The sequence below is a fragment of the Siccirubricoccus soli genome (assembly GCF_024178315.1).
In the GTDB taxonomy this organism is placed as follows: domain Bacteria; phylum Pseudomonadota; class Alphaproteobacteria; order Acetobacterales; family Acetobacteraceae; genus Siccirubricoccus; species Siccirubricoccus soli.
Genome location: NZ_JAMZIK010000103.1, coordinates 1 through 54704, shown reverse-complemented (window position 1 = coordinate 54704; position 54704 = coordinate 1). Strand labels below are relative to the sequence as shown.

The 54704-nt window shown below is 72.6% G+C and carries 56 protein-coding genes (1 of these 56 running past the window's edge); 23 read left to right on the top strand and 33 right to left on the bottom strand.

Features of this window, described 5'->3' with window-relative positions:
* The 3 genes from NJ376_RS16720 to NJ376_RS16710 all read left to right on the top strand — a co-directional run.
* Positions 1 to 186: the final stretch of a hypothetical protein gene (locus tag NJ376_RS16720; protein ID WP_252954422.1), read on the top strand. The gene continues 282 nt to the left of window position 1, outside the view; the window shows 186 of its 468 coding nt (coding positions 283-468); the start codon falls outside the window, past its left edge; it ends in the stop codon at positions 184 to 186.
* Between the two features lie 82 nt (positions 187 to 268).
* Complete coding sequence (locus NJ376_RS16715; RefSeq protein WP_252954421.1) at positions 269 to 2245, top strand: PhoX family protein; 1977 nt, start codon at positions 269 to 271, stop codon at positions 2243 to 2245.
* On the top strand, positions 2242 to 2997 hold the full coding sequence (locus tag NJ376_RS16710; RefSeq protein ID WP_252954420.1) for a metallophosphoesterase family protein: 756 nt from the start codon (positions 2242 to 2244) through the stop codon (positions 2995 to 2997). Before NJ376_RS16715 ends, NJ376_RS16710 begins: the two co-directional genes overlap by 4 nt.
* Positions 2998 to 2999: 2 nt before the next feature.
* On the opposite strand, the gene NJ376_RS16705 is transcribed toward NJ376_RS16710, so the two are convergent.
* Positions 3000 to 4652: a Na/Pi cotransporter family protein gene (locus NJ376_RS16705; protein ID WP_252954419.1), complete on the bottom strand. Its 1653-nt coding sequence runs from the start codon at positions 4650 to 4652 to the stop codon at positions 3000 to 3002.
* 110 nt (positions 4653 to 4762) lie between these two features.
* Here NJ376_RS16705 and NJ376_RS16700 point away from each other — a divergent pair, with 110 nt between their 5' ends.
* The 4 genes from NJ376_RS16700 to NJ376_RS16685 all read left to right on the top strand — a co-directional run bounded on the left by NJ376_RS16700 (position 4763) and on the right by NJ376_RS16685 (position 8677).
* On the top strand, positions 4763 to 5119 hold the full coding sequence (locus NJ376_RS16700) for a hypothetical protein (RefSeq protein WP_252954418.1): 357 nt from the start codon (positions 4763 to 4765) through the stop codon (positions 5117 to 5119).
* A 112-nt stretch (positions 5120 to 5231) separates the two neighbouring features.
* A complete protein-coding gene (locus tag NJ376_RS16695; protein WP_252954417.1) occupies positions 5232 to 6329 on the top strand; it encodes an LLM class flavin-dependent oxidoreductase in 1098 nt (365 codons plus the stop codon).
* 195 nt (positions 6330 to 6524) lie between these two features.
* Positions 6525 to 8429, top strand: coding sequence for an HAD-IIIC family phosphatase (locus NJ376_RS16690; protein WP_252954416.1), 1905 nt, complete (start codon positions 6525 to 6527; stop codon positions 8427 to 8429).
* 2 nt (positions 8430 to 8431) lie between these two features.
* Positions 8432 to 8677, top strand: coding sequence for an acyl carrier protein (locus tag NJ376_RS16685; protein ID WP_252954415.1), 246 nt, complete (start codon positions 8432 to 8434; stop codon positions 8675 to 8677).
* Between the two features lie 258 nt (positions 8678 to 8935).
* On the opposite strand, the gene NJ376_RS16680 is transcribed toward NJ376_RS16685, so the two are convergent.
* The 13 genes from NJ376_RS16680 to NJ376_RS16620 form a co-directional block, all read right to left on the bottom strand.
* Positions 8936 to 10015: a sulfate/molybdate ABC transporter ATP-binding protein gene (locus NJ376_RS16680; RefSeq protein WP_252954414.1), complete on the bottom strand. Its 1080-nt coding sequence runs from the start codon at positions 10013 to 10015 to the stop codon at positions 8936 to 8938.
* Positions 10012 to 10842 (bottom strand): sulfate ABC transporter permease subunit CysW, encoded by an 831-nt coding sequence (gene cysW / locus NJ376_RS16675; protein WP_252954413.1) that lies wholly within the window; start codon positions 10840 to 10842, stop codon positions 10012 to 10014. Before cysW ends, NJ376_RS16680 begins: the two co-directional genes overlap by 4 nt.
* Positions 10839 to 11690, bottom strand: a complete 852-nt coding sequence (gene cysT, locus NJ376_RS16670; protein WP_252954412.1) for a sulfate ABC transporter permease subunit CysT — start codon at positions 11688 to 11690, stop codon at positions 10839 to 10841. The genes cysW and cysT overlap by 4 nt, the downstream gene beginning before the upstream one ends.
* Positions 11687 to 12691, bottom strand: coding sequence for a sulfate ABC transporter substrate-binding protein (locus NJ376_RS16665; protein ID WP_252954411.1), 1005 nt, complete (start codon positions 12689 to 12691; stop codon positions 11687 to 11689). Before NJ376_RS16665 ends, cysT begins: the two co-directional genes overlap by 4 nt.
* 48 nt (positions 12692 to 12739) lie before the next feature.
* The gene (locus NJ376_RS16660; protein WP_252954410.1) at positions 12740 to 12925 is read right to left on the bottom strand and encodes a hypothetical protein; all 186 of its coding nucleotides are present in this window, start codon (positions 12923 to 12925) and stop codon (positions 12740 to 12742) included.
* Between the two features lie 10 nt (positions 12926 to 12935).
* A complete protein-coding gene (locus NJ376_RS16655; protein ID WP_252954409.1) occupies positions 12936 to 13706 on the bottom strand; it encodes an ABC transporter ATP-binding protein in 771 nt (256 codons plus the stop codon).
* The gene (locus tag NJ376_RS16650; protein WP_252954408.1) at positions 13700 to 14698 is read right to left on the bottom strand and encodes an ABC transporter permease; all 999 of its coding nucleotides are present in this window, start codon (positions 14696 to 14698) and stop codon (positions 13700 to 13702) included. Before NJ376_RS16650 ends, NJ376_RS16655 begins: the two co-directional genes overlap by 7 nt.
* A complete protein-coding gene (locus tag NJ376_RS16645) occupies positions 14695 to 15780 on the bottom strand; it encodes an ABC transporter substrate-binding protein (protein ID WP_252954407.1) in 1086 nt (361 codons plus the stop codon). Before NJ376_RS16645 ends, NJ376_RS16650 begins: the two co-directional genes overlap by 4 nt.
* Positions 15781 to 15791: 11 nt before the next feature.
* Positions 15792 to 16895: an LLM class flavin-dependent oxidoreductase gene (locus NJ376_RS16640; protein WP_252954406.1), complete on the bottom strand. Its 1104-nt coding sequence runs from the start codon at positions 16893 to 16895 to the stop codon at positions 15792 to 15794.
* Between the two features lie 87 nt (positions 16896 to 16982).
* Positions 16983 to 17954 carry a Bug family tripartite tricarboxylate transporter substrate binding protein gene (locus NJ376_RS16635; RefSeq protein ID WP_252954405.1) on the bottom strand — a complete coding sequence of 324 codons (972 nt, stop codon included), beginning with the start codon at positions 17952 to 17954 and terminating at the stop codon, positions 16983 to 16985.
* 100 nt (positions 17955 to 18054) lie between these two features.
* Positions 18055 to 19203, bottom strand: a complete 1149-nt coding sequence (locus NJ376_RS16630; protein WP_252954404.1) for an acyl-CoA dehydrogenase family protein — start codon at positions 19201 to 19203, stop codon at positions 18055 to 18057.
* A 40-nt stretch (positions 19204 to 19243) separates the two neighbouring features.
* On the bottom strand, positions 19244 to 19480 hold the full coding sequence (locus NJ376_RS16625; RefSeq protein WP_252954403.1) for a hypothetical protein: 237 nt from the start codon (positions 19478 to 19480) through the stop codon (positions 19244 to 19246).
* 240 nt (positions 19481 to 19720) lie between these two features.
* Positions 19721 to 20503, bottom strand: a complete 783-nt coding sequence (locus NJ376_RS16620; protein WP_252954402.1) for a TauD/TfdA family dioxygenase — start codon at positions 20501 to 20503, stop codon at positions 19721 to 19723.
* A gap of 808 nt (positions 20504 to 21311) precedes the next feature.
* Here NJ376_RS16620 and NJ376_RS16615 point away from each other — a divergent pair.
* The 6 genes from NJ376_RS16615 (at position 21312) to NJ376_RS16590 (ending at position 25516) form a co-directional block, all read left to right on the top strand.
* Entirely contained in the window at positions 21312 to 21572 is a 261-nt protein-coding gene (locus NJ376_RS16615) for a twin-arginine translocase TatA/TatE family subunit (RefSeq protein WP_252954401.1), read from the top strand.
* Between the two features lie 86 nt (positions 21573 to 21658).
* Complete coding sequence (locus NJ376_RS16610) at positions 21659 to 22315, top strand: methylthioribulose 1-phosphate dehydratase (RefSeq protein ID WP_252954427.1); 657 nt, start codon at positions 21659 to 21661, stop codon at positions 22313 to 22315.
* Positions 22312 to 22848, top strand: coding sequence for a 1,2-dihydroxy-3-keto-5-methylthiopentene dioxygenase (locus tag NJ376_RS16605; protein ID WP_252954400.1), 537 nt, complete (start codon positions 22312 to 22314; stop codon positions 22846 to 22848). Before NJ376_RS16610 ends, NJ376_RS16605 begins: the two co-directional genes overlap by 4 nt.
* Positions 22849 to 22914: 66 nt before the next feature.
* The gene (gene mtnC, locus NJ376_RS16600) at positions 22915 to 23628 is read left to right on the top strand and encodes an acireductone synthase (protein ID WP_370288339.1); all 714 of its coding nucleotides are present in this window, start codon (positions 22915 to 22917) and stop codon (positions 23626 to 23628) included.
* Between the two features lie 227 nt (positions 23629 to 23855).
* Entirely contained in the window at positions 23856 to 24842 is a 987-nt protein-coding gene (corA, locus tag NJ376_RS16595) for a magnesium/cobalt transporter CorA (protein ID WP_252954399.1), read from the top strand.
* On the top strand, positions 24833 to 25516 hold the full coding sequence (locus tag NJ376_RS16590) for a hypothetical protein (RefSeq protein WP_252954398.1): 684 nt from the start codon (positions 24833 to 24835) through the stop codon (positions 25514 to 25516). Before corA ends, NJ376_RS16590 begins: the two co-directional genes overlap by 10 nt.
* 333 nt (positions 25517 to 25849) lie before the next feature.
* On the opposite strand, the gene rho is transcribed toward NJ376_RS16590, so the two are convergent.
* From rho to hemH, 5 genes are all read right to left on the bottom strand, one after another.
* Entirely contained in the window at positions 25850 to 27124 is a 1275-nt protein-coding gene (gene rho, locus NJ376_RS16585) for a transcription termination factor Rho (RefSeq protein ID WP_252954397.1), read from the bottom strand.
* Positions 27125 to 27549: 425 nt separating this feature from the next.
* Positions 27550 to 28002: a protoporphyrinogen oxidase HemJ gene (gene hemJ, locus NJ376_RS16580; protein ID WP_252954396.1), complete on the bottom strand. Its 453-nt coding sequence runs from the start codon at positions 28000 to 28002 to the stop codon at positions 27550 to 27552.
* Positions 27999 to 28574 carry an MORN repeat-containing protein gene (locus NJ376_RS16575; protein ID WP_252954395.1) on the bottom strand — a complete coding sequence of 192 codons (576 nt, stop codon included), beginning with the start codon at positions 28572 to 28574 and terminating at the stop codon, positions 27999 to 28001. The genes hemJ and NJ376_RS16575 overlap by 4 nt, the downstream gene beginning before the upstream one ends.
* Before the next feature lie 111 nt (positions 28575 to 28685).
* Positions 28686 to 29342, bottom strand: a complete 657-nt coding sequence (locus tag NJ376_RS16570) for an HAD family hydrolase (protein ID WP_252954394.1) — start codon at positions 29340 to 29342, stop codon at positions 28686 to 28688.
* Positions 29339 to 30415 (bottom strand): ferrochelatase, encoded by a 1077-nt coding sequence (gene hemH / locus NJ376_RS16565; RefSeq protein ID WP_370288336.1) that lies wholly within the window; start codon positions 30413 to 30415, stop codon positions 29339 to 29341. Before hemH ends, NJ376_RS16570 begins: the two co-directional genes overlap by 4 nt.
* Before the next feature lie 248 nt (positions 30416 to 30663).
* Between hemH and NJ376_RS16560 the strand changes: the two genes are divergently transcribed.
* Genes NJ376_RS16560 through NJ376_RS16550 form a run of 3 tightly spaced genes read left to right on the top strand, consistent with a single transcriptional unit; the run spans position 30664 to position 33679 of the window.
* A complete protein-coding gene (locus tag NJ376_RS16560) occupies positions 30664 to 31170 on the top strand; it encodes a winged helix-turn-helix transcriptional regulator (RefSeq protein WP_252954392.1) in 507 nt (168 codons plus the stop codon).
* On the top strand, positions 31160 to 32527 hold the full coding sequence (locus tag NJ376_RS16555; protein WP_252954391.1) for an MATE family efflux transporter: 1368 nt from the start codon (positions 31160 to 31162) through the stop codon (positions 32525 to 32527). The genes NJ376_RS16560 and NJ376_RS16555 overlap by 11 nt, the downstream gene beginning before the upstream one ends.
* A 54-nt stretch (positions 32528 to 32581) precedes the next feature.
* Positions 32582 to 33679 carry a 2OG-Fe(II) oxygenase gene (locus tag NJ376_RS16550; RefSeq protein WP_252954390.1) on the top strand — a complete coding sequence of 366 codons (1098 nt, stop codon included), beginning with the start codon at positions 32582 to 32584 and terminating at the stop codon, positions 33677 to 33679.
* Between the two features lie 187 nt (positions 33680 to 33866).
* On the opposite strand, the gene NJ376_RS16545 is transcribed toward NJ376_RS16550, so the two are convergent.
* The 9 genes from NJ376_RS16545 to NJ376_RS16510 form a co-directional block, all read right to left on the bottom strand.
* Positions 33867 to 34529 (bottom strand): DUF4198 domain-containing protein, encoded by a 663-nt coding sequence (locus tag NJ376_RS16545; protein ID WP_252954389.1) that lies wholly within the window; start codon positions 34527 to 34529, stop codon positions 33867 to 33869.
* 13 nt (positions 34530 to 34542) lie between these two features.
* Positions 34543 to 34872, bottom strand: coding sequence for a DUF3325 domain-containing protein (locus NJ376_RS16540; RefSeq protein ID WP_252954388.1), 330 nt, complete (start codon positions 34870 to 34872; stop codon positions 34543 to 34545).
* On the bottom strand, positions 34872 to 36413 hold the full coding sequence (locus tag NJ376_RS16535; RefSeq protein ID WP_252954387.1) for a PepSY-associated TM helix domain-containing protein: 1542 nt from the start codon (positions 36411 to 36413) through the stop codon (positions 34872 to 34874). The genes NJ376_RS16540 and NJ376_RS16535 overlap by 1 nt, the downstream gene beginning before the upstream one ends.
* Positions 36410 to 36709, bottom strand: coding sequence for a DUF3649 domain-containing protein (locus NJ376_RS16530; protein WP_252954386.1), 300 nt, complete (start codon positions 36707 to 36709; stop codon positions 36410 to 36412). The genes NJ376_RS16535 and NJ376_RS16530 overlap by 4 nt, the downstream gene beginning before the upstream one ends.
* Positions 36703 to 38871, bottom strand: a complete 2169-nt coding sequence (locus NJ376_RS16525; RefSeq protein ID WP_252954385.1) for a TonB-dependent siderophore receptor — start codon at positions 38869 to 38871, stop codon at positions 36703 to 36705. The genes NJ376_RS16530 and NJ376_RS16525 overlap by 7 nt, the downstream gene beginning before the upstream one ends.
* A 265-nt stretch (positions 38872 to 39136) precedes the next feature.
* On the bottom strand, positions 39137 to 39433 hold the full coding sequence (locus tag NJ376_RS29365; RefSeq protein ID WP_370288335.1) for an OmpA family protein: 297 nt from the start codon (positions 39431 to 39433) through the stop codon (positions 39137 to 39139).
* Positions 39434 to 39589: 156 nt separating this feature from the next.
* The gene (locus tag NJ376_RS16520; protein ID WP_252954384.1) at positions 39590 to 40480 is read right to left on the bottom strand and encodes a prephenate/arogenate dehydrogenase family protein; all 891 of its coding nucleotides are present in this window, start codon (positions 40478 to 40480) and stop codon (positions 39590 to 39592) included.
* Positions 40470 to 41567, bottom strand: coding sequence for a histidinol-phosphate transaminase (hisC, locus tag NJ376_RS16515; protein WP_256476402.1), 1098 nt, complete (start codon positions 41565 to 41567; stop codon positions 40470 to 40472). The genes NJ376_RS16520 and hisC overlap by 11 nt, the downstream gene beginning before the upstream one ends.
* Positions 41568 to 41572: 5 nt before the next feature.
* Complete coding sequence (locus NJ376_RS16510) at positions 41573 to 42424, bottom strand: chorismate mutase (protein ID WP_252954382.1); 852 nt, start codon at positions 42422 to 42424, stop codon at positions 41573 to 41575.
* Positions 42425 to 42691: 267 nt separating this feature from the next.
* On the opposite strand from NJ376_RS16510, the gene metX reads away from it, so the two are divergent.
* Both metX and metW read left to right on the top strand, forming a co-directional pair.
* Positions 42692 to 43846: a homoserine O-acetyltransferase MetX gene (gene metX / locus NJ376_RS16505; protein ID WP_252954381.1), complete on the top strand. Its 1155-nt coding sequence runs from the start codon at positions 42692 to 42694 to the stop codon at positions 43844 to 43846.
* A 71-nt stretch (positions 43847 to 43917) separates the two neighbouring features.
* A complete protein-coding gene (gene metW, locus NJ376_RS16500) occupies positions 43918 to 44517 on the top strand; it encodes a methionine biosynthesis protein MetW (protein WP_252954425.1) in 600 nt (199 codons plus the stop codon).
* A 313-nt stretch (positions 44518 to 44830) separates the two neighbouring features.
* Here metW and NJ376_RS16495 read toward each other — a convergent pair whose 3' ends face one another.
* The 3 genes from NJ376_RS16495 to NJ376_RS16485 all read right to left on the bottom strand — a co-directional run bounded on the left by NJ376_RS16495 (position 44831) and on the right by NJ376_RS16485 (position 47687).
* Entirely contained in the window at positions 44831 to 46204 is a 1374-nt protein-coding gene (locus NJ376_RS16495) for a putative O-glycosylation ligase, exosortase A system-associated (protein ID WP_252954380.1), read from the bottom strand.
* A 3-nt stretch (positions 46205 to 46207) separates the two neighbouring features.
* Positions 46208 to 46501, bottom strand: a complete 294-nt coding sequence (locus NJ376_RS16490; RefSeq protein ID WP_252954379.1) for a hypothetical protein — start codon at positions 46499 to 46501, stop codon at positions 46208 to 46210.
* Between the two features lie 79 nt (positions 46502 to 46580).
* Complete coding sequence (locus NJ376_RS16485) at positions 46581 to 47687, bottom strand: GNAT family N-acetyltransferase (RefSeq protein ID WP_252954378.1); 1107 nt, start codon at positions 47685 to 47687, stop codon at positions 46581 to 46583.
* Positions 47688 to 47796: 109 nt separating this feature from the next.
* Here NJ376_RS16485 and NJ376_RS16480 point away from each other — a divergent pair, with 109 nt between their 5' ends.
* A complete protein-coding gene (locus NJ376_RS16480; RefSeq protein ID WP_252954377.1) occupies positions 47797 to 48708 on the top strand; it encodes a glycosyltransferase in 912 nt (303 codons plus the stop codon).
* Between the two features lie 129 nt (positions 48709 to 48837).
* On the top strand, positions 48838 to 49563 hold the full coding sequence (locus tag NJ376_RS16475) for a YdcF family protein (RefSeq protein WP_252954376.1): 726 nt from the start codon (positions 48838 to 48840) through the stop codon (positions 49561 to 49563).
* Here the strand turns inward: NJ376_RS16475 and NJ376_RS16470 are convergent.
* Both NJ376_RS16470 and NJ376_RS16465 read right to left on the bottom strand, forming a co-directional pair.
* On the bottom strand, positions 49539 to 50822 hold the full coding sequence (locus tag NJ376_RS16470) for an MFS transporter (protein ID WP_252954375.1): 1284 nt from the start codon (positions 50820 to 50822) through the stop codon (positions 49539 to 49541). The genes NJ376_RS16475 and NJ376_RS16470 overlap by 25 nt on opposite strands.
* 91 nt (positions 50823 to 50913) lie before the next feature.
* Entirely contained in the window at positions 50914 to 51963 is a 1050-nt protein-coding gene (locus NJ376_RS16465; protein WP_252954374.1) for an A/G-specific adenine glycosylase, read from the bottom strand.
* 273 nt (positions 51964 to 52236) lie between these two features.
* Between NJ376_RS16465 and NJ376_RS16460 the strand changes: the two genes are divergently transcribed.
* The 3 genes from NJ376_RS16460 to NJ376_RS29005 all read left to right on the top strand — a co-directional run.
* Complete coding sequence (locus NJ376_RS16460; RefSeq protein ID WP_252954373.1) at positions 52237 to 52689, top strand: DUF721 domain-containing protein; 453 nt, start codon at positions 52237 to 52239, stop codon at positions 52687 to 52689.
* A gap of 41 nt (positions 52690 to 52730) precedes the next feature.
* Positions 52731 to 53345: a thioredoxin domain-containing protein gene (locus NJ376_RS16455; RefSeq protein WP_252954372.1), complete on the top strand. Its 615-nt coding sequence runs from the start codon at positions 52731 to 52733 to the stop codon at positions 53343 to 53345.
* Positions 53342 to 54704: AAA family ATPase (locus NJ376_RS29005; RefSeq protein ID WP_305879990.1), on the top strand; the 1363-nt coding region annotated here is incomplete at its 3' end. The genes NJ376_RS16455 and NJ376_RS29005, both read left to right, overlap by 4 nt.

Here is a 54704-nt window from a genome sequence, read left to right as displayed (position 1 = left end):
CTCTCCCCCGCCTTCGGCACCTGCAGTGCGGAGCCGCGGGTGGAGCTGCGCGACGGCGCCCTGCTGGTAACCCTGCCGCGCTACCGGGCCGGGCCGGTGGCCACCACCTGGCGCTACGCCGAAGGGCGGCTCGACAGCCGCACCGGCCCGATCGGCGGCCAGGCCGCGCTGGCGCCGGGCTGGTAAACTCGGCTCGCCGTCATCCTGCCGTAATACACGCCGCCCCGGCGCAGGTGTAGCGTGCCGCCGCTTGAGCAGGAGGCGGAGCATGCCGATCGACGACCCCGAGGCGCTGGAGGATCTCGGCCGCAGCAACCCGGCGCCCGGCACCCCGATCGGCGCGCTGATCGCGGCGCGGCTGTCCCGCCGCGGCACGCTGCTCGCCGGCGCCGCGGCGCTGCTGGCCGGCACGGCGCAGGGCAATGCGGCGGCGCCGGTGGCGCATTCCTCCGGCAACAGCCCGGAGGCCGGACCCTCCACCCTCACCTTTCCCGAATTGCGGCACCAGCTTGCGCAGGGCGATGCGGTGGCGGAGGGGCACCGCATCCAGGTGGTGCTGCGCTGGGGCGACCCGATCCTGGCCGACGCCCCGGATTTCGACCCGCGGCGCCAGAGCGCCGAGGCCCAGGCGCGGCAATTCGGCTATAACAACGACTATCTGGATTTCTTCCCCCTACCCCGCGGCAGCCGCGCCAGCGACCACGGGCTGCTGGTGGTGAACCATGAATATACCGGCGCGGCGCAGATGTTCCCGGCGCTTGGCGAGGGCAGCGACGGTGCCCGGCGGCAGCGTGTCTCCGCCGAGCAGGCGCGGATCGAGATGGCGGCGCATGGCGGCAGCGTGGTGGAGGTGCGGCGCGAGGGCGCCGACTGGTCCTATGTGAAGGACAGCCGCTACAACCGCCGCATCACCGCCACCACGCCCATCCGCCTCAGCGGCCCGGCCGCCGGCCATGCGCGGATGCGGACGAGTGCCGACCCCGCAGGCCGCCAGGTGCTCGGCATGCTCAACAACTGCGCCGGCGGCAACACGCCCTGGGGCACGGTGCTGACCTGCGAGGAGAACACGAACTACTATTTCGGCGGCGCGGCGGCGGAGACCGGTCCGCAGGCGGCGCATTACAAGCGCTACGGCATCGGCCGGGAGGCCGTCTATTCCTGGCCGCGGCACGAGGCGCGCTTCGACCTGGACCGCGAGCCGAACGAGCCGAACCGCTTCGGCTGGGTGGTGGAGTTCGACCCCTACGACCCGCAGAGCGTGCCGGTGAAGCGCACCGCGCTCGGCCGGCTGAAGCATGAGGGCTGCACCCATGCGCTCTGCCCGGATGGCCGCGTGGCCTTCTACATGGGCGACGACGAACGCTTCGAATACCTCTACAAATTCGTCACCAGCCGCCCCTTCGTGCCGGACGATGCGGCGGCGAACCGCGACCTGCTGGATGATGGCGTGCTGCATGTCGCGCAGTTCGCGGCGGATGGCACGCTGCGCTGGCTGCGCCTGGTGCAGGGCGAGGGCAAGCTGACGCCGGAGAATGGCTTCCACAGCCAGGCCGATGTGGTGATCGAGGCACGGCGGGCCGCCGACCTGCTGGGCGCGACGCCGATGGACCGGCCGGAGGATGTGGAGACCAACCGGGCCAATGGCCGCGTCTATGTGATGCTGACCAACAACACCCGCCGCACGGCGGAGCAGGCGGCCCCCGCCAATCCGCGGCCGCGCAACACGCATGGGCATGTGGTGGAGATCATCCCGCCCGGCGCCGGCACGGCGGCGGTGGACCATGCGGCGGCGGAGGCGCACTGGGGCATCTTCCTCGCCGCCGGCAAGCCCGGCGTCGATCCCGGCACGCAGTATCACCGGGCGACGAGCCAGGAGGGCTGGCTCTCCTGCCCCGACAATTGCGCCTTCGACAGCAAGGGCCGCATCTGGATCGCGACCGATGGCGCGGATGACGCGGCGGGCATCGCCGACGGGCTCTATGCCGCGGATACCGCCGGCGCGGGCCGGGCGCTGACGCGCTGCTTCTACCAGGCGCCGGTCGGCGCCGAGGTCTGCGGCCCCTGCTTCACGCCGGACGATACTACCCTCTTCCTGTCCATCCAGCATCCGGGAGAAGGTGCGGGGAGCAGCTTCGAGCAGCCCTCCACCCGCTGGCCGGATTTCGTGGAGGGGATGCCGCCCAGGCCCTCGGTCATCGCCATCACCCGGATCGGCGGCGGGAGGGTAGGAGGAAGCGAGACATGACCAGGCTTGCGGTTCTGGCGGATGTGCATGGCAATGTCCCCGCGCTGGAGGCGGTGCTGGCGGATGTGAAGGCGGCCGGCGCCGGGGCCATGGTCAATCTCGGCGACTGCATCTCCGGCCCGCTCTGGCCGGCGGAAAGCTGCGCCGCGCTGATGGCCACAGGCATGCCGACGCTCCGCGGCAACCACGACCGCTGGGTGGCGGATGCGGCGTTGGCGGAGCGCCTGCCCTCGGACCGCTATGCGCGGGCGGAGACCAGCGCGGCGCAGCAGGACTGGCTGAGGGCGCTCCCGCCGCTGCTGCGGCCGCTGCCGGGGGTGCTGGCCTTCCATGCCTGCCCGGCGGACGACAACGCCTATCTGCTGGAAGAGGTGGCGGCGGGGCGGCTGGCTCTGGCGCCGGCGGCGGCGATCGCGGCGCGGCTGGGGCCGGCGACCGGGGAGAGGCTGGTGCTCTGCGCCCATAGCCACCAGCCGCGGCTGGTGCATCTGCCGGATGGGCGGGCGGTGGTGAACCCCGGCAGCGTCGGCTGCCCCGCCTATGCCGACCCAATGGCGGCCGAGCCGCATGTCTCGGAGACCGGCAGCCCGGCGGCCCGCTATGCGCTGCTGGAGCTGGGGCCGGATGGCGCGCTGCTCGGCTGCGAGTTCCGTGCCCTGGCCTATGACTGGGAAGCGGCGGCGCGGCGGGCGGAGGCGAATGACAGCCCCGCCTGGGCGCAGGCGCTGCGCAGCGGCTGGGTGACGGGGTAGGCTTACCGCTCCTCCCCCGCCAGCTCCGGCACCAGCCGGCTCGGCAGCAGCTCGCCCCGCCGTTCCAGCAGCGGGTAGGCGGCGGCGGCCAGGTGGCCACCCACGCGGCGCAGGTCGCGCACCGCATCCAGCAGCAGCCCGGCCGCGGCGCCGCCCCCGGCCTCGGTCAGGCGGCGCACCGCCTCCCGCTCCGCGCCGCGCAGCGCCTCCTTCCCTCGCACCAGGCGCTTGGCCGCCGCCGCATCGCCATGCAGCAGCACCGCCACGGCCAGGTGAAGCTGCTCCCGCACCGCCTCATGCAGGGCGGCGAGGTCGGCCAGCTCCTCCGGCGAGAGGTCGAGGCCGCGGCGCAGCCGCTTCGCCGCATGCTGGGTCAGGTCCCGCGCCACCACATCCGCCGCGTGCTCGATGGCGATGGCGAAGGCCTGCAGCTCCTCCAGCCGCGCCGCCTCGCCCGGCTCCAGCGCCATGCGGTCGATGCGGCCGAGATAATCGTGCACCGCGCGGTGCAGCGCATCCACCGCATCATCCATCCGCCCCACGGCGCGGGCGGCGTCGCGCTCGGTGCCGGCGAAGGCGGCAGCGGAGCCGCGCAGCATCGCCTCCAGCGCATCCGCCATGCGCAGGATCTCCCGCGCCGCATTGGCCAGGGCGAGGCCGGGCCGGGCCAGCGCCGCTTCCTCCAGGTAGCGCGGCGCCGCCTCGTCCTGCGCCGGGCGTTCCGGCAGCAGGCGTTGGAGCAGGGCGGCCAGCGGCCGCAGCAGCGGCCAGGCCAGCAGCGCCATCGCCAGATTGAAGACGAGATGCGCATTGGCCACCAGCCGCGCCGGGGCGGGGTCCAGCGCCGCCAGCGCCTCGGCCGCCCAGGGCAGCAGGGCGAGGCCGATCAGGCAGCCCGCCAGCCGGTTCAGCAGGTTGCCGAGCGGCAGGTGCAGCCGCGCCCGGTCCGCCGGGTCGCCGCCGGCTTCCAGCACCGGGTTCAGCGCGCTGCCGAGATTGGCGCCGAGCACCATGGCGAGCGAGGCCTCCACCCCCAGCACGCCGCTGCCGGCCAGCGAGGCGATGACCAGCAGCCCGGCGATGCTGGAATGCGCCGCCCAGGCGAGCAGCGTGGCCAGCAGCAGGTTGGGCAGCGGCCGGTCGGCCATCACGGCCAGCACCGCCTTCAGCCCCGGCGAGGCCTCCACCGGCGCCAGGCTTTGCAGCATGAGGTGCAGGGCGAGCAGCACGAGGCCGAGGCCGATCGCCACCCGGCCGAGATCCCGCACCCGGCTGGCGCTGCCGCGGCGGAAGGCGATCACCCCCGCCAGCACCAGCGCCGGGAAGACGGCGACCACGTTGAAGGAGAGGAGCTGCACGATCAGCGCCGTGCCGAGATTGGCCCCGAGCAGCGCCGCGAGCGCCGGCACCAAGGTGACGGCGCCGGCAGCAGCGAAGGAGCCGAGCAGCATGGCCGTCGCCGTACTGCTTTGCAGCAGCGCGGTGACGCCGAGCCCGGCCAGGAAGGCCCGCCGCGTGCCGCCGAGGGCAATGCCAAGCCAGCGCCGCAGCCGGTCCCCGAAGGCGCGCTGCACGCCGCTCTGCACCATGTGCAGACCCCAGAGCAGGAGGGCCGCCTCTCCCGCCAGCTCCACCAGGAACTGCAGCTCCGCCATCGCCGCCAGGCCCTCCTCGGTCCCGTTCCGGGCCGACCCGGGAAAGGATAGTGGTGAACTCCCTGCCCGGACACTGCGTTGCCAGGACAACAGCCTTAAGGGGGCCTACCATGTCCGAGACCCATCGCGACCGGCTTCAGGATGAGGCCGTGCGCCAGACCTTTCCGGCCAGCGATCCGCCGAGCGGCAATGCCGGCCAGGGCAGCCGCGCCGTGCCGGCCGAGAGCATGATGCCCGATGGCGCGGCGCCGACCAACCCCGATGCCGTCACGCTCAGCCTGCGCTTTCCGGAATCCGAGTCCGCGAAGCTGGCGCTGGAGGCGGCGGTGCGGGAAGGCCCGCTCGACCGCCGCTGCGCCAGCATCGACCTGGATGACGACCGGGTGACCATGCGCCTGGACGTTCCGCGGGCGGATGCGAAGCGGATGGAGGCGCTGATGCGGCGGCACGGCGCCATGGAGGCCTGATACAGGCCCCCGGCCGGCCGGCCCGGCCCCCGGTTGCCCTGATGGCAGCCGGGGCATAGCCTTTCCCCCAAGCCGGCAGTGAGGCCGGCAACGGGAAGGGAAGGAAATCCGCATGGATGTCGGCATGATGATGGTCTTCGCCAGCTATGGCTGGGAGGACTGCCCCGACAACCGGGTGTGGGAGGAGGAGCTGAAGCTCGCCGCCCTGGCAGCCGATCTCGGCTTCGACTGCCTGTGGTCGGCGGAGCATCACTTCAACGACTACTCCTTCGTTCCCGACAACCTGCACCTGATGACGCATCTGGCGGCGAAGCACCCACATATCGATGTGGGCACCGCCGCCGTCATCATCCCCTGGCACGATCCGCTGCGCGTGGCGGAGAATGCGCTGGTGCTCGACCTGCTTTCCAGCGGGCGGCTGCGCTTCGGCATGGGGCGCGGCCTGGCGCGGCGGGAATTCGAGGCCTTCCGCATGTCCATGGACGAGTCGCGCGAACGCTTCGACGAGGCGGCGCCGATGATCATCAACGCGCTGCGCACCGGCTTCATCGAGGGCAATGGCAAGTTCTACAAGCAACCGCGCATCGAGCTGCGGCCGCGGCCACAGCACAGCTTCGACGGCCGGATCTACGCCGTGGCCTCGAGCGAGGATTCGGTGAACTCGGCGGCAAAGCTCGGCGCCCATATGGTGATGTTCGCCGACCGGCCCTGGGAGATGCGGCTGCCGGTGATCGAGCGCGGGCGGCAACTGCACCGCCAGTACCACGGCACGGAGCCGCCGACCCTGATGATGACGGAGTTCGTCATCTGCGGCGAGGACAATGCGAGCGCCGAGGCGGAGGCCACCCGCTACCAGGGGAAGTTCGTCGAGAGCAACTTCCATCACTACGAATTCCTCGGCAGCCACTTCGCCCAGGTGAAGGGCTATGATTCCTACCAGCAGAAGGCCGACCTGGCGCGCAAGGCGGGCGGCCTCGAAGGCGCCATCAAGGGCTTCATGCAGGCGGCGAGCTGGGGCACGCCGGACAAGATCCTGCGCGGTTTGGAGAAGCGGCGGGAGCTGCTGGGCGACTTCGAGCTGAACGTCTCCTTCCGCTTCGGCGGCACGCCCTTCGCGGTTTCCGAGCGCAGCCTGAAGCTCTTCGCCAAGGAAGTGCTGCCGGTGCTGAAGAGCTGGGGCAAGGAGAAGAAGGCGCGGGCGGCGGAGTAGATCCCCACGACACCGCTTCGCGGCCTTGTGGGGGCCCCGGAAAGCGCTCTACGCCCGTAGTCTCGCACAGCCTGCCGCGGCAAAGCCGCGGCAGGGCACCGGCGGGGCGCGTCCAACCGCTACCTGTGCTAGCCTGCCATCCGTTTCACCTCGCCGGCTTCCGCGCCGGCGTGATCTGCGCGGCAGGGGCCAGGGATGCAGGCCGGACCAAGTCTTTACTGGCTGCCCGAGGCGCCGGACTGGCGCGAGCGGCTGAAGGCGCTGCGGGCGCTGCCGCCCGGCTCCGCCGCGGCCTGGGACACGGCCATGGCGCTGGCGCGGACACGGCTGGATTTCGTGGCGACCAACGCGCTGGATGCGGCGCTGCGGGCACTCTTCGCGGAGGGTCCGCCGGCCGGGCTGGCGACGCGGCCGGTGCGGCTGGCGGTGCTCTCCACCTCCACCACGGCGCAGCTCCACCCCGCGATCCGGGTGGGGGCGCTGCGGCGGGGCATCCACCTGACGCTCTACGAAACGGCCTATGGGCAGTGGTGGCAGGAACTGCTGGACCCGGCCTCCGGCCTGCACGCATTCCGCCCGGATGCGGTGCTGTTTGCGCTGGATGCGCATCATCTCGCCGCCGGCGCTGAGGCGGGGATGGAGGCGCACCAGGCGGAGGCCGCGCTGGCGGCGTTGCTCGGGCGGCTGGAGGAGGCCTGGCGCCGTGCCGCTGCGCTCTGCCGCGGGCCGGTGCTGCAACAGACGGCGCTACCGGTCTTCCCCACGCTGCTCGGCAGCAACGAGGCGCGGCTGCCCGGCGCGCCCGCCGCCTTCCTCGCCCGGCTGAATGCCGAGCTGCCGGCGCGCGCCGCGGCGGCGGGGGTGGATCTGCTGGACCTCGCCGGCCGGGCAGCGCGGGACGGGCTGGCCGCCTGGCACAGCGCCCCGCTCTGGCACCGCGCGAAGCAGGAAGTGGCGCCGCCCGCCGCGCCCTTCTACGGCGACCTCGTAGCGCGGCTGCTGGCGGCACGGCAGGGGCTTGCCGCGAAATGCCTGGTGCTCGACCTCGACAACACGCTCTGGGGCGGCGTCATCGGCGATGACGGGCTGGCGGGCATCGGCCTCGGCCAGGGCAGCGCGGAGGGCGAGGCCTTCCTCACCGTGCAGGCCCATGCCAGGGCGCTGGCGGCGCGCGGCGTGCTGCTGGCGGTCTGCTCCAAGAACGACGCGGCGGTGGCGGCTGAGCCCTTCGCCAAGCATCCCGAGATGCTGCTGCGGGAGGCCGACATCGCCTGCTTCGTGGCGAATTGGGAGGACAAGCCGGCCAATCTCCGGCGCATCGCGCAGGCGCTGAACATCGGCCTGGATGCCCTGGTGCTGCTGGACGACAACCCCTTCGAGCGGGCGCTGGTGCGGCGGGAGCTGCCGATGGTGGCGGTGCCGGAGCTGCCGGAGGAGCCGGCGCTCTACCCCGCGGCGCTGGCCGATGCCGGCTATTTCGAGGGTGTGGCGGTCACCGCCGAGGACCGGGCGCGCGGCGCGCAGTATCGCGGGAATGCGGCCCGCGCGGCGCTGGCGGCCAGCACCACTGACCTCGCCGCCTATCTGCGGGAGCTGGAGATGCGCCTGCTCTGGCGGCGCTTCGACGCGGTGGGGCTGCCGCGCATCGTCCAGCTCATCAACAAGACCAATCAGTTCAACCTGACCACGCGCCGCTATACCGAGGCGGAGGCCGCGGCGGTGATGCAGGACAAGCAGGCGCTTGGCCTGCAATTCCGGCTGCTGGACCGGTTCGGGGACAATGGCGTCATCGCCATCCTGATCGGGCGGCTCGGCATGGAAGGCGAGATGGCGATCGACACCTGGCTGATGAGCTGCCGGGTGCTGGGGCGGGAGGTGGAGCAGGCCTGCCTTGCCGTGCTGGCGGCGGAGGCGCGACGGATGGGCGCCCGGCGGCTGCGCGGCACCTACCGGCCGACGGCGAAGAACGGCATGGTGCGCGACCATTACCCGAAGCTGGGCTTCACGCCGTTGGCGGCGGAGGGCGAGGCGCTGCACTTCGCCCTGGCGCTGGAGGAGCTGCCGGCCGCGCCGGGCTGCATGCGCATCGAGGAGGGGTGAGGATGGCGGAGGAAAGCGAGATCTACGACACCCTCACCGGGATCTTCCGGGACGTCTTCTTGCGTGACGACATCGTACTGACGCCGACGCTGGCGGCGGGCGATGTAGAAGGCTGGGACTCCTTCAAGCAGATCGAGATCATCCTGGCGGTGGAGACGCATTACGGCATCAGCTTCCGGACCAAGGAGCTGGACGCGATGGAGAATGTCGGCGACCTGGTGCGGCTGGTGGCGGCGAAGACGGCTTAGAGCAGATCGCGCTCAGATGGAATCATCAGAACGCGTGAAGATGCTGGCAAAACAATGGCTTAGAGCATACTGCGTGAGCGCAAGCGAACGCAGCATGCTCTAGGCAGGTTGGGGGCTCTGCCCCCCAGCCCCCGGCAGGAGGCGCTGCCTCCTGCACCTCCGCCGGGAGGGGGACCACCCCCCGGACCCCGGTGTGAGTCGGCAGGTTGAACCAGCAAACTCAGACGGGGGTCCGGGGCCAGGGGCAGAGCCCCTGCCCTACCGCACCTCCGCCAGCCGCAACGGCGCCGCCGCGCCCCGCGCGCCATTCGCCGCGAAGACCTGCGCCCCGGTGATCTCCAGCCGGCAGGCCGCTTGGCGCTGCGGCCATTCCCCTTGCGGCTCCGCCACCGCGTCCAGCGTCGCGCCGTCCGCCAGCTCCACCACCAGCCGCGCCGTACCCTCCGCCGTGGCCCGCGCCAGCCGGATCAGCGGGCCCTCCGGCGCCGGGTGGGCCACCACGTCGCGGGGGTGCAGGAAGGCGCTGGCCGGCCCATCCGGCAGCGCCACCGCCAGCGGCGGCAGGCCTGGCTGGACGAAGCGCAGCACGCCGCCCGCCACGCGCCCTTCCAGCCGCGCCGCCTCCCCCACGAAGCCGGCAACGAAGGGCGTGGTGGGTCCGGCGAGCAGCGCGGCCGGCGTATCGAATTGCGCGATGCGGCCGCGCTCCATCACCGCCACGCGGTCCGCCAGCTCCATCGCCTCCTCCTGGTCATGGGTGACGAGGAGGGTGGTGATGCCGAGGCGATCATGCAGCCCGCGCAGCCAGCGGCGCACCTCCCGCCGCACCAGCGCATCCAGCGCGCCGAAGGGCTCGTCCAGCAGCAGCAGCTTCGGGTGGATGGCCAGCGCCCGGGCCAGCGCCACGCGCTGCCGCTCGCCGCCGGAAAGCTGGTCCGGCCAGCGCCGCTCCAGCTCCGGAATCTGCGTGAGCCGCAGCAGCTCCCGCACCCGCTCCGCCATCTCGGCACGGCGCGGGCGGCGGGCGCGGGGCAGCACGCTGAGGCCGAAGGCGATGTTGTCGAAGACGTTCATGTGGCGGAACAGCGCGTAGTTCTGGAACACCACGCCGATGCCGCGCTCCCGCGCCGGAACGCCGGCCATCTCCTGCCCCGCGATCTCGACGCGGCCTTCCTCCTGCGGCTCCAGCCCCGCCAGCACGCGCAACAACGTGGTCTTGCCGGAGCCGGAGGGGCCGAGCAGGGCGACGAACTCGCCCTCCCGCACCGCGAGGCTCACGCCATCCAGCGCGGCGGTGGTGCCGAAGCGGCGCGCCAGGCCTTCGACGATGACGCTCATCCAGCCTCTCCCACCGCCCGGCCGGACCAGCGTTCCAGCACCGATTTGGCGGCGAGGGTGACGAGGCCGAGCAGCGCCAGCAGCGCCGCCACCGCGAAGGCGCCGGCGAATTGATATTCATTGTAGAGGATTTCGACATGCAGCGGCATGGTATTCGTCTGGCCGCGGATATGGCCGGAGACGACCGAGACCGCGCCGAATTCCCCCATCGCCCGCGCATTGCAGAGCAGCACGCCGGCCAGCAGCGCCCAGCGGATATTGGGCAGGGTGACGCGGCGGAAGATCTGCCAGCCATCGGCGCCGAGCGTCGCCGCCGCCTCCTCCTCCGCCCTGCCCTGTTCCTGCATCAGCGGCAGCACGGTGCGGGCGACGAAGGGGAAGGTGACGAAGAGCGTCGCCAGGACGAGGGCCGGCAGGGCGAAGATCACCTGGATGTGCCGCGCCTGCAGCCAGGGGCCGAGCCAGCCCTGCAGCCCGAAGATCAGCACGAAGACCAGGCCGGAGATGACCGGCGAGACGGAGAAGGGCAGCTCCACCAGCACGACCAGCAGGCGCCTGCCAGGGAAGTCGTGCTTGGCGATGCACCAGGCGGCGGCCAGGCCGCCCACCGTGTTCAGCGGCACCGAAATGGCGGCGACGAGCAGGGTCAGCCGGATGGCGGCCAGGCTGTCGGGCTCGAGGATCGCCTCGAGCGCCACCTCCCAGCCGCGGCGCAGCGCCTCGGTGAAGACGGCGGCCAGCGGCAGGGCCAGCAGCAGCAGCCCCACCAGCAGCGCCAGCGCCGCCACCAGGGCGCGGAGCCAGCGGGGGTCCTCGGCCGCGTTCATGCCCACCCCCGCCGCAGCGCGCGCTGCGCCAGGTTCAGCGCCAGCAGCACGGCGAAGGCCAGCAGCAGCATGGCCAGGCCGATCGCCGCCGCGCCGGCATAGTCGAATTGCTCCAGCCGGATGGTGATGAGCAGCGGCGCGATCTCGCTGATCATCGGCATGTTGCCGGCGATGAAGATGACGCTGCCGTACTCGCCCACCGCCCGGGCGAAGCCCAGGCCGAAGCCGGTGAGCAGGGCGGGCGCCAGCGCCGGCAGCACCACGCGGCGCAGCGTCTGGAAGCGCGTGGCGCCGAGGGTCGCCGCCGCCTCCTCCGCCTCCCGCCCCAGGTCGCGGAGCACCGGCTCCACCGTCCGGGCGATGAAGGGCAGGGCGACGAAGAGCAGGGCAACGACGATGCCGGCGGGGGTGAAGGCAATGCGCCAGCCGAACAGCGCGGCCAGCGGTGCGCCCACCCAGCCATTGGGCGAGAGCAGCGCGGTCAGCGCCACGCCGGCGACCGCGGTGGGCAGGGCGAAGGGCAGATCTATGGCGGCATCCAGCAGGGCGCGGCCCGGGAAGCGCAGCCGCACCACCGCCCAGGCCAGCAGCAGGCCGAGCGGCAGGGCCAGCGCCGCCGCCAGCAGCGCCGCACCGAAGGAAAGGCGGAGCGCGGCGAGCACCCGCGGCTCGGTCAGCGAGGCCCAGAGGCCGACAAGCCCCAGCTCGAAGGGCCGCAGCAGCAGCGCCAGCAGCGGCACCAGCACGATGGCGGAAAGCCAGAACAGCGCGATCCCGAAGGCAAGGCCGAAGCCCGGTATGGCGCGCAAGCGCCGGGCCCGGTGCGGCAGGGCGAGGCTCGCGCTCATCGTCCCGGGCGGTAGATGCGGTCGAACACGCCCCCGTCGCTGAAATGGGTGCGCTGCGCCTCGGCCCAGCCGCCGAAGGCGCCGTCGATCGTCACCAGCTCCAGCGGCGGGAAGCGCTGGGCGTGCTTCGCCAGCAGCGCCTCGTCGCGCGGGCGGTAGAAATGCTTCACCGCCACCTCCTGCCCCGCCGGGGCGTAGAGGCCGCGCAGATAGGCCTCCGCCAAGTCACGCGTGCCGCGGCGCTCCGCATTGGCGTCCACCACGGCGACGGAAGGTTCCGCCAGGATGGAGAGCGGCGGATAGACGATCTCCAGCTGACCCGCGCCGAATTCCTTCAGGGCGAGATGCGCCTCGTTCTCCCAGGCCAGCAGCACATCGCCCTGGCCGCGCTGGACGAAGCTGGTGGTGGAGCCACGGGCGCCGGTATCCAGCACTGGCACCTGGCGGAACAGCCGGCCGAGGAACTCCTCCGGGTCCTGCCCGTGCTTCTTCGCCGAGGCCCAGGCGGCGAGGTAGTTCCAGCGCGCGCCGCCGCTGGTCTTGGGGTTGGGGGTGATGATGGCGACGCCGGGCTTCACCAGGTCCGGCCAGTCCCTGAGCCCCTTCGGGTTCCCCTTGCGGATCAGGAAGACGATGGTGCTGGTGTAGGGCGCGCTGTTCTGCGGCAGGCGGGTGATCCAGTCCTTCGCGATCAGCCCGCGCTCGGCAATGGCGTCCACGTCATAGGCCAGGGCGAGGGTGACGACATCGGCGGCGAGCCCGTCGATGACCGAACGCGCCTGGCGGCCGGAACCGCCATGGGAGTTGTTCACGCGCACCGTCTGCCGGTGCTGCGCCTGCCACTCCCGGACGAAATGGGCGCTGTAGTCCCGGAACAGCTCCCGCGTCGGGTCGTAGCTGACATTCAGCAGCTCCCGCACCCCCTGGGCGCGGGCGGGCAGGGCAAGCAGCGCCGGCGCAGCGAGGAAAGCGCGGCGGCCGGCAGGGATCGAGGGTCGCATCGCAGCCATCTCCGGAGGGCGTGGCGAGGAGGAGAACGCCGCTGCCGCTCACATGGCGGCAAAGGCGGAGAGGATGGTTGCCTCCACCGTGTCCTCCGCCGGCGGCGGCAGGGTGGCCTGCAGGGTGATTCCGAGCGCCGCGGCGGCGATGCCGAGGCAGCTCATCGCCGCCTCCGGCGCCGCGTGCAGCGCCTGGAGGGCGGCGAGGAGCGGGGAGGAAAATGCCAGGAGCATCGTTTCCCTCTCAGGCAGCTTCCGCCAGGCCGAGCAGCGCCAGGATCTCCTCCCGCAGCGCCACCAGCCCGGCATCGTCGCGGCGCCGCGGCCGCGGGGTCTCCACCCGGATATCGGCCCGGATGCGGGCCGGGCGGTCGCTGAGGACGAGGACGCGGTCCGCCAGCAGCAGCGCCTCCTCCACGTCATGCGTCACCAGCAGGGCGGTGAAGCGCTCCCGCTCCCACAGCGCCACCAGCTCCCGCTGCATCGCCAGCCGGGTCAGGCTGTCGAGCTTCCCGAGCGGCTCGTCGAGCATCAGGATCCGCGGCTGATTCACCAGCGAGCGGGCCAGCGAGGCGCGCTGCGCCATGCCGCCCGAGAGCTGATGCGGATAGGCCTCGGCGAAGCCGGCGAGGCCGACGAGGCGCAGCGCCTCGTCGATCCGCTTGCTGTCCGCCGCCAGCGTCCCGCGCGCCTCCGGCCCGAGCTGGGCATTGCCGCGCACGGTGCGCCAGGGGAACAGCGTCGGGTCCTGGAACATGATGGTGCGGCTGGGATGGGTGCCGGTGATCGGCACGCCATCCACCAGGAGCTGCCCCTCCGTCGGCGGCTCCAGCCCCGCCACCAGCCGCAGCAGGGTGGACTTGCCGCAGCCGGAGGGGCCGAGCAGGGCGACGAACTCGCCCGGCTCCGCCACCAGGTCGATATCCTGCAGCACCGGCAGGCTCCGCTTCTCCAGCGCGAAGGCGTGGCTGACGCCGCGCACCTCGAGCCTTGCGCCGTTCACGCCGCTCACCATCGCACCAGCCCCTTCTGCCAGGAGAGCAGCCGGTCCCGCAGCCGGAACAGCAGGGTGACGGCGCCAGAGCACATCGCCGCCATGACCAGCAGCGCGGCATACATGTTGGCGTAGGCGGCCCAGCCCTGGGCCCATTGCATGTACCAGCCGAGCCCGGCCTTCACCCCCATCATCTCCGCCACGACGAGCACGGAGAAGGAGGCGCCGAGTCCCATGAACAGCCCGACGAAAACCGAGGGCATGGCCGCCGGCACCGCCACCTTCCGCACCAGGAACCAGGGCGAGGCGCCCATGGTGCGCGCCACGTCGTAATAGGCCTTGGAGACGGCGGAGACGCCCGACCAGGTGAGCACCGTGACGGGGAAGAAGCTGGCCAGCGCGATCAGGAAGGTGGAGGCGCCGCGGGAGGAGGTGAAGGCGAAGAAGGCAATCGGCAGCCAGGCCGTGGCCGGCAGCGGCCCGATCAGCCGCACCACCGGATGCGCCCAATAGCCCACCAGCCGGGACCAGCCCATGGCGACGCCGAACAGGAAGCCGACCAGGGCGCCCAGCGCATAGCCCGGCCCGACCAGCAGCAGGCTGCGCCAGACGCTCTCGCCGAGGCGCGCATAGTCGTCGGTGAAGACCTCCAGGATGGATTGCGGCGCGGCGAAGAAGGGGCGCGGCAGCACCTCGTATTTCGCCGTCGCCAGCTCCCAGGCCAGCAGCGCCAGGGCGAGGAGGATGAGCCAGGGTCCCGCCTGCCGCAGCCGCGCCAGCCGCGGCGCGAGGCCGGGCAGCGAGGCGCCGATGGCGGCGAGCAGGATCACCCCGCCGAAGCCGGCGGCCAGCGCCGCCAGCTCTTGGGTGCGGCCGAGGTCGTCGGCATCCGGCAGCAGGGAGATCGCCGCCGCGGCACCGATCCAGGCGAGCCCGGCCGCCCAGCCGGTGGGCCAGAGGGCGGCGGGGCGCGCGGGAGCCAGCAGCCCCGCGCCGAGGGTGGTTGCGCTCATGCCGGCGCCTCGCTCAGCACATCGGCATAGATGCGGGTGGCCAGGCGCTGCGCATTGGTGTTCGGCCGGATGACCCTCACCAGCTTCAGCTCCTCGATATAGGCGGCAAGCTGGCCGTGCAGCACATGGCCATGCGGATGGTCGCCATGGGTGTGGCTGCGGAGCATGGCGGCGAGCTGCGCCGCATTGGTGTTGCGGGCATTGGGCAGGAAGATCGCCGCCGCCTCCTCCGGATTGGCATGGACCCAGTCCTGGGTCTCCAGCAGCGCGCCGGTCACGGCGCGGGCCGCCGCGCGGTCCTCCCGCAGCAGGCTGCCGCGGATGCCGAGGATGCAGCAGGCGCGGTCCGCATATTCGCCGCTGAGGTTGTTGGCGATCTCATGCAGGTCGTCGCGCTCGCGCAGGATCCAGGCCATGGGGTCGCCCAGGGTGATGGCCTGCGCATCGCCGCGCTTCAGCGCCTCGCCCAGCAGGTCGGCGGGGAAGACGCGGTAGGTGATGTCCGTCTCCGGGTCGAGGCCAAGCTTGGCGGCGACGATGCCGAAGAAATTCTTGTCCGGCGCCGCCATGTCGGTCACGCCAAGCGTCTTGCCGCGCAAATCGGCCACGCTCTCGATGCCGCTGCCCTTGCGGGAGAAGAGCCGCATGCAGCCGCCATGGATGGCGGTGGAGATGCGGACGTCGAAGCCCTGCTCCAGCGGCTTCAGCCAACGCAGCGCCATGCCGATGCCGGCATCCGACTTGCCGGTGGCGATGGCTTCCAGCAGCTGGTCGGTGGAGCCGCCGAAATTCACCAGCTCCACATCCAGGTTGTTGCGCTCGAAGAAGCCGCGCTGCTGCGCGACGAGGGCGCCCACGGTGCAGATGGAATTCGCGTTGAAGCTGAGCTTCAGCTTGCGCCGCGGCCCCGGCGCGGCATAGGCGCCGCCGCCCGCCGTGGCAGCGGTGCGGCAGATGGCGGAGGGGTCGCGCAGCAGCGCCTCCGGGTCCGGGGCGAAGGCGCGCGGCGCCATGGCGCCGGCCGGAACGGCCAGCGCGGCGGCGCCGGCGGCGCGCAGCAGGGTGCGGCGATCGGTGGGCATCGCTCTCTCCCTTATTCGGCGGCCGCAGGCACGGTGCCGCGGGCGGCGATGGCGGCGCGGGTCGCGGGCAGCAGCTCCGCGCCGAACTGCACGGCATCCTCCAGCGGGTCGAAGCCGCGGATCAGGAAGGTGTCGATGCCGAGGGCGTGGTAGTCCGCCAGGCTCTCCGCCACCTGCTCCGGCGTGCCGACCAGGGCGGTGGTGTTGGCCCCGGCGCCGACCGCCGCCGCCACCTCGGTCCAGAGGCGCTTGTCGCGCACCGGGCCGGCGGCGGCGGCTTCCAGCAGGCGCCTGCTGCCGATGCTCTCCGGCTTCGGCCCGCCGCTGCCCACCGCGTCGGCACGCAGGCTGCGGATGCGTTCGATGATGCGGTTGGCGCGCGCCCAGGCATCCGCCTCCGTCGCCGCCAGCACCGGGCGGAAGGACATGCTGAAGCGGATCGCCTGCGGATCCCGCCCGGCCTTCGCCACGCTGGCGCGGACCCGCGCCACCGTCTCCCGCGCCTGGTCCAGCGTCTCGCCCCAGAAGGCATAGACATCGGCGATGCGGCCGGCGATCTCGATGGCGATGTCGGAGGAGCCGCCGAAGAAGACCGGGATATGCGGCTGCTGCAGCGGCTTCACCTCGGCGAAGCCGCCCTCGAAGCGGTAGTGGCGGCCTTCATGGTCGAAGGGCTTATCGCTGGTCCAGAGCCGCTTCAGCAGCGTGACGTATTCCTCGGACCGGGCGTAGCGCTCGGTATGGTCGAGGTAGTCGCCATCCTTGCGCTGCTCGGTGCTGCTGCCGCCGCTGATGACGTGGATGGCGGCACGGCCGGCGGTGAGCTGGTCGAAGGTGGCGAATTGCCGGGCGGCCAGGGTCGGCGCGATGAAGCCCGGGCGGTGCGCCACCATGAAGCCGATGCGCTTGGCGGCCGCGGCGGCGTGCTGCGCCACCAGCAGCGCATCCGGGCTGGTGCTGCCCCAGGCGACGAGGATGCGGTCGAAGCCCGCCGCCTCATGCGCCAGGGCGAAGCGCTGAATGTAGTCGGCATCCACCACCGGACCTCGGGGCGGGTGGATTTCGGATTGCGGGCGATGCGCGATCATCCCGATGAAAGTCAATGGATGCGTCATGGCGTCCTTCCTTTGGCGTCGGGCCGGTTGGCTAACGCCGGCGCGCCCCGCGGCGCTCCGGCGATCGAACGGCCTTAGGCAATGGCCTTAGGCAATATCGAGGCGGCGCAGCGTGGCGCCGATGGCGGCGTGGTCGGCGGCGGTGCGGCGGGCGAGCTCCTCGGGCGAGATCGGCTCCGGCTTCAGGCCGAAGCGGCGCAGCGCGGCGTTCACCTCCGGCTGGGCCAGGCTCTCGTTGAACTCGCGGTTCAGCCGGGCGATCACCGGCTCCGGCGTGCCGCGCGGGGCGAAGAGGCCGAACCAGCCGGAGACCGGCCAGTCGCGGCCGAAGCCCTGCTCGATCAGGGTCGGCACCCCCGCAAAATCCTCCCAGCGCTCGGCGCCGACGGTCGCCAGGGGCTGCAGCCGCCCCTCCGCCGCATGCGGCGCCGCGATCGGGTCGATGATCAGGTGGCAATCGCCGGTGATGACGCTGGTGGCGGCGGCGGCGCTGCCGGGGAAGGGCACATGCACCGCCTCGACCCCCGCCGCCTCCATCAGCAGCGCGCCGCGCAGATGCCCGGCGGAGCCGATGCCGGAGGAGGCGTAGTTCAGGAAGCCCGGCCGGCGCCGCGCCAGCGCGATCAGCTCGGCCAGGGTGGAAACGCCGAGCTTCGGATTGACGGCGACCAGGCTGTAGGCCTCCCCCGCCAGCGCCACCGGCACCAGGTCCCGCAGCGGGTCGTAGCCGACGCGGGAAAGATGCGGCGCGATGGTGAGGTTGCCGGCGGAGGCGTTCAGCAGGGTGTAGCCATCCGGCTTCGCCTCCGCGACCAGCCGCGAGCCGACCGTGCCGCCGGCGCCCGCCTTGTTCTCGACCACCACCGGCACGCCAAGCCGCGGCGAGAGGGCGCGGGACATGGTGCGGGAGACGTTGTCATTGGTCGCGCCCGGCGGGTAGGGGCAGAGGTAGCGGATCGGCCGGTCGGGATACTCGCCATGCGACGGGCCCTGGGCACGGGCGGCGGCGAGGGCAGGCACGGCCAGGGCGGCGCCGAGCAGCAGGCGGCGGCGGATCATTGCAGCAGCTCCAGGATCAGATTGGGTCGGGCAAGCCCGCTGGCCGTCAGCGCGGCACCGAGGCCGCCGAGCAGCAGGGCGAAGCGGAAGGCGAGACCGGTCACGCCGCAGTCTCCGCCAGGGCGGCGCGGCCGGCCGCCAGATGCGCGGCATCCGCCGTGGGCGCATGGATTCGGGCGCATTGCACGTCGCGCCAGTGGCGCTCCAGCGGAAAGGCGCGGTCATGCGCGTGATTGCCGGCGAGGAGCGTGGCGCCCTCCACCGCGCGCACCGCATTCTCCACCAGCACCGCCTGCAGCGCGGCGGCCTCGGCCGGCGCAGGCGGCGTGCCGGCATCGGTCGCCAGGGCCAATGCCTCCATGATGCGGGCATTGGCGGCGAGCAGCGCCTCGATGCGCCCCACCGCCTCCTGCATCCGCGGCAGGGTCGCCAGCGGGGCGCCGAGGCCGCTCGGGACACGACTGCGGAGGAACTGGACCACCCAGTCCCGCGCCGCGCGGGCGATTCCGGTATAGACCGCCGGCACCAGCACGCCGTTCCACACCGCCTGCACCGGGTCCAGCGTGGCGCCGCCGGGCGGGGCCAGGCCGATGGCGTGGTCGGCGGGGATCTCCACCGCCTCCAGCACCAAATCATGGCTGCCGGAGCCGCGCAGGCCGAGATGGTTCCAGCTTTCCACCACCGTCACGCCGGGGGCCCCGGCGGGGACGAGGAAGCTGCCGATTCGCGGCGCGGCCTCCTCCGTGCGGGCGAAGACCTCCAGCCAGCGCAGCGCGCCGATGCCGGTGGCGTAGCGCTTGCGGCCGGAGATCACCCAGCCGCCGGCGCTGCGCCGCGCCGTGGTGGCCGGCAAGCCGCCCCGGGTCGGGGAGCCGAGCTCAGGCTCCACCCGGATGGCGTTCACCAGCGCGCCTTCCTCCACCGCCTCCCGCCCGAGCTGGCGCTTGAGAGGCTCCGGCCAAGCGGGGCTGCGGGCGAGCGCGGCCTGCTTCAGATACTGCATGGCGAGGATCAGCGCCGTCGCCGGGCAGGCGGCGCCGATGCGGGCGATGGCCTCCGCGGCGAGGCGCAGCCCCGCCCCGCCGCCGCCAAGCGCGGCCGGCACGGTGAGGGCGGCAAACCCCGCCTGATGCAGCAGGGCGAGGGAGTCGCGCGGCACCGTCCCGTCCCGGTCATGCCAGGGGGCGGCGGCGGCGATGGCGGGCAGCACGGCGCCAAGGCCGGCGAGCGGGTCGCGGTCGGCGGTCATGCGCTCACTCCTGGGCATGCCACGGCAAAGCGCATGGCGGTCACGACACCGGCCGGAGGCGCGCCGGGGGCGGCGGCAGCGGCGCGGCGGGCGAGGGCTGGCGGGCGCGGCGCAGCACGGCGCGGGCGATGCGGGCGGCATCCTCGGCCGTGTCGAAGCCGGCGCCGTCGAGGTCGCTCAGCACGGGCTCCACGGCGACGAAATGCCAGCGATGGCTGGACTGGACGGCGACGCCGACGAAGCGGCCGTCAATATCGATGGGTTGCGAGCGGATCATGGCGATCCTTCCTGCGAAATGCGTGTGTGGCGGTGCGGCGAGGCGGGCGGCGCGCGGCCGCGGCGTCAGCCCCGACAGCGTCCCGGCGCGGCGGCGGCGAAAAGGCGGCCGGGGCATGCCGCCCCGGCCGAGTTCGGGAGGATGCGCCAGTCACGGGCGCCTGCAGTCGAACCGTCCGGGGACGGCCCATCCGCCCCAATCGGGCGGATCGCGGGGCTCAGCCGAGGCATGGGATGGGCCTCAGCCGGCGATCAGGTAGGGGGTGGTGGCGGCGGCGGCGCCGAGCGGCGCTTCCGGCGCGGCGGCGGCGCGCAGCAGCGGCGCCTGGGCGCCCGCCTGGCCCGGCGCCAACCGGTGCAGCAGAGCGTGGCCGTCCCACAGCAGCAGGTCGCCCTGGCGGAAGCCGTGGCGCCAGGTGATGGCCGGGGCGGTGGCGGCGGCGCGCAGCCGGGGCAGCAGCGCAGCGGCCTCCGCCGCCGGCAGGCCGGCCAGGGCGGTGGCCTCCGGCGGCAGGAAGAGGGCGCGGCGATGGCCGGCGGCATCCGCCTGCACCAGCGGCAGCGGCCCGGCCGGGGTCGCCGCCTCCAGATACGCGACATGGTAGGCGAGCCAGGGGTTCAGCCCGGCCAGGGCGGCGATCTGGCTGGCGAAGAGGCCAGTGAGGCCGGGCGCCGGCGGCGCGGCGGCGAAGAGCGCCTGCACCCGGGCCGGGCGGCGCGGGGAGAGCGGGTCGAAGGCCCAGCCGGCGAGGTCGCCGGGCGCGGCCAGCGCCGTGGGCAGGGCGCGGGGGGCGTGGGCGAGGCGGGCGGCGAGGGCGGCGAGCTGCGCCGGGCTCAGCGCCTGGTCGCGCAGCAGCAGGAGCTGGTGCTCGGCCAGGGCGGCGACGAGGCGGTCCAGCACCGCCTCCGGCTGCGGGGCGGCGAGGTCGAGGCCGTAGAGCTCCAGCCCGAATTCGGGATGCAGCGGCCGGAAGGGCAGCGCGGTGGCGGCCGCGGGCAACGCGGCGGCGAGATGGGCGGACATGGCTTTCCCCTGCGACCCTCGCGGGGCGAGGACCGGGATGAAGGGTGGCGTGCGGCGCGGGTCGGTCGGGCGGTCAGCCCGGACAGCGACAGGGCGCGGGAAGCAGCGCGGGCCCGAACATCAGGGGGCTGCGCTTTAGCTCTTGGTGACGCGGCGCAAGCTGCATGATTCAAACTCCGCGGTTCCGCCGCGGGATGCGGCGGTGACAGGGATATTCAACTACCAACAATCGCACGAGTCAATATCGGTTTTATCGGTCCCAAGCGTGATTTGGTGACGGCAGGGCGGGCTGGAAAGGGGGCGGCGCCTTGTCAATTTTTCCCTGCAAATACAATCATCTGAATGGCAATGGCGAAAGCGCGCGAAAGGCCGGGCACAGTCCCGGGGCGCCATTCGCCGATCAATTCACGCTAAGAAATGGTATTTACGGCGGCATTTCCACCGCGACGAGGGCAGATCCGCGCCACGGCCGACCCCATGGGGAGCGGCCGGCGAGCCATGCCAGGCCAGCGCCGTGCACGGCCGGAACGGCGCCGTCATCCGCGGCCGCGGCGCCTCACAGGCGCGAACGCCCGGGCGCCGTCACGCTTCCGCCGGCACCGCGGCGCCTTTCGCCGCCCCTGCGGCGGCTTTCCGCCCCTACCCCGTTGCGCCGGGCCCTCGCCCGGACCATCTCCTTGTTTGCGCCGGCCCGGCCGGGGCACTACTGTCCCGGCGGCCATGGCTGGCCAGGGAGGCTGCCCGCAGGGGAAGCCGCTGTGCCAGGGGGCCGGCCGGGCAACAGAGACAAGATTCATCGGGGCGTCACATGGGTTCCTTCAGCATCTGGCACTGGCTCATCGTGCTGCTGGTCGTCCTGCTGCTCTTCGGCAGCGGCAAGATCAGCACCCTGATGGGCGACCTCGCCACCGGCATCAAATCCTTCAAGAAGAACATGAAGGAGGAGGATGACGCCTCGCTGGCCGAATCCGCGCCGCCCGCGGCGCAGCCGCCGGCCGGCAGCATCCAGGGCCCGGCCGCCGGCCAGCAGGCCCAGAGCCACGCCTCCACCAGCCGGCCCGCCGCCTGATGCACCCGGCCCGGTGCGCCGCGGCCCTGGGCGGCCCGGGGCATCGGGCCCTGCCACCGCCGGGGCGCTGATCCGCCATGGCCGAGATGCTGGCCCGGGCACGCCCGGGCGCCGTGGCGGAGAGCCTGACCGCCGCCACCGAGGCGATCATCGCGGCCGGGCGGCGGATGGACCGGTTCGGCTGGGTGCCGGCCACCGCCGGCAACATCTCCATCCGCCTCTCCGCGACCGGGATCGCGATCACCCGCTCCGGCGGGCATAAGGGCTTCCTGGACAGCTCCGGCGTCATCCTGGTCGATGCCGAAGGGCGGCCGCTGACACCCGGGGATCGCGCCTCGGCCGAGACCGGGCTGCATTGCGGCATCTACCGCCGCTTCCCCGAGGCCGGCGCGGTGCTGCATGGCCACTCCCCCGCCGCCACCGTGCTGTCCCGCGTGAGTGGCGACGCCATCCGGCTGGCGGGGTATGAGCTGCTGAAGGCCTTCCCCGGCCTGCCGACGCATGAGGCGGCGATCGACCTGCCGGTGGTGGCGAACGACCAGGACATTCCCCGCCTGCAAGGCGTCGTCGAGGCGCGCTGGCGGGAGGCGGCGGGGCAACCCGGCGGCGTGGTGCCGGGCTATGTCATCCGCGGCCATGGCGTCTATGTCTGGGCCGCCGACATGCCGGGCGCGCTGACCCGGCTGGAGGCGCTGGAATTCATGCTGGCCTGCGAGCTGGAGCAACGGAGGATCGCACGATGAGCCGTCTGACCGTGTGGGACGCCGCGAGCGGCGCCGAGATCACCCGGACCGAGGACCCCGCCGAGATCGCCAAGGCGCTCGGCAAGATCGGCGTGCGCTTCGAGCGCTGGGAGGGCGTGGCGGTGCCGGAGGGGGCCGACAACGACGCCATCCTCGCCGCCTACCGCCCCTGGCTCGACAAGCTGATGGGCGAGACCGGCGCGGGCTCCGCCGATGTGGTGAGCCTGACGCCGGACCACCCGCAGGCCGCGGCGATGCGCGAGAAATTCCTCAACGAACACATCCACGCCGAGGACGAGGTGCGCTTCTTCGTCCGCGGCAGCGGCGATTTCGTCCTGCATGTGGACGGCAAGGTGTGGGATGCGCATTGCGAGCAGGGCGACCTGCTGAGCGTGCCGGCCGGCACCCGCCACTGGTTCGATGCCGGCGAGAAGCCCTATTTCACCGCGCTCAGGGTCTTCACCGACCCCGCCGGCTGGGTGGCGCAGTTCACCGGCACGGACATGGCGCAGCGCTTCCCCGTTGTGGCCTGAGGCCTTGGCCGTGACGCCGTGCCGGGCCCGGTCGCGGAGCGCCGCAGCGCCGGCGAGGAGCGGGACGTGAGCCGGGCCGGCGCCGTCAAGGTCGTGCTGATGGATATCGAAGGCACCACGACCAGCATCGCCTTCGTGAAGGATCGGCTGTTTCCCTTCGCCGAGACGGCGCTGGAGGGGTTCCTCGCCGCGCATGGCGAGCGGCCGGAGGTGCAGGCGATCCTCGCCGAGGTGCGCGCGCTGGCGCCCGGGCAGCAGCCGGCGGAGGCGTTGCGGGCCTGGATGGCGGCGGACGCCAAGGTGACGCCGCTGAAGGCGCTGCAGGGGCTGATCTGGCACCAGGGCTATGCGGATGGCCGGCTGCAGGGGCATCTCTGGCCGGATGTCGCCGCCTGCCTGCGCGCCTGGGCGGCGGGCGGGGTGCGGCTGGCGATCTATTCCTCCGGCTCGGTCGCCGCGCAGCGGGACCTGTTCGGGCATTCCGAGGCAGGGGACCTGACCCCGCTGCTCTCCGGCTTCTTCGACACGCGGATCGGCGCGAAGCGCGAGGCGGCGAGCTACGCCGCCATCGCCGCCGAGTTGCGGACGGCGCCGGCGGAGATGCTGTTTCTCTCCGACGTGGCGGAGGAGCTGGATGCGGCCAGGGCCGCCGGGCTGCAGACCTGTCAGCTCGTGCGGGCGGCAGATGGGACGCAGCCCGCGGGGCGGCACCCGGAAGCGGTGGATTTTCCGGAAGTGGCGCGACGATTCGGCCTGCCGGCGGGGAGCCCGCCCCGCTAGGCCCTGGCAGGGGAGAAGGCGTCCCAGGCCCTGCCTTCATTCGCGGGCGCCGCGCATCCGGCGGCCACGGGTGACAGATGGCAGCGGGAAAGCTACAGGCGCGGCGGCCAGCCAGTGCCGGGCCGGCTGCCCGCGTGTTCGTGGTGGGGAGTCCCGCCCGGGGCGGCTCGCGCTCCGCCGCAATCTGTTTTAGAAGCCGCCTGCCCCGTACCGGCCGGGAGATGCGCATGTTGACCACCTACACCCTCGAAGCCGGGCACCTGATGGTGCGCGATGGCGCCCAGGACGAAGCGGCGCTGCGCCAGGCCATCTGGATCGACCTGCTGACCCCGACGCCGGAGGAGGAACGCCTGGTCCAGTCCGCGCTGCGGCTGGAAATCCCGACGCGGGAAGAGATGCAGGAGATCGAGAGCTCCTCCCGCCTCTACAAGGAAGACGACGCGCTCTTCCTCACCGCCCCCTTCCTCTATGGGGTGGAGGGCGGGGAGCTGGGCTCCACCGCCATCACCTTCGTGCTGGGCAACGCGCATCTGGTCACGGTGCGCTACGCCACGCCCAAGGCCTTCGCGGTGTTCAGCGCCCGCTGCCAGCGCTCCCCGGCGACGCTGCTCGGCACGCCGGATGCGGTGATGTTCCACCTGTTCGAGCAGGTGGTGGACCGGCTGGCGGATATCCTGGAACGGGTCGGCGCCGATATGGACCGCGCCAGCCAGGCGGCCTTCCGTACCGCCCGCGCCCAGGTGAAGGCCACCACCAAGGATGCCGACCTGAAGGGCGCCCTCATCACCCTCGGCCAAGTGGGGGAGGTGACGACGCGGGCGAATGAGACGCTGCTCGGCCTCTCCCGCATCCTCACCTTCGTGGGGGCGGAGAAGGCGACGGCGGTGCGGAAGGAGAACCAGGCGCTGATCAAATCCCTGGTGCGGGATGTGCGCTCCCTGGTCGAGCACGCGAATTTCCTCAACAGCAAGGCGAATTTCCTGTTGGATGCCGTGCTCGGCATCATCAATGTCGAGCAGAATGCGATCATCAAGACCTTCACCGTGGCCAGCGTGGCGCTGATGCCGCCCACCCTCATCGCCAGCATCTACGGCATGAATTTCGAGTACATGCCGGAGCTGAAATGGGTCGAGGGCTACCCGATGGCGCTGATCATGATGGTGATCTCGGCGGTGGTGCCCGTGCTCTATTTCAAGCGGAAGGGATGGCTATAAGACGGGCCGTTCTTCTCGCGCTGCTCGGGCTGGTGCTGGGGCCGGGGACGGCGCTGGCGCAGCTCTGCCCGCGCGTCACGCCGCGGCTGACCCTGGCGGTGGTGGACCCCGAGCCGGTGCTGGGGCATGAGCTGGACATCGCCGCCCTGCATGCCGAGAGCGGGCAGCAGCAGCGGGAGACGCTGCGGCATCTTGGCCTCACCACCTCCCGCGTCGAGTGGCAGAGCGAGATAGAGACGCGCTACCGGGAGGGGGCGGGGCAGGTCTGCGTCGTGCCGGCGCGCATCGCCCTGACCCTGGTGCAGACCGAGCATCTGGTGCGGATCGCGCGGGAGCTGCCGGAGGGAGGCTGCCTGTACCGCGAGGTGCTGGCGCATGAACGCCGGCATGTGGCGGTGAACCGCCGCAGCCTGCGGGTGGCGGCGGAGAAGGCGCGCGGTGCGGCAACCGCCTGGGCGGCCCGGGCCGAAGGGCGGGGCCAGACGCTGGAGGAGGCGATGGACGCGTTGCAGCAGGGGCTGCGGCGGGCGCTGGAGCCCTCCCTCGCCGCCATGCGCCGGGCGCGCGAGGCGGAACACCGGCGGATCGACACCGAGGCCGAGTATCAGCGCTTGGCACGGATCTGCCCCGGGGACCAGCAGCGGCTGCGGGAGGAGCTGCGGGTCGCGGGGTAGGGCGCACCGGGCCGGGCGCTCCGCTCAAGCCGGGCCTTTCGCGCCCCGCCAGATGTGCCACCGCCCGTTGCCCTGCCGCGGCTTTGCCGCGGCAGGCTGTGCGAGGCACCGATCCCAGAGGGACTCCGGGCTCCACGGCGTTGCGCAGCAACGTCCTGGGGAATGGATCAGAGCAGATCGCGTTCAGATGGAATCATCTGAACGCGTGAAGATGCTCGCAAAACAACGGCCTGGAGCATGCTGCGTGAGCGCAAGCGACCGCAGCACGCTCTAAGCCTTTGTTTGCAGAGCAGATTCACGCCTTCGGGCGATACCCCCCTACGGCGATCTGCTCTAGGTGTTCATCGCGTCGAAGAAGTCCTGGTTGGTCTTGCTGTACTTCAGCTTGTCCAGCAGGAATTCCATCGCGTCCTGGGTGCCCATCGGGTTCAGGATGCGGCGCAGCACCCACATCTTGGCCAGCGTCGCGCGGTCCACCAGCAGCTCCTCCTTGCGGGTGCCGCTCTTGGTGATGTCGATCGCCGGGAAGGTGCGCTTGTCGGAGAGCTTGCGGTCCAGCACGATCTCGCTGTTACCGGTGCCCTTGAACTCCTCGAAGATCACCTCGTCCATGCGGCTGCCGGTGTCGATCAGCGCGGTGGCGATGATGGTCAGCGACCCGCCTTCCTCGATGTTGCGCGCCGCGCCGAAGAAGCGCTTCGGCCGCTGCAGCGCATTGGCGTCCACGCCGCCGGTCAGCACCTTGCCCGAGGAGGGGACGACGGAGTTGTAGGCGCGGCCGAGGCGGGTGATGGAATCCAGCAGGATCACCACGTCCCGCTTGTGCTCGACCAGGCGCTTGGCCTTCTCCAGCACCATCTCCGTCACCTGCACGTGGCGGGTGGCCGGCTCGTCGAAGGTGGAGGCCACGACCTCGCCGCGGACGGTGCGGGCCATGTCGGTGACTTCCTCGGGCCGCTCGTCGATCAGCAGCACCATCAGGAAGACGTCGGGGTTGTTGGCGGTGATGCTCTTGGCGATGTTCTGCAGCATCACCGTCTTGCCGGTGCGCGGCGGCGCCACGATCAGCGCGCGCTGGCCCATGCCGATCGGGGCGATGAGGTCGATGACGCGGTGGGTGTTGTCCTTGGTGGGCCCCTTGCCGACGCTCTCGACCTCGGGGTTCTCCATCTTCAGCCGCCGGTTCGGGTAGAGCGGCGTCAGGTTGTCGAAGTTGATGCGGTGCCGCAGGGCTTCCGGCGGCTCGAAGTTGATCGCGTTGACCTTGAGGAGGGCGAAGTAGCGCTCGCCATCCTTCGGGGCGCGGATCTGGCCCTCCACCGTGTCGCCGGTGCGCAGGCCGAAGCGGCGCACCTGGGCGGGGGAGATGTAGATGTCGTCCGGCCCGGGGAGGAAATTCGCCTGCGGGGAGCGGAGGAAGCCGAAGCCGTCCGGCAGGATCTCGAGCGTGCCCTCGCCGTAGATCGCCTGGTCATTGTCGGCGAGTTGCTTGAGGATCGCGAACATCATGTCCTGCTTGCGCAGGGAGGACGCGTTCTCGATCTGCAACTCCTCGGCAAAGGAGAGGAGGTCCGCGGGAGTCTTGGCCTTGAGGTCGGAAAGATGCATGGCGCACTGCGTCCGGATGCGAGGGGACCGGGACCGTCCCGAAGGAGCCGGGTGCCGCGCGAAGGACTCGCGGGCTCCCCCGGCCGTTTCGCCTGAGCCTTGACTCGGACCCATCCCTGACGGGGCACGGCCGGAGCTGGGGAGGACGAATGTCCCGAGGAGGAGGGAGGGAGGTGAGCCGGCGCGGCGGAGGACGCCGGCAGGCCCGTGAGCGGCGCGAACCTAGGGATCGCCCCGCCCCACGTCAACTGGCGATCTTCATGTGTCGTGTCAAGACCGCGGCACAACAGGGGCTGGAAGTGCCCGCCGCCTGCCGGGCCCACCCGTCCTCCCGCGGCCTGGGCGCGGAGGGTGTGCGAGGCCTCGGACAATCCGGCGCCGCCGGGGTCCCGCCCAGGCCGTGCGGCGGCGTTGCGGGGCATTCCTCAGAAGGGTTTGACGATCACCATGACGACGATGACGATCATCAGCAGGGTCGGCACCTCATTCGCCACCCGCCAATAGCGTTCGGAATGCCGCCGCTCCTCCCGCGCCAGGCGCTTGCGGTTGGCGCTGAGATGGTGGTGGAAGCCGGTCATCAGCAGCACGCAGAGCAGCTTGGTGTGCCACCAGCCGGCCCGCCAATCCAGCACGCCCGGCGTCAGCACCAGGGTCAGCCCCAGCAGCCAGACGGCGATCATGGCGGGGTTCATGATGGCGCGCAGCAGGCGGCGCTCCATCCCCTCCAGCATCGCCGCCTCCGCCGAGCCGGGGGCGGCGCGGTAATGGTTCACGAAGAGCCGCGGCAGGTAGAGCAGGCCGGCCATCCAGGCGATGACGGCGATGAGGTGCGCCGCCTTCACCCAGGGGTAGGCGGGCGCCAGCCAGTCGATGGTCACGTGTCCTGCCCCTGGCAGCTCGCGGCGGGGCGGGTGAAGGCCACCCAGGCGCCGCGGAAGGGCAGGCAGCCATTCTCCCACTCGCCCTCGAAGACCTGGCCGCGCAGGGTCAACCTACCCTGGCCATGCGGATGGCCGGCGCGCATCCGGCCCTCATAGGTCAGGCCCTGGCGCTGGATCTCCAGCCTGCCCTCGACCAGATGGTCGTTGCGGTACTCGCCCTCCTCCACCACCGTCAGCTCCCCGCCTTCATAGTGGTTGAGCTTGCCACGCCCCTCGGCCTTGCCGTGCACCAGCGGGCCCTCATAGGCCATGGAACGGTCCTGGCCGCCGACCCGCCAGGTGATGAGGGACCGGCCGGTGCCCTCGGCGGGGCCCGAGGGGCAGGGGCCGGACCAGCTGGCGCGGATGTCGCTGGCGCCGCCCGGCAAGCCCCCGACCCAAAGCCAGCAGCCGCCCGCCCCGTCCGTGGCCCAGCCGGAGCGGCCGCCAGGGACGACGCGCTCCTCCGGCGGTGGGTCCGCGAAGGCGGCGAGCAGCGCCGCAACCAGCAGAAGGACACAAGGGCGCATCAGCCTCTCCCAACACCATCCCGGGAGGGGCCTTGCCCCTCCCGGACCACCCCACCAGAGGCCGAAGGGCCTTTGGAAACCATGCATCGCAACCGCCGTCCCATGGCAGCATCACGGCTCAAGGCCAAGCAGGCCGGCCAGTTCCGCCATGTCGCGGAAGGGCTCGGCCCCGACCGCGGCCAGGACGCCGGCATCGGTCTCGCGCGCGAAGCCCAGCACGCGGCAGCCGGCGGCGATGCCGGCGCGGGCGCCGAGCAGACTGTCCTCCACCACCACGCACGCCTCGGGCGCGGCGCCGCAGGACGCGGCGGCGGCCAGGTAGATGTCGGGCGCCGGCTTGGGGCGGGGCACGTCCTCGAAACTGAAGACGCGCGGGCCGAACGCCTCGGCCAGCCCCAGCCGGATGAGCTTCACCCGCAGCTCCGCGGCGGTGGAGTTGGAGGCGACCGCCATAGGCAGGCCCGCTTCCGCCACCGCGGCGACAGCCGCCAGGGCGCCCGGGATCGGCTCCAGCGAGGATTCGACCGCCTGGCTGATCCGCTGCGCGATCCCAAGCGTCCAGCCCTCCGGCAGGGGGCCAACCCGCGCCTCGATCACCGGCAGCATGGCGGTGATGGACATGCCAAGGAACACCTCCTGGCATTCCGCCGGGGAGATGCGCCAGCCGCGCTCGGCCAGGGCCTCAGCCACCACGCGGCTGGAAAGCCCCTCGCTATCCGCCAGCACGCCGTCGCAATCGAACAGCACGGCGGCCGGAGGACGCCTCACGCCGCCACCTGCCGGGCCGGCTGGGCAGTCCTGGCATGCGGGCAGTCAGTGCAGGGCTTCGGGCATTGCCGCCCGCCGGCGAAGCTGGCGAGCGCCCGGCCGCTGCCCATCGCGCCCAGCACCAGGTCGCGCAGCGCGGCAATGAAGCCGGGATCGTCATTCTGCGTCGGCGCCCGGAAATAGCCGGGGATGTGCAGCTTCTCCGCCAGTTCCCGGTACTCCACATCCAGCTCCACCAGGGTCTCGGAATGCTCCGAGACGAAGGCGATGGGGCAGACCAGCACCGCCACCTTGTCCCGCGCGGCCTGTTCCAGCGCCTGCTCCGTGCTCGGCCCGATCCATTTCTGCGGCGTGACGCGGGACTGGTAGCAGATGCCGTGGTCCAGCCCGGGGATGCCGAGCTGCTCCACCACTGCCGCGACGCTCCGCTCCACCTGCCATTGATAGGGGTCGCCCGCCTTCACGATGCTCTCCGGCAGGCCATGGGCGGAGAAGAGGACCCGCAGCGTCACCCCCGCCGGCAGCTTCGCCCTGGCTTCCTCATAGGTGCGGCGGAGCGGGGCCGCGGTGGCCGCCACGAAGCCGGGGTGGGAGTGGTAGCAGCAGAGCGTGGTGGTCGGGACATCCAGCCCCGCCTGCCGCGCGGCCTGCTGCCAGTCCAGCACGCTGCTGCCGGTGGTGGTGGTGGAGTATTGCGGGTAGAGCGGCAGCAGCAGCACCTGGTCCGGGCGCCAGGCCGCCACCTCCCGCGCCGCCGCCTCGGCGAAGGGGTGCCAGTAGCGCATGGCGATGAAGCAGCGATACGCCGCTTCCTGCCCTTCCAGGGCCGCCTCCAGCGCCCTCGCCTGGCGTTCCGTGATGTCCAGCAGCGGGGAGCGGCCGCCGAGGATGGCGTAGTTCTCGGTGGCGGCGCGGGTGCGGCGCCGGGCGATGAAGCGGCCGAGCCAGGGGCGGAGGAAGCCCGGCACGCGGAGGATGGCCGGGTCGGTGAAGAGGTTCTCGAGGAAGGGTTGGATCGCCTCCGGCGAGTCCGGCCCCCCGAGATTGAACAGCACCACCGCGACCCGCTGCATCCGCATGCTCCCGACACTGGCCCCGGAGATGTGTCGGCCCGGGCGCGGCGCAAGCGCGGTGTAGCACCCTGGGGCGGCATTGAGAGGGGCGCTGCCCCTCTCGGACCCTCCCCGCCAAGGGCCGAAAGGCGCTTGGAACCCTTAGGTCGGCAGGTTCGAACGGGAGGGCAGCGCGACAACGGCCAGCGATAGCTTGCATGGTGCAAGCAAAAATGCTTGCGTGATGCAAGCTGAAGAGGAGGAGACGCATGAGCCGCATCGACTTCTCCCGCATGCGCTGCCCCGTCGCCCGCTCCATGGCCGTGCTGGGGGAGCGCTGGGCCATGCTGGTGCTGCGGGAGGCCTTCTACGGCACCACCCGCTTCGACGAATTCGAGCGCAACCTCGGCATCGCCCCGAACATCCTCTCCGCCCGGCTGCGCCAGCTCACGGAGCATGGGCTGCTGGAGAAGACCCCCCTTTGTGCCTCGAGGGGCCCCGGCGCCCGGCACGAATACCGGCTGACCGAGAAGGGCCGCGACTTCTTCCCCGCCTATCTCGCCCTGAAGGCCTGGGCCGACCGCTGGATGACCGGGCCGGAGGGCCCGCCCGTGATGCTGGAGGAAGCGGCGACCGGCCGCCCCGTCGTCGCGCCCCCCGTGCTCTCCGCCGCCGGTACCCCGCTGCGGCCGGAGGATATCCGCGTGCTGCCCGGCCCCGGCGCCGGCCGCGCCACCCGCGCCCGTTTCGGAGAGACCCCGCAAGATGGCCGATAGCCTCGCCGCCCCAAGGCTCGCCCCGCAGGCCCAGGCGCATCCCCATACCCCCTGGGGCGGGCTGATGCGGCGGGTGCTGGCGCTGGCCGCGCCCACCACCCTGGTCGCCGTGCTGCAATCCCTCTGCCAGCTGGTGGAGCCGGTGCTGGCGGCGCGCCAGGGCACGGCCGCGCTGGCCGGCTGGGCGGTGGTGCTGCCCTTCGCCCTGCTGCTGCAGCAGATGTCGGCCGGCGCCATGGGGGGCGGGGTGGTCTCCGCCATCGCCCGCGCGCTCGGCGCCGGGAAGCGGGAGGACGCCTCGGCGCTGGTGCTGCATGCCGTGGTCATCGCGCTGGGCTTCGCCCTGGTGTTTGCCGTGGCGCTGGCCGGGTTTCCGCGCACCATCCTTGGCTGGATCGGCGGGTCGGAAGCGGCGGCCGCGGCGGCCGGCTACTGCGCCTGGCTGTTCGGCGCCGGCGCCGTACCGGCCTGGCTGGCCAATACCCTGGCCTCCGTGCTGCGCGGCGGGGGGCGGCATGCCCTCGCCTCCCGCGTCCTCATCCTCGGCTGGCTGGGCTACCCGCCGCTCGCCTGGGCGCTGATGGAGCCGGCGGGGATGGGCCTGCCCGGCGCCGGCCTCGCCTTCGCCGTGGCGATGGCGCTCGCGGCCCTCGGCATGGCGGCGGTGGTGCTGCGGGGCGGGGCGGGCTTCGTGCCGACCCTGCGGGTGAAGCTGCAGGCCGCTCTCTTCAAGCGCATCCTGGCGGTCGGGCTGGTGGCCTGCATCATGTCGGCCATCGCCAACCTCACCACCATCCTGGTCACCGCCGCCATTGCCCGGCACGGGGCGGCGGCGGTCGCTGCCTATGGCGTCTCGGCGCGGCTGGAATTCCTCATGGTGCCGCTCGCCTTTGGGGTCGGCTCGGCGCTGACGGCGCTGGTGGGGCGGGCCGTGGGGGCGGGCAACTGGCCGGAGGCGCGGCGCATCGCCTGGGCGGGCGGGCTGCTCGCCCTCGGCGTCACCGCCTCGGTCGGGCTCTTCGTCTCCCTCCTCCCCGGCCCCACCGCCCGCTTCTTCGCCAGCGACCCGGCGGTGGCCGCCATCGCCGCTACGGCGATCGCGCTGATCGGCCCGGCCCTGCCCGGCTTCGGCGTCGGCATGGCGCTCTACTTCGCCTCCATGGGGGCGGGGCGGATGCGCTGGCCGGCGGTGGCCGCCTGCTCCCGCATCGTCATCGCGGTGGGGGGCGGCTGGGTGCTCTCGGAGGGGCTGGGCTGGGGGTTGGAGGGACAGTTCATCGCCGTCGCCTTCGGCATCTCGGCCTATGGGCTGATCACCGCCGCCTCGGTTCGCAGCACCGTATGGTCAGCGCGCTGAAACGAGTAAGAATCGGGCGCTAAAGGAAACCGCGATGATGTCGCAGGTTTCCCCATGCCGCCCATTCCCCCGCGCCTGACCCCGGGCGACCCGGCGCCCTGGTTCTTCGCCCCCGCCGCCGGCAATCCGCGCTACAATTTCGCCAGCGCCGCCGGGCGCTACGTGCTGGTGGTCTTCCCCGGCCCGGCCGGCACCCCGGCCGCCGCCGCCGCCCTGCCGGCGATCCTGGCGGCGCAGGCAGAGGGGCTGCTGGACGACCGGCGCGCCACCGCCTTCCTCCTCAGCGTCGATCCGGCGGACCAGGCGACGGACCGGCTGCCCGGCCTGCGCGTGCTGCAGGATCGGGAGATGGCGGTCAGCCGCCGCTATGGCGTGGCCCGGCCGGTCCCCGGCTCCGGCGCCCTGCGCTACGGCCCGGCCGCCATGCTGCTGGACCCGCTGCTGCGCGTCATCGCCACCGCGCCGCTGGAGCAGGTGCCGGCGCTGCTGGAGATGCTGCGGCGCCTGCCGCCGCCGGAACTGCACGCCGGGCAGGAAGTCCCCGCCCCCGTGCTGCTGCTGCCCCGGGTGCTCGAGCCCGAATTCTGCGCCGAGCTCATCGCCGTCTACGACGCCGAGGGCGGCGAGCAGAGCGGCTTCATGGTGGAGCGGGAGGGCCGGACGGTCGGCGTGCACGACCCCGCCACCAAGCGCCGGCGGGACTGCCAGATCCAGGATCCGGCGCTGCAGGCGGGGCTCCGGGAGCGGCTGGTGCGCCGCCTGGCGCCGGAGATGCGCAAGGCCTTCCAGTTCAACCCGACGCGCATCGAGCGCTACATCGTCGCCTGCTATGACGGCGCCGAGGGCGGGCATTTCCGTGCCCATCGGGACAACACCACCCCGGGCACGGCGCACCGGCGCTTCGCGGTGACGATCAACCTGAACGACGCGTTCGAGGGCGGGGAGCTGTGGTTCCCGGAATTCGGGCCGCGCCGCTACCGGCCGCCGCTGGGCGGGGCCTGCGTCTTCTCCTGCTCCCTGCTGCATGAGGCGCGGCCGGTAACGCGCGGCCTTCGCTACGCGACGCTGCCCTTCCTGTATGACGAGGCGGCGGCGAAGCTGCGCGAGGAAGGCCAGAAGACGCTGGTGGCAGCGCCGCCCTCGGCGGCCTGACCGCCTTCCCCGCCGTGGAGGGCGGGAGACCAGGCGGGCAGCGGAGATGGCCGGCATGAGGGGGCTTTGCCCCCTCGAACTCCCCCACCAAGGGCCGAAAGGCCCTTGGAACCCTTGGGTTTGCCGAAGACCTTTTTGGCCCGAGAGGGTATGGCCCCGCTCGGCGCCGTTGGCGCGTCGCTGGCCGTTACCGCTCCGTCCAGGGAATGCCGCCCTCGGCGATGAAGGAGAGGGTGGAGACATAGCGCAGCCGGGCATAGGCGCCCTCGCCACTGCCGCCCGGCGTCGCCTCGGTGTGGATCGCCTCGGCCACGTAGCGGCCGGCCCAGGGCGTCTCGAAGCGGACGCGCCCTTGCGCATCGGTGCGCAGCTTGCGCTCCCAGCGCGGCGGGGCGACCAGCGTCACCTCCGCCCGCGGCAAAGGCTGGCCGCGCAGCAGCAGGGTGAACTCATTGCCGCCGGCGGCGACGGGGACCAGTTCCAGATCCAGGGCGTGACGGGTCTCGCTGCGGCCCTCCCGCGCCAGCATGACGGTCCTGGTCTTCTCCTCCCTCCCGAAGGGCGGCAGGCCGTCCTCCACCAGCCGGACATCGCCGGTGCCGGCCGGCAGCGCGGCGCTGAAATGGTCGGCGGCGCGGGTCAGCGGCAGGGTGGCGGCGAGGTCGGCGGCGAAGAGGCGCGGGCCCGGGATGCGATCCAGCAGCCCGCCCGTCTTCTCCCGCTGATTCTCCACCGGCTCGCCGAAATAGGCGCGGGCGGTCTGGCCGTCGCGCTCCAGCCAGAGCTGATGCGCCATGGCGGGGGCGGAGGCCGCCAGCAGCAGGGCGGCAAGGGGCATCCATCGGGTCATCGCGTTCCCTTCCTCAATCCAGTCCGAACCAGGCGGTGAAGCCCACCGCGGGCAGCAGGGGCGCCAGCAGCAGCGCGGCGCGCGGCGCGAAGGCCAGCAGCGCCACCAGCCCGAAGGCGGCCAGGGTCAACACGCCGCACCAGGCCACCGGCCCGATGGACCAGCCCCAGAGGGCGAAGCAGGGCAGGATGGACAGGCCAAGCGACGCCGCCCCGCCCAGGCGGCAGGCCAGGCGCCGCACCCGCGGCGGGGCGCCGCCCAGCAGCTCCCGATGATGCCGGTCCATGGCCAGGGACAGCAGCAGGAAGCCGGCATAGGCCAGGCCGAGGGCCAGCGCCGCCATCACGCGCCCTCCGCCCGCATCCGGCCGAGCGGCACCGCGGCGCGCTGCGGCGCCCGCCACAGCTTCAGCGCCGCCAGGGCGAAGGCGAGGCCGAAGCCGGCGAGGCCGAGATCCATCCCGGCCAGCAGCCAGTCGCCTGCCGGCAGGGTGACACCCAGATGATGATGCGTCGTCAGCAGGTTCAGCACCGGCAGGAGGAGGCCGAGCAGGGCGGCCACCCCCGCCTGCTCCGCCCAGCCGCGCCGCCCCGGCCGCAGCGCCGCATGCAGGTAGGCGAGCAGCCAGAGGGCGAAGAAGACGCGGATCTCCCACTCCGCCCGCAGCGGCAGGGCGGCGGGCAGCAGCCGGTTGGCCCAGAAGAAGCCGAGCATGGCGAGCGGCAGGCCGAAAACGGTGCCCATGTTCAGCGCCTCCACCAGCCGCAGGCCGAAGCCGCGCCGCGCCGCGCCCTTCGGCGCCCGCTTCGCCGCCCAGAGGACGAGGCCGGTGCCGACCATGGCGGTGCCGGCGAGGCCGGAGAGCAGGAAGAGGCCGCGCAGCACCGGCCCTTCGAAGCGGCCGAAATGCAGGCGCAGCGCGGTGCCCGCGGTCAGCACCGCCGGGGCGTCGCGGCCGGTGGCGTCGCGCAGCTCCCCGCTGCTGCCGGCGAAGACCAGCTCCCGCCGCCGGATCGCCAGCTCCGGCCCGTCGCCGCGGCTGAGGATGATGGTGGCGTTGGCATCGCCCGGCCATTGCACGGAGATGCGCCGCACCCCCGCTTCCGGCCAGCGCTCCAGCGCCGTCGCCAGCAGTGGCGCCATGTCCGTGAGCGGCGCCGGCTGCCCGGCGGGCCGGGGCGGCGCGGTGAAGGCCAGCGCCTCGGCCAGGAAGGCCTGCTGATTGCCCTTGTAGGCGAGCTGCACGCCCCAGGGCATGTACATCGTCATCAGGGTGATGAGACCGGTATAGGTGATCACCAGGTGGTAGGGCAGCGCCAGCACGGCGAGCGCGTTGTGCGCGTCCAGCCAGGACCGTCCGGCCGCTTTGCCGGGGCGGAAGGTGAAGAAATCGGCGAAGATGCGCCGATGGGTGATGACGCCGCTGAGGATGGCGACGAGCATCGCCATGGCGCAGGCGCCGACGATCCAGCGGCCCCAGATGGGCGGCAGGTGCAGCTCGAAATGGAAGCGGTAGAAGAACTCGCCGCCCTTGCTCTCGCCCCGCTCCGCCACCCGGCCGGTCGCGGGGTCCAGGATGGCGTCGCGGAAGCGGCGCTCCTGCTTCGGCCGCCAGTAGAGGCGGATCAGCGGGTCGGCCGCGGTCGGCACGCCGATCAACCAGGAGACGGCATCGGGCGCGATCCGCTGCAGCTCCCGCACCGCCAGCGTCGTGGCCTCCGGCGCGCTGCCCTCGAAGCGGAGGTCAGGGCGCATCCAGGCGGAGATCTCGCCGCGATAGTAGCTGGCCGTGCCGGTGAGGAAGACGGCGAAGAGGATCCAGCCCGGGATCAGCCCCGCCCAGGTGTGCAGCCAGGCCATGCATTGCCGGAAGCCCTGCTTCATGCCGGCCGCCCCACCCAGCTTGCCGCCGCCAGCAGCAGGGCCGGCAGCAGCAGGCCGGCCCAGGCGCGCCAGGCGCTGCGCGCGGCGAAGGCCCAGAGCACCGCGCCGGCATAGGCGGCGAAGCTCAGCATCATGCCGGTGATCACCGCTTCCGACCGCGCGAAAGGCAAGAGCAGGGCGCAGGCGATGGCAACCAGCGCGCCAAGCGCATAGCCGCCTACCACCGCGGCGAGGATGCGGGAGAGCACGCCCGGCCAGCGCCAGCCGCGCATGATCCGCCAGGCACGCCTTACCATCGGTAGCTCAGCGTGGCGTAGACGGCGCGGCCGGCGCCGTAGCTGCAGGAGGTATAGGCGTAGCAGGCATTGACGAAGGTCTCGTCGCTCAGGTTGGAGGCGTTGACCGCCAGCCGCCATTGCCGCCAGTCCACCCGCGCCACCGCGTCGAACAGGGTGAAGCTCGGCACGTGGAATTGCGGGGAGCTGGCGCTGGGGGCGCCATTGCCGAGGGTATTGCCGTAGTAGCGGACGCCGCCGCCGAGGGTGATGCGCAGCTCCTCCGACACCTCATAGGTGTAGTCGGCCCAGAGCGCGCCGGTATGCGCCGGCACCGCGGCCGGGCGCATGCCGAGATTGCCGGTGGTGGTCCGCGTCACCTCCGGGTCCTGCGCCGTCCAGGCGGCGATGAGGTTGAGCGCGGGCGTCAGGGCGAGCCGCGCCTCCAGCTCCAGCCCCCGCACCCGGATCTCGCCGGTCTGGACCTGGAAAATGGGGTTGGCGGGGTCGGCGGTCAGCGCATTCTGCTGGGTGAGCTGGAACAGGGTGGCGGAGTAGAGGCTGGACCGGCCGGGGGGCTGGTATTTGATGCCCGCCTCGAACTGCTCGCCGGTGACGGGCGCGAAGGCGCCGCCGCCGCGAGCGGGCGCGAAGGTGCCGATGGCGGGCATGAAGGAGGTGGCGTAGGCGAAGTAGGGGGAGAGGCCGAAATCGAAGGCGTAGAGCAGTGCCGCCCGGCCGGTGAAATGCGCGTCGCGCTGGGTGGTCTCGCGGTTGGTGCGGTTGTTGAGGTTGCTGGTGTCGGCGAAGTCCTGCCGCCCGGTCAGGGTCAGGTGCCAGCGATCGAGCTGGACCTGGTCCTGCAGATAGAGGCCGACCTGCTGCAGCGTCTGGTTGGTGGAGGCGGTGAGCGGCAGCACCCCCGGCCGGAAGCCGTAGCTGGGGGTGAAGACGTCCAGCGGGCCGGCGGCCGCGCTGTAGGTGCGCGCATTCAGGCTCTGCACCCGGTAGTCGAGGCCAGCCAGGAGGGTGTGCTGCAGCGGGCCGGTGGCCACATGGCCTTCCACCGTGTTGTCGATGGCGAAGCTGCGATAGGTCGGGTTCTGGAAGGAGGCGACGCGGGCGAGGGTGCGCTGCTGGTTGGCCGGGCTGAAGCCGCTGCCGTAGATGGAGGTGTAGTCCATCTCGTGATAGGTGTAGCGAAGGTTGGAGCGCAGGGTCCAATCCGCGTTCAGCCGATGCTCGATGCGCGCGCCGAGACCGAACTGCGTGCGGTGGAAGCGGTCCCACCCCGGCTCCCCGGTGGCCCGGCCGCGCGGGACGGTGCCGTTCGGGTTGGGCAGCGCCGTGCCGAAGGCGGGCAGCCACTGGCCGGTGATGCCGGTATCGTCGCGCATGTAGCTGGCGAGCAGCGTGATGCTGGTGTCGTTGGTCGGCTGCCAGGCCAGGGACGGCGCCAGGTAGATGCGGTTGTCGCGGCCGCCTTCCACATAGGTGTCGGAGCGGCGGACCAGGCCGTTCAGCCGCCAGAGCAGCGTGTTGTCTTCGGTGACGGCACCGCCCAGGTCGAACATGCCCTGGATGCGGTCGAAGCTGCCGCCCTGGATGGCGACCTCGTTCGTCTGGCCGAGATAGGGCGCCTTGCTGATGGCGTTGATGATGCCGCCGAGATTGCCCTGGCCGTAGAGGGCGGAATTGGCGCCGCGCAGCAGCTCCACCCGCTCCATGCCCCAGGGCTCGATGCGGAAGCTGTGGGCGGTGACCGGCACCGGGACGCGCAGCCCGTCCAGATAGATGTCGGGGGTGAAGCCGCGGACCGTGCCGTATTCGCCGCGGAAATCGGAAAGCAGCCCCTGGCCGCTGGCGGTGTAGCTCAGCGCCTCGCCGAGGTTGCGGGAGTTCTGCAAATCCATCTGCTCCCGGGTGACGACCGTGACGTTCTGCGGCGTCAGAATCAGCGGGGTATCGGTCTTGGTGCCGCTGGCGCTGCGTTCCGCCGAGATGCCCTGGACCGGGCCGGTGGCGGTTTCCCGGGCGCCATGGATGCGAAGCTCCGGCAGCCGGACGGCGCCTTCCGGTTCCGGCTGGGCGGTCTGCGCCCGGGCGGCGGGGGCGGCCAGGACGAAGGCGATGGCGAGCAGGGGGGCCAGCCTGATCCGTCCAGGCGCTGGGGCAATCTGCATCTAGGTGTCTTCCGGCAAGCATGTGCGGCGCAACCCGGACAGGCCCGCCGCGCCGTCAATTGCAATTGATTCTCAGTTTCATCAAGCCTTTTGTTGCGAACAGATTCGCAATGCCTATGCGCAGGGATCGCACGACGCCGCGGCCGCACTCCAGCCGCGGCACACAGAAGCCGCCGCGCGATGAGGACGGAGAGGCGGGGCGGCCTGGCAATGGCGGCAGCGGATACAAGCGGTCAGATCGGCGCTGCGGCCGCAACCCGGCGCTTCAGCGCAGGACGATCTCGACCCTGCGGTTCTGCGGCTCCGCCGTCCCTGGCGGCACAGGCACCAAGGGACGGGCAGCGCCCATGTGCCGCACCACGAGCCTGTCGTGGCTGACGCCAAAGTTACGGAGGGCGTTCGCCGACGCCTCCGCTCGGGCCCAGGCGAGTTGCCGCAAGCCAAGCCGGGCCTCGGCGCCATCGACATGGCCGGTCACCTCCACCGGGGTGAGCCTGCCAAGCCAGGGCCCGAACCATAGTGCGGATTGCCTACCGGATCGCCTTTCTCGAAGCGGCGCCATTGCCGCGCGGCGGCGTACCGGTCTCGCAGCGGGTTCGCCTTGAGCTGGCGCAACCCGACTGGAAGAAGCAGTCATAGGACCGCGCCAAGGAAAGCGGCCGGGCCGGGCGAAGCCAGAGGCCAGCCACCGCCAGCCCCGGCAGCGCCGCCCGCCGCCTCACGCCTGCTTCCGCTCGATCAGCCCGCGCCGAATGCGCCGGCCGCGCCGGATCCGGTCCTCGATGAACTCCGCCTGGCCCCAGCGCACGGCGCGGGCCAGCGCATGGCTGTCCTCGGTGAAGCGCGCCAGCATCTCCAGCAGCGCATCGCGGTTGTTGAGGAAGATGTCGCGCCACATGTCCACGTCGCTGGCCGCGATGCGGGTGAAGTCGCGGAAGCCGGAGGCGGCGAATTTCAGCACCGCCTCCCGCGTTTCCTCCGCCAGGTCGTCCGCCGTGCCGCAGATGGTGAAGGCGATCAGGTGCGGGAGGTGGGAGACGATGGCGACGACCTTGTCATGCGTCTCGGCATCCATCCGCTCCACCATGGAGCCGCAGCGGCGCCAGAGCTCCGCCACCTTCTCCGCCGCAGCGCGGTCGCTGCCCGACAGGGGCGTGAGGATGCAGTAGCGTCCCTCGAACAGCGTGGCGAAGCCGGCATCCGGGCCGCTATGCTCGGTCCCCGCCATCGGGTGCGCCGGGATCAGGTGGATCCCCGGCGGCAGCAGCGGCGAGAGGTCGCGGATGACGCTGCCCTTGGTGGAGCCGACATCGCTCAGCACGCAGCCGGGCGCCAGATGCGGCGCGATGGTCCGCATCACCCCGGCATAGGCACCGACCGGGACGCAGAGGATGACGCCGTCGCAGCCCTCGACGGCCTTGGCTGCGTCCGGCTCCACCACATCGGCGAAGCCCAGCTCCCGCACCCGGGCCAGCGTCGCCTCCCGCCGCGTATGGGCGACGATGGTGCGGGCGATCCCGCCCTTCTCCTTCGCCGCCCGCGCGATGGAGCTGCCGATCAGCCCGACGCCGATCAGGCAGAGCCGATCGAAAATGGGCTCAGGCGGCATCGGCGCTCTGCATGAAGGCGGCGAGGGTATCCGCCACCATGGTGCATTCTTCCGCCGTGCCCACGGTGATGCGCAGGCATTGCGGCAGGCTGTAGGCGCCCATGGCGCGGACGATGAGGCCGCGCGCCTTCAGCGCCGCATCCGCCGCCTTGGCGCGGGCGGCGGTGGCGAAATCCGCCAGGATGAAATTGCCCTCGCTGGGATGCACCGTGATGCCGGCAGCGGTCAGCGCGCTGCTCAGCTTCGCCCGCCATTCGGCATTGTGGGCGACGCTCTTCTCCACCCAGCCGGGCTCGGCCAGGGCGGCGATGCCAGCGGCCATGGCCGGGGCATTCACGTTGAAGGGGCCGCGCACGCGGTTCAGCACGTCCACCACATGCGCCGGGGCGTAGCACCAGCCGAGGCGGACGCCGCCCAGGCCGAAGACCTTGCTGAAGGTCCGCGTCATCACCGTGTTGGTGCCGGCCTCCACCAGCGCCGTGCCGGGGTCGTAATCCGGCCGGGTGACGTATTCGGCGTAGGCCGAGTCCAGCACCAGCAGCACGTCCTCCCGCAACCCGGCGCGCAGCCGCGCCACCTCGGCCGCCGGCAGAAGGGAGCCGGTGGGGTTGTTCGGGTTGGCGAGGAACATCAGCCTGGTCCGCGGCCCGACGGCGGCCAGCATGGCGTCCACATCGGCCGTCAGGTTCTTCTCCGGCACCTTGATGACCTGGCAGCCGGCATAGCGGCCGGCGATGTCGTACATGACGAAGCCATGCGCGCTCATCACCAGCTCCGTCCCCTCCCCGCCAAAGGCGAGGATGAGATGGGCGATGATCTCGTCCGAGCCGTTGCCGCAGACGATCTTCGCCGGGTCCAGCTTGAAGCGGGCGCCGAGCGCGGCGCGCAGCGGCGCGGCGCTGCCATCCGGGTAGCGGTGCAGCTCCCCGGCCAGCTCGGCATAGGCTGCCTTGGCGGCGGGGGGCACGCCGAAGGCGCCCTCGTTGGAGGACAGCTTGACGATGCGGTTGACGCCCGGAAGCTTGGACTCGCCGCCGACATAGGGCTCGATGGAGAGGATGGTGGGGCGCGGCAGCAGGCTCGGCATCGGGGTCACTCTCCTCTCTCGGGCGCGGCATAGGCGCCGAGGATCTGGGCGCGGGCCACGGGCAGGGCGGCAAGGCGCGGGTCGTCCTCCGCCAGCATCCCCTCCACCTCCGCCAGCGCGAGCACCACGCCGCCGACGCGGTGCAGCAGCAGCAGCCGGGGCGGCAGGCCGGCGGCGGCCAGGGCGGCGGACAGCGCCGCCCGGCCGCGGTCATCGGCGATCTCGAGGCGCAGCAGGGTGCGATCGGCGCCGGAGGGGTCGGCCCGCCCCTGGGTGACGGCCAGCGCCTCCGGGACGCCCTCCGCCTTCGGGGCGTAGAAGGGCAGCCTCGCCACCACCTGCAGCCGCGGCACCTCCAGCCGCGTCCACCAGGCGAGATCGGGCGCCTCGCCCTCCTCCGGCAGGGGCAGCACGGCGAGTTGCGCCTCGCCCTCCGTCACCGCGGACAGGGCGCGGGTCGCGGTCTCCACGCTGCGCAACGGCGCCGGACTGCCGAAATGCTCCCGCGCCAGGCGCAGCAGCTCGCCCCCCGTGGCGGGCACGGCGATGGTGAAGCCGCCCTGCATGGCGGAGGAGCCGGCCAGGATCTCCCGCCAAAGCCGCACCAGGGCAAGGCGCGGCAGCGGGCCGTGGTGGCGGGCGAGCAGGCGGCGGAGGATCATCGCCTCCCGCCCCGGCCGCAGCGGGCTGGCCTGGCGCCCGGCCTTGATGCCGCTGGCAGCCAGCCGCGCCACCACCTCGGCACGGCGCATGACGAGGTCGTGCAGGGCGCTGTCGAGCGCGTCGATCTCGGCGCGGAGCTCAGCGAGGAGGTTTTCGGGGCCTGGCGCCGCGGCGGAGTCTGGGGGCGGGGTCATCTCGATCCAGCTTTCGGGGCAGCTTTAGCCGGGGGGGCGGGCGCCGCCAAGGCAGGGCTGCGGTCGAAGCCGCTGTTGAAGACTGGGCCGGCGCACCCTATTCCTGCTGCTGTCCCGGGGCCGGACCCTTTCAACCTCGGGACAGCATCCTTTGTTTCCAATGGCCTGCCGGGCCCTGGCCGCGCCCGGAGCGTCGGCAGGTCCGCCGGTCCGCAGGCCAGCGGACCTGCATCCGCCCGCCTGCACATGGCCCATGAACGGAACGGCATGACCACCCACGTCGCCCCCTTCCCCCAGGTGGACCACCAGCGTGCTCTCTTCGCCGAGGGCATGCGGCTGGAATGCGGCGTGACCATTGCCCCGGTCGCGGTGGCCTACCGCACCTATGGCCGGCTGAACGCCGCTCGCAGCAACGCCATCCTCATCTGCCACGCCCTCACCGGCGACCAGTATGTGGCGGAGCGCCACCCGCTGACCGGCCGTGCCGGCTGGTGGGAGAGCATCGTCGGCCCTGGCAAGCCGCTCGACACCGACCGCTACTTCCTGATCTGCGCCAATGTCCTCGGCGGCTGCATGGGCTCGACCGGCCCGCGGGAGGAGATGACGGACCCCGCCGGCCGCCCGCTCGGCCGGCCCTGGGGCACGGATTTCCCCAATGTGACGATCCGGGACATGGTCGGCGCCCAGAAGATGCTGGTGGACCATCTCGGCATCCCCCGGCTGCTCGCCGTGGTCGGCGGCTCCATGGGGGGAATGCAGGTGCTGGAATGGGCGGCGACCTACCCGGATGCCGTCTTCGCCGCTGCGCCCATCGCGACCGCCGCCTATCACAGCGCCCAGAACATCGCCTTCCACGAGGTTGGCCGCGCCGCCATCCATGCCGACCCGGACTGGAAGGGCGGCCGCTACTGGGAGGATGGGCGGGTCCCCGCCCAGGGCCTCTCCGTCGCCCGGATGGTGGCGCATATCACCTACCTCTCCGAACAGGCGCTGACGCGGAAATTCGGCCGCCGGCTGCGCGGCGCCGCGGCGCTCACCTTCCTCGAGGACGTGTTCGAGGTGGAGAGCTATCTCCGCCACCAGGGCAGCACCTTCGTCCGCCGCTTCGATGCGAACAGCTACCTGACCATCACCCGGGCAATGGACTATTTCGACCTGGCGGCGGAGCATGAGGGCGACCTGGCCGCCGCCTTCCGCGGCACCGCGACGCGCTTCTTCGTGGCGAGCTTTTCCAGCGACTGGCTGTTCCCCACCAGCGAGAGCCGCGCCATCGTCCGGGCGCTGAACGCCGCGGCGGCGAATGTCAGCTTCGTCGAGATCGCCTCCGACAAGGGGCATGACGCCTTCCTGCTGGAGGAGCCGGAATTCCATCGGGCGCTGGGCGGGTTCCTCGCCGGCGCGGCGGACAGGGTGGGAGCATAGCCATGCCCGACTCGCCGGCGGATGTCCGCCCCCCGCTGCGGAGCAGCGAAATCAGATACGTCGCCAAGAACATGCGGCTCGACCTCCGCTTGATCGCGGAGATGATCCCGCGCGGTGCCCGCGTGCTGGATATCGGCTGCGGCGACGGCGCGCTGCTCGCCCATCTCACCGCCGAGAAGGGGGCGGATGCGCGGGGGATCGAGATCGACATGGCGGCCGCCACCCAGGCGGTCGCCGCCGGCCTCGCCGTCATCCAGGGTGATGCGGACCACGACCTCGCCTTCTACCCCGATGGCGCCTTCGACTACGTCGTGCTCTCCCGCACCCTGCAGGCGGTGGAGAAGCCGCGGGAGGTGCTGCGGCAGATGCTGCGCATCGGCCGGCACGCCATCGTCAGCTTCCCCAATTTCGGCCACTGGATCGTACGCTGGCAGTTGCTGGCGACCGGGCGGATGCCGATGACCAGCACCTGGCACCGCCCCTGGCACGAGACGCCGAACATTCACCCCTGCACCATCCGGGACTTCTTCGAGCTCTGCGCCCTGGACGGCTATGTGGTGGAGGAATGGCTGGCGGTGGATGAGCACGGGCTGAAGGCGCCGTGGCGCCGCTCCCCCCGTCTCGCCAATCTCTTCGGGGAGCAGGCGCTGTTCCAGCTCCGCCGCCGCTGAGCCGGCGGCCTGCCGGACGGCCTCCGGCCTGATGGACCACGGTGTGATCCAACAGGTCGAAGATAAGCTGCTCCACCTGATCGGATATTGCTCTGGTGTCCTGCCCGCGAAGTTCGTGGAATTTCGCACGAACGCAGCGGATCGGCAGGCCGCTGCAGATAATGGCGGGTGGCCTGAAAACGAAATCCGCAGGACTTCGCAATCAGGCCACTAGAGCGTTTTCGGTTCGCACGCGTTCACCGAAAGCGCTCTACGCCTTTGTTTGCAGGGCAGATTCACGCCTTCGGGCGATGCTGCCCTACGGCGATCCACTCTAGCGCGCCGCCGCCTTCGCCTGGGCATTCCGCAGGCTGCGCGGCACCCGGCCGGTTGCGGCCAGCGCATCCGCTCGCTGTGTCACGCGGAAATCGGCGGAGGCGCGCTGCCAGTGGTGCTGCAGGCAGGCGCCAAGCGCATAGAGGTACCAGAACATCGGCTGGAAGGCGATGCCGACGAAGGCGCCGCTGGACAGCAGCACCAGCAGGGCAAGCTGCAGCGCCGTCGCCAGGTCCCGGCACCAAAGGAAGTCTTCCCGCCCCCTGGCCTGCTGTCGCACCCGCTCCATGTTCAGCAGGGTCAGCAGGTTCAGCGCCAGGAACAGCGCCAGGCCGGGCCAGCCATGCTCGCCCAGCATCTCGAAGTAGCTGCTGTGGAAGGCGCGGCCATGCTGCACATAGCCCTCCGGCCGCTCCGGCGTCGGCGGGACGGCGATCTCATTCACGACATAGCTGCTGAAGCCGCCGCCCAGCGGATGATCGGCGACGAAGCCCAATGTCCATTGCCAGACCAGGATGCGGGTGTAGGCGGAGGATTCCGACTTGTAGTCGTCGATCGTCTCCATCCGCTCCAGCCAGGCGGAGGAGGTGGCGAAAGCGAGGAACAGCGCCCCCGCCACGCAGATGCCGCCGACCAGCAGCTTCCGCCGGCTGCGCAGCCAGAAGGCGATACCGAGCACGGCGAGGCCGATCAGCGCGCTGCGCTGGTAGGTGCCGACCGAGGCGATGAGGGCGAGGCCGGCGAGGCCGAGATAGCCGAGCGGCGCCAGCTTCCAGCGCGGCGCCAGCAGGTTGTGGCGGGCGAGGAAGACCAGCAGCGGCACGCACATCTGCGTCGCGGCGGCGAAATTCCCGCCCTCGCCGAAGCCGGTATTGCCGCCGATGAGGCCGAGCTCCTTGCCGTAGCCGCCGCCGCTGATCAGCGTCTTCACCCCGACCAGCAGGAAATGCCCGGCGAAGGAGAAGCAGATCACCTGCACCAGCGCCTCGATCTGGATGCGGGAGCGGAAGACGAAGACCATGAAGGCGGCGAAGACGATCGTCTTGAAGGCCCAGTCCCATTTCGTCCAGGCCATCTCGGGGGCGATGGCGAGCACCGCGGTGGTGAAGGTCACCCAGACCGCCATGGCGAGGAGGAGGGCCAGCACCGGCGTCATCCGCGGCGGGTAGCGCAGGTCCCGCAGCACGAACCAGAGGATGGCGAGCGCCCCCAGGATGAGCGAGACCGGGATGGCGGGCAGGATGGCGTAGGCGACGGATTGCGGACGGAAGATGCTCGCCCAGACATAGCCGAGGCTGAGCACGAAGGGCGCCGCCATGCCGAGCCCGAGAAAGCCGAGGAAGACCCCGATGAGGAACAGGCTGCGCAGCATGGTTCAGAGCCCTTCCGGCGGCCGCGCCCGGGCGCGCCAGCCGCCGCCCCCAGGGGTGCGGGGAGGGGTGGGCGGCTCCGGCGCGCGGCGGGCCTCGGCCCCGGCAGGCCGCGGGGCGGCGGTGCGCGCAGCACGGCGCGGCGCGGCCGGCGGCGGAGTCGCCTCCACCTCCTCCGCCTCCGCCAGGGGCCGCTGCGGCGGCTGGAACCAGGGCAGCATGGCGTCGAGCTGCACGGCGCGGAAGGCGACGTAGAGGCAGGCCAGGCAGGTCACCAGGATCCCGAAATTGTCGATCATGCCACGCCGCGCCCCCCGCCTCGCCGGCACGCCGCACCGGCCCTTGCAACCCGCCGGCACGCCGCGCCGGCGGTGCCCATTACGCCCCGCATCGCCTTACCAACCTCTCCACGCCGCGGCCGAGGCGGCTCCGCCGCGCCCGGGCGAGCAGGCCGCGGGGCGACCAGGGCGGCACCAGCTCCGCCCAGACCAGCCGCACCTCGGCATTCGCCAGGCTCCGCTTGTAGCGCGCCTCGCCGGCCAGGAAATCGTAACATTCTGCGGCCTCGGCCAGGGCCGCCTCGATGGCCAGGTGATGGCAGATCAGGCCAGGCCGGTCCCGCGCCGCCTCGCCGCCCAGCGCGAAGCCGCTCTGATAGGCATGGATCCGACCACCGCGGCGCAAATTGTAGAGCAGGCCGAGCACCCGCTCCCCCGCGCTGATGCGCAGCAGCTCCACCTCGCCGCGTGGCAGGCCCCCGGCCACCAGCGCCTGGTGGAAGCGGCGGGCGAAGGGCGTGGCGAAGGCGCCCGGCCGGCCCCGCGCCCGCCAGCTCTCGCCATGCAGCGCCATGAGCTGGTCGAGGAAGGCGGCGGCCTCGGCCGGCGTCCCGGCGCGTTCCAGCCGCAGCTTGCCATGGCGCTCCACCCGCCGCATCGCACGACGAAGCTGCTGACGGGCATTGGCGCTGAGCGCGCCCAGATGCCCCTGCCCGGCCGCCCGCAGCGCCGCCAAATCCACCCAGGGCGCCGGCCGTGCCTGCCAGCGCCAGGGAGTGCCGCCCGCCGCCGCCGCCAGCCCCGGCGCGACGCCCGAAAGCACCAGCCGCCGCACCCCCGGCACAAGCCAGCCCTGCCGCAGCAGCGCCGCGGCCAGCTCCGGCCCCGCCTCCGCCGCCAGCAGCGGCGCGTTGTGCTCGATGAAGGGCGCGTCCAGCGCCACCTCCCCCGCCTCCGCCAGGCAGAGCCGCCCGGCGTCGCGGTTGCAGAGGGCGAGGCCGAGCAGCCGCCCATCGCGCTCCGCCCGCAGCAGCACCGGGTCCGTATAGCGCTCCGCCGCCAGGCAGCCCACCCAGGACCAGGACTGGAAGGGGGTGTAGGGCGCCGCCCGCGCCTCCAGCCCCCGCCATTCGGCGCCGAGCGCGGCGAAATCCCGGACCGGCGCGGCGCTCAGCCGCGGTGCCGGCCCGGCTTCATCATCAGGCAAGGCAATGGGTCCAGACTCCGCCCGGCCATTCCCCGGCCGGCATGGCGAAAGGGGGGCTGCGCCCGGCACGGCGCGAGGCTATTAACGGGGCAACCAGGGGCTTATTCGCATGGCCGGTCCTATCGTGTCGATTGCGGTCTTCGCCTACAACGAGGAGGCTGGCATCGCCGCCTGCCTGGACGCGATCGGCGCGTGCGCCGCGGAGGCCCGGCTGCGCATCTATGTCCTCATCAATGGCTGCCGCGACCGGACGGAGGAGGTGGTCCGCGCCTACAGGCCGGCAGGTTTCGAACTGGTGCCGGTGGTGATCCAGCGCGGCGACAAGGCCAATGCCTGGAACCACTACACCCATGAAGTGGCACCGGAAGACGCCGCGATCCATGTCTTCACCGATGCCGATGTGATGATCGCCCCGGGCAGCATCGCCGGCTTCCTCGCCGCCTTCGCCGCGGCGCCGGAGGCGGATGCCTGCGCCGGCCTGCCCGTCTCCGGCCGCACCCGGGCGGCGTTCCGCGCCAATCTGGTGCGGGAGAAATTCGTCGCCGGCAACCTCTACGCCCTGCGCGACCGCTGCGTCATGGCCTTCCGCCGCCGCGGCCTCCGCCTGCCCTTCGGCATGTTCGGGGAGGATGGGCTGGTCGGCACCCTCATCAAATGGAATCTGGACACCAGGGGGGAGCGGGACGACCGCCGCATCATCGCCTGCGAGGCGGCGGGCTTCAGCTACCCCTCCCTCTCCCCCTTCCGCCCGGGCGATTGGCGGATCTACCACAACCGGATGATGCGCTATGCGGTGCGGCGGCAGCAGGCCAACATGCTCTACCCCCTGCTGTGGGAGGAAGGCGCGGCGGCGATGCCGGCGCATGTGCTGGACCTCTACCGGGCGCGGCACCGGCACATGCGGCTGCGCTGGAACGGCCTGAACACCTGGTTCGACTGGCGCGCCTGCCGCCGCATCCGCCGCGATATTCTGGCGGATGACAGCGTGCGGCAGGCGGAGCGGGCACATCTCTACAGCTAGAGCGGGATCGGTGGAGCTTCGCTTACCGTCCCGCTCCAGCTCATTGTTTGGTCGCGTGATTCGCGGTCTCGGTCGATTCGGCCTCAACCGGCCACGCTCCAGCGGCGCGGCGTCGGGCAGGGACGAGGCATGCAGGGGACCCTGACCTCGCTGCTGCTGCCGCCACTGCTCCTCGTGCTGGTGGCATTGCTGGGCGGGCTGGGGCGCCGGCGGGGGCTGGTCGCGCTGGCGGCGCTGCTGCTGCTGTTCCTCGCCACGCCGCTCTGCGCCGGGCTGCTCTACGCCTCGCTGGAGCGGGAGGTGCGGGTGGGCGAGCCCTACCCGGCCGCCGGCGCGCCGCCCGGCGCCGTCATCGTGCTCTCCGGCGAGGCGGCGCGGACGCGGGAAGGGGCGGAGGTGGGGCCGCTGACGCTGGAGCGGCTGCGCGCCGGCGCGGCGCTGGCACGGCGCACCGGCCTGCCGCTGCTGGTCACCGGCGGCGCGCTGGGGCGGGGGGAGCCGCCGATCGCCGGCGTGATGGCGGCGGCGCTGCGGGAGGAATTCGGCGTGCCGGTGCGCTGGGTGGAGGATCGCGCCCGCGACACAAGGGAGAATGCGGCGTTCAGCGCGAGGCTTCTGCGGGCCGAGGGAATCGGCACCGCCTGGCTGGTGACGCATGCCTGGCACATGCCCCGCTCGCAGCAGGCCTTCGCCCGGGCGGGGATGGTGACGCTGGCGGCGCCGGTGCGAATGGACCGGGTACCGGATGGCCGCCTCCGGGACTGGGTGCCGCGGCCGGATCGCTGGGCCCAGAGCTGGTATGCGCTCAGGGAATGGGCCGGGCGGCTGGTCTATGCGCTGCGGGATGGCGGCTGAATCACGGCCTGCGGCCGCCTGCCGCCGAGCAGCACCCCGGCGGCCAGCAGCTGCGCCAGGGCGGCCGCCAGGAACAGGGCGGGCGCCCCGGCGGGGCCGCCCCAGGGGGCGCCGGCCTCCCGCAGCAGGCCGAAGGCGGCGGGGGCGAAGGCATAGGCGGCCTGGCTGCAGGCGGTGATCAGGGCGACGACCCGCCCGGCCTCGGCCGGGGCGAAATCCTGCTGCGCCATCAGCGGCAGCAGGGAGGTGGCATTGCCGAGGCCAAGGCCGAACAGCACCACGCCGGCCAGCAGCAACGGCACGCTGACCCCGCCCGCCGCCAGCAGGACCAGGGAGCCGCAGCATTGCAGCAGGTAGTTGGCCGCCGCCGCCCGGCGCCGGTCCGCCCCGGGCGGCAGCAGCCAGCCCAGCGCGGTACGGCCGAGGATCGCGCAGGCCGTGGCCAGCCCCGCCGCCACCCCGGCGAGCTCCGCCCCGAGCGTCGGGACCAGCAGCGAGAAGAGATGCGCGATCAGCCCGATCTGGGCGAAGAGGCCGAGCGAGGTGGCGCCGGCCAGGGTGAGGAAGCGGCCATCCCGCCATAGCGACCCGCCCGGCGGCGGGGCGGCCGGGCGCGGCGCCGCGGTGCCGGGCAGTGCGCCATCCGGCGCCTGGCCCATCGCCTCCGGGCTGCGGCCGAGGATTGGCCCGGCGAGGCACCACAGCACCAGCACCATGGCGCCGCCGACCAGCGTCATCGCTCCGGCGAAGCCGAAGCGGCCGATCAGCAGCACCCAGAGTGGCGAGAGCAGCACCCCGCCGATGCTGGCGCCGTTATAGGCGGTGCTGAGCGCCGCCGGCCGCCGCCGGTCGAACCAGGGGGAGACCATGGCGTTGATCGCCGCCCCGCCGGTCCCGGCCCAGCCGAAGCCGCTCAGCAGCGTGGCGGCGAAGAGCTGCCAGGGCTGCGCCGCCAGCGCCCAGCCGAGACAGCCCAGGGCGGTAGCCAGCGCCGCCGCCCGGGTGACGGCGACCAGGCCGAAGCGGCGGTAGAGCCCGGCCAGATTGGCGACGATCGCGGCGCCGACCAGGAAGTGGCAGGTGATGGCGGCGGAGACCAGCCCGACCGGCCAGCCCCGTTCGGCCTGCAGGGTGTGCAGGAAAATGGGCGGGCCGTAGAAGCTCACGCCCCAGCCGAACATCGCCACGACGAAGGCGGCCGAGACGACGCGCCAACCGAAGAAGCCGGGCGTGGCGGAGAGGACGGCGGGGGCAGGCATGGCAGCTCCGGGGCGGTGACCGGGCCGGCATAGAGGGGCGGCGGCGCCGGATGCTGCGGGCGGTGGCGAAGCCTGCCCCGCCCCGGTGCCGCTACCCTTCTCCCAGGCGGAGCACCCGCCGCATCACCGTGGGCAGGGCAGCGTCCAGGCCCGCCAGCGGCCGCAGCTCCTCCCCTTCCCCGGCCGCAAGCTCGGGCACCGCGGCGGCGAACAGCCGCATCTCCAGCTCGAAATGGGTGAAGCCGTGCCGTGCCACGCCGGGCAGGGACCGCCACTCGAGGGCCGGGCGCGGGGCGAATTCCAGCGCCTCCGCCGCCTCCCAGGGCGCGTCCCGCCAGGGGGTGCCGGGCAGTTCCAGCATCCCGCCCAGCAGGCCGCGCGGCGGGCGGCGGCGCAGCAGCACCCGCCCGGCCGCGTCGCGCAGTAGGAAATGCACGCCCTGGCGTAGCGGCCGCGCGCGCTTGGCGGCCTTGCGCGGCAGCTCCGCCTGGATGCCCCGAAGCTGTGCCGCGCAGCCGCCGCGCCAGGGGCAGAGGGCGCAGGCCGGGGCGCGCGGCGTGCAGATGGTGGCGCCCAGGTCGAACAGCGCCTGGGCGAAATCCCCCGGCCGCGCCCGCGCCGCCGCATCCGTCATGAACCCCGCGGCCAGCGCCGCCAGGCGTGGCCTGGCGGCCGGCAGCGGCGTCTCCTCGGCGGCGAGGCGCGCCACCACCCGCTCCACATTGCCGTCCACCGGCACCACCGCCTCGCCGAAGGCGATGGCAGCGATGGCGGCGGCGGTATAGGGCCCGATGCCGGGCAGCGCCCGCAGCCCCGCCGTACTCCGCGGGAAGCCGCCGGCCGCCGCCACCGCCTTGGCGCAGGCATGGAGGTTGCGGGCCCGGGCGTAGTAGCCGAGACCCGCCCATTCCTCCATCACCGCCGCCTCGGGCGCCGCGGCCAGCGCCGCCACATCCGGGAAGCGCGCCAGGAAGCGGGCGAAGCGCGGCCCCACCGCCGCCACCGTGGTCTGCTGCAGCATCACCTCGGAGAGCCAGACCTGGTACGGATCGGGCGCCCCCTCCGTGGCGCGGAAGGGCAGCACCCGCCGATGGCGGTCATACCAGTCGAGCAGCGGCGCGGCGGGGGGTAGGATGGCCATATGGCCAAAGATAGCCCAGATCCGCGCCAAGGCACCCTGCAAGGGAGCAACCCTTCGAGGCGGCCCACACCGCAGGGCGGCGCCCGGCGCCGCAGCGCCCCGCCCCCGGCCGGCGAGGCCGCCTCCCGGGCCACGCCACCGGAGGGCCACCCGCCCCCCCCCGCCGGCCACGCCGCCCCCAGGGCCACGCCATCGGAGAGCCGCTCATCCTCCCCGACCGGCCACGCCGCCGCTCCGGCCGGCGCCAGGGCCACGCCGTCGCCGGCCGGGCCAATGGGCGGCGCCCGCAGCCCCTATGGCCCCCGCCCGCTCGGCGCCCTGCTGCCGGCCCTGACCCGCTCGGCCTTCAAGCGCCGCAGCCCGGCCGGGGCCATGCTGCTGGCGGACTGGGTGAATGTGGTCGGCCCGGCCCTCGCCGCCGTCACCCGGCCGCAACGCCTGGCCCAGGGCACCCTCACCCTCGGCTGCACGGGACCGGTGGCGATGGAGCTGAGCCACCTCGCCCCCCAGCTCATCCAGCGGATCAACGGCCATCTCGGCCGGGTGGCAGTGGAAAGGCTGCGCTTCGTCCAGCTCCCCGGCCTCGCCCCGAAGGCCGCGCCGCCACGGCCGGAACCCGCCCCCCTGCCGCCCGCCACCCATGCCGCGCTGGAGGCCCTGCCGTCCGGGGAGCTGCGGGAAGCGCTGGCAAAGCTGGCGGCAGGAGTCTATCGGAACCGGCGATGATCCCCCGGCCCGCCCGGGGGTGCCCGCCTCCCGGAGGTCCCATGTCGCCGACCCGCCGCGCTATCCTCGCCGCCCCCGCCCTGCTGCTGCCGGGTCTCGCCCTGGCGCAGGCGCCCGATCCGCGGCTGGCGGAGCGCGGCGTCGGCCCGGCCGACGCGCCGGTGCGGGTGCAGGAATTCTTCTCCCTCACCTGCTCCCATTGCGCCGCCTTCCATCGGGAGGTCTTCCCGAAGGTGAAGGCGGAGCTGGTGGACAAGGGCGCCATCCGCCTGATCTGGCGGGACTTCCCGCTGGACCGGCTGGCACTGACCGCCGCCCAGGTCGCCCGCTCCCTGCCGGAGGGCCAGTACGAGGCCTTCATCGGCACCCTGCTCAACAACCAGGACCGCTGGGCCTTCAGCCGCGACCCGATGGCCGGCCTCGCCCAGATGGCCGGGCTGGCCGGCATGCCGCGGCCGAAATTCGACGAGGTGGTGGCGGATGACAGCCTCGCCCGCGCCATCCTGGAGCAGCGCTCCGTCGCCGAGCGGGAATACGAGATCCGCGCCACCCCGACCTTCTCCTTCCGCGCCGGCGACCGCGCCCCGCGCAACCAGTCCGGCAGCATCCCCTTCGAGCGCTTCCAGGCCCTGGTCGAGGAGGCGAAGAAGGCTTGAGCGAGGCGGAGGCCGCGCCCCCGGAGGATGCTGCGCCCGAGGAGCGGAAGGCGCCGCGGGCCACGCTCGCGCGCCTGCGCATCGCCGGGTTCAAGAGCTTCGCCGAGGCGACGAATGTCGAGGTCCTGCCGGGGCTGACCGGCATCGTCGGGCCGAATGGCTGCGGCAAGTCCAATGTCGTCGAGGCGCTGCGCTGGGCGATGGGCGAGACCTCCGCCCGCTCCATGCGCGGCGGCGAGATGGAGGACGTGATCTTCGCCGGCACCGCGACCCGCCCGGGCCGCAACCTGGCGGAGGTGACGCTTTACCTTGAGGACGCCGCCGGCCTCGCCCCGCCGCCGCATGCCGAGGCGCCGGAGCTCGAGATCAGCCGCAAGATCGCCCGCGGCGAGGGTTCCGCCTTCCGGGTGAACGGGCGGGAGGTCCGGGCGCGGGACGTCCAGACCATGTTCGCCGATATCGGCTCCGGCGCCCGCGCCTCGGCCATGGTCAGCCAGGGCCGCGTCGCCGCCATGATCGGCGCCAAGCCGGAGGAGCGCCGGCAGGTGCTGGAGGAGGCGGCCGGCATCAGCGGCCTCCGCGCCCGGCGGCATGAGGCCGAGCTCAAGCTCCGCCAGGCCGAAACCAACCTGACGCGCTCGGAGGATCTGCTCGGGCAGCTCGAGGCGCAGCGCCAGGGGCTGCAGCGCCAGGCGCGGCAGGCCAACCGCTACCGCAACCTCTCCGGCTTGGTGCGGGGGGCGGAGGCGGAGTGGCTGGCGCTGCTGAACGCCAAGGCGACGGCCGCGCTGGCCCATGCGACCGCAGGGCTGGAGGCGGCCCGCGCCGCCACCCAGGCGGCCGAGGCCGAGGCGGAGGCCGCTGCCCGCCGCAGCTTCGCCGCCGAGGCCGCGCTGCCCGAGCCGCGCGCCGCCGAAGCCAGGACCCGCACCGCGCTGGAACGCCGCCGGGTGGAGAATGAGGGGCTGGAAGCCGCCGAGCAGCGCGCCATCGCCGCGCTGGAAGCAGCCGAGGCCCGTCTCGCCCAGGCCGAGCGGGACCTGGAGGATGCCGCCGAGGCGGCCAGCGATGCCGAGGCTGCCGCCACTCGCCTAGCGCGGGAAGCGCGCGGGCTGGAAGCGGCGGAGGCCAGCCTCCCCATCCGGATGGCCGAGGCGGAAGCGAAGCTGGCGGAGGCCAGCGATGCTGCCCGGGAGGCCGAGCGCGCCGCCAATGCCGCCACCGAGGACGCTGCCGAGCAGGCCGCCCGGGCCAATGCCGCCAGCGCGGCCCTGGCCGCCGCGCGCGACCGCGCCGCGAAGCTGGTGGAGCAGCGCCGCCGGCTGGACGCCGCGCTGGCCGAGGCCGAGGCCGCGCTGG

Coding starts and splice junctions, on each gene's coding strand:
- NJ376_RS16715 (WP_252954421.1), top strand. CDS start 269: ATGCCGATCGACGACCCCGAGGCGCTGGAGGATCTCGGCCGCAGCAAC.
- NJ376_RS16710 (WP_252954420.1), top strand. CDS start 2,242: ATGACCAGGCTTGCGGTTCTGGCGGATGTGCATGGCAATGTCCCCGCG.
- NJ376_RS16705 (WP_252954419.1), bottom strand. CDS start 4,652: ATGGCGGAGCTGCAGTTCCTGGTGGAGCTGGCGGGAGAGGCGGCCCTC.
- NJ376_RS16700 (WP_252954418.1), top strand. CDS start 4,763: ATGTCCGAGACCCATCGCGACCGGCTTCAGGATGAGGCCGTGCGCCAG.
- NJ376_RS16695 (WP_252954417.1), top strand. CDS start 5,232: ATGGATGTCGGCATGATGATGGTCTTCGCCAGCTATGGCTGGGAGGAC.
- NJ376_RS16690 (WP_252954416.1), top strand. CDS start 6,525: ATGCAGGCCGGACCAAGTCTTTACTGGCTGCCCGAGGCGCCGGACTGG.
- NJ376_RS16685 (WP_252954415.1), top strand. CDS start 8,432: ATGGCGGAGGAAAGCGAGATCTACGACACCCTCACCGGGATCTTCCGG.
- NJ376_RS16680 (WP_252954414.1), bottom strand. CDS start 10,015: ATGAGCGTCATCGTCGAAGGCCTGGCGCGCCGCTTCGGCACCACCGCC.
- cysW (WP_252954413.1), bottom strand. CDS start 10,842: ATGAACGCGGCCGAGGACCCCCGCTGGCTCCGCGCCCTGGTGGCGGCG.
- cysT (WP_252954412.1), bottom strand. CDS start 11,690: ATGAGCGCGAGCCTCGCCCTGCCGCACCGGGCCCGGCGCTTGCGCGCC.
- NJ376_RS16665 (WP_252954411.1), bottom strand. CDS start 12,691: ATGCGACCCTCGATCCCTGCCGGCCGCCGCGCTTTCCTCGCTGCGCCG.
- NJ376_RS16660 (WP_252954410.1), bottom strand. CDS start 12,925: ATGCTCCTGGCATTTTCCTCCCCGCTCCTCGCCGCCCTCCAGGCGCTG.
- NJ376_RS16655 (WP_252954409.1), bottom strand. CDS start 13,706: ATGGTGAGCGGCGTGAACGGCGCAAGGCTCGAGGTGCGCGGCGTCAGC.
- NJ376_RS16650 (WP_252954408.1), bottom strand. CDS start 14,698: ATGAGCGCAACCACCCTCGGCGCGGGGCTGCTGGCTCCCGCGCGCCCC.
- NJ376_RS16645 (WP_252954407.1), bottom strand. CDS start 15,780: ATGCCCACCGATCGCCGCACCCTGCTGCGCGCCGCCGGCGCCGCCGCG.
- NJ376_RS16640 (WP_252954406.1), bottom strand. CDS start 16,895: ATGACGCATCCATTGACTTTCATCGGGATGATCGCGCATCGCCCGCAA.
- NJ376_RS16635 (WP_252954405.1), bottom strand. CDS start 17,954: ATGATCCGCCGCCGCCTGCTGCTCGGCGCCGCCCTGGCCGTGCCTGCC.
- NJ376_RS16630 (WP_252954404.1), bottom strand. CDS start 19,203: ATGACCGCCGACCGCGACCCGCTCGCCGGCCTTGGCGCCGTGCTGCCC.
- NJ376_RS16625 (WP_252954403.1), bottom strand. CDS start 19,480: ATGATCCGCTCGCAACCCATCGATATTGACGGCCGCTTCGTCGGCGTC.
- NJ376_RS16620 (WP_252954402.1), bottom strand. CDS start 20,503: ATGTCCGCCCATCTCGCCGCCGCGTTGCCCGCGGCCGCCACCGCGCTG.
- NJ376_RS16615 (WP_252954401.1), top strand. CDS start 21,312: ATGGGTTCCTTCAGCATCTGGCACTGGCTCATCGTGCTGCTGGTCGTC.
- NJ376_RS16610 (WP_252954427.1), top strand. CDS start 21,659: ATGCTGGCCCGGGCACGCCCGGGCGCCGTGGCGGAGAGCCTGACCGCC.
- NJ376_RS16605 (WP_252954400.1), top strand. CDS start 22,312: ATGAGCCGTCTGACCGTGTGGGACGCCGCGAGCGGCGCCGAGATCACC.
- corA (WP_252954399.1), top strand. CDS start 23,856: ATGTTGACCACCTACACCCTCGAAGCCGGGCACCTGATGGTGCGCGAT.
- NJ376_RS16590 (WP_252954398.1), top strand. CDS start 24,833: ATGGCTATAAGACGGGCCGTTCTTCTCGCGCTGCTCGGGCTGGTGCTG.
- rho (WP_252954397.1), bottom strand. CDS start 27,124: ATGCATCTTTCCGACCTCAAGGCCAAGACTCCCGCGGACCTCCTCTCC.
- NJ376_RS16575 (WP_252954395.1), bottom strand. CDS start 28,574: ATGCGCCCTTGTGTCCTTCTGCTGGTTGCGGCGCTGCTCGCCGCCTTC.
- hemH (WP_370288336.1), bottom strand. CDS start 30,415: ATGCAGCGGGTCGCGGTGGTGCTGTTCAATCTCGGGGGGCCGGACTCG.
- NJ376_RS16560 (WP_252954392.1), top strand. CDS start 30,664: ATGAGCCGCATCGACTTCTCCCGCATGCGCTGCCCCGTCGCCCGCTCC.
- NJ376_RS16555 (WP_252954391.1), top strand. CDS start 31,160: ATGGCCGATAGCCTCGCCGCCCCAAGGCTCGCCCCGCAGGCCCAGGCG.
- NJ376_RS16550 (WP_252954390.1), top strand. CDS start 32,582: ATGCCGCCCATTCCCCCGCGCCTGACCCCGGGCGACCCGGCGCCCTGG.
- NJ376_RS16545 (WP_252954389.1), bottom strand. CDS start 34,529: ATGACCCGATGGATGCCCCTTGCCGCCCTGCTGCTGGCGGCCTCCGCC.
- NJ376_RS16540 (WP_252954388.1), bottom strand. CDS start 34,872: ATGGCGGCGCTGGCCCTCGGCCTGGCCTATGCCGGCTTCCTGCTGCTG.
- NJ376_RS16535 (WP_252954387.1), bottom strand. CDS start 36,413: ATGAAGCAGGGCTTCCGGCAATGCATGGCCTGGCTGCACACCTGGGCG.
- NJ376_RS16530 (WP_252954386.1), bottom strand. CDS start 36,709: ATGGTAAGGCGTGCCTGGCGGATCATGCGCGGCTGGCGCTGGCCGGGC.
- NJ376_RS16525 (WP_252954385.1), bottom strand. CDS start 38,871: ATGCAGATTGCCCCAGCGCCTGGACGGATCAGGCTGGCCCCCCTGCTC.
- NJ376_RS29365 (WP_370288335.1), bottom strand. CDS start 39,433: ATGGCGCCGCTTCGAGAAAGGCGATCCGGTAGGCAATCCGCACTATGG.
- NJ376_RS16520 (WP_252954384.1), bottom strand. CDS start 40,480: ATGCCGCCTGAGCCCATTTTCGATCGGCTCTGCCTGATCGGCGTCGGG.
- hisC (WP_256476402.1), bottom strand. CDS start 41,567: ATGCCGAGCCTGCTGCCGCGCCCCACCATCCTCTCCATCGAGCCCTAT.
- NJ376_RS16510 (WP_252954382.1), bottom strand. CDS start 42,424: ATGACCCCGCCCCCAGACTCCGCCGCGGCGCCAGGCCCCGAAAACCTC.
- metX (WP_252954381.1), top strand. CDS start 42,692: ATGACCACCCACGTCGCCCCCTTCCCCCAGGTGGACCACCAGCGTGCT.
- metW (WP_252954425.1), top strand. CDS start 43,918: ATGCGGCTCGACCTCCGCTTGATCGCGGAGATGATCCCGCGCGGTGCC.
- NJ376_RS16495 (WP_252954380.1), bottom strand. CDS start 46,204: ATGCTGCGCAGCCTGTTCCTCATCGGGGTCTTCCTCGGCTTTCTCGGG.
- NJ376_RS16490 (WP_252954379.1), bottom strand. CDS start 46,501: ATGATCGACAATTTCGGGATCCTGGTGACCTGCCTGGCCTGCCTCTAC.
- NJ376_RS16480 (WP_252954377.1), top strand. CDS start 47,797: ATGGCCGGTCCTATCGTGTCGATTGCGGTCTTCGCCTACAACGAGGAG.
- NJ376_RS16475 (WP_252954376.1), top strand. CDS start 48,838: ATGCAGGGGACCCTGACCTCGCTGCTGCTGCCGCCACTGCTCCTCGTG.
- NJ376_RS16470 (WP_252954375.1), bottom strand. CDS start 50,822: ATGCCTGCCCCCGCCGTCCTCTCCGCCACGCCCGGCTTCTTCGGTTGG.
- NJ376_RS16465 (WP_252954374.1), bottom strand. CDS start 51,963: ATGGCCATCCTACCCCCCGCCGCGCCGCTGCTCGACTGGTATGACCGC.
- NJ376_RS16460 (WP_252954373.1), top strand. CDS start 52,237: ATGGGCGGCGCCCGCAGCCCCTATGGCCCCCGCCCGCTCGGCGCCCTG.
- NJ376_RS16455 (WP_252954372.1), top strand. CDS start 52,731: ATGTCGCCGACCCGCCGCGCTATCCTCGCCGCCCCCGCCCTGCTGCTG.